48 protein-coding genes (1 of these 48 only partly in view) are annotated in these 56280 nt (G+C 72.5%); 29 read left to right on the top strand and 19 right to left on the bottom strand.

Features of this window, described 5'->3' with window-relative positions; translation table 11 throughout:
• Nucleotides 1-406, bottom strand: the 5' portion of a protein-coding gene (gene ybaK / locus EV699_RS15435) for a Cys-tRNA(Pro) deacylase (protein WP_132544383.1). The gene continues 83 nt to the left of window position 1, outside the view; only the first 406 of its 489 coding nucleotides appear in the window; its start codon is at nucleotides 404-406; the stop codon falls past the left edge of the window.
• Between the two features lie 169 nt (nucleotides 407-575).
• On the opposite strand from ybaK, the gene mepK reads away from it, so the two are divergent.
• Entirely contained in the window at nucleotides 576-1514 is a 939-nt protein-coding gene (mepK, locus tag EV699_RS15430; protein WP_132544381.1) for a peptidoglycan L,D-endopeptidase MepK, read from the top strand.
• A gap of 297 nt (nucleotides 1515-1811) precedes the next feature.
• Nucleotides 1812-2438, top strand: a complete 627-nt coding sequence (gene ycaC / locus EV699_RS15425; RefSeq protein WP_132544379.1) for an isochorismate family cysteine hydrolase YcaC — start codon at nucleotides 1812-1814, stop codon at nucleotides 2436-2438.
• Between the two features lie 43 nt (nucleotides 2439-2481).
• Here the strand turns inward: ycaC and EV699_RS15420 are convergent, their stop codons facing one another.
• A complete protein-coding gene (locus EV699_RS15420) occupies nucleotides 2482-2958 on the bottom strand; it encodes a YbhB/YbcL family Raf kinase inhibitor-like protein (protein WP_132544377.1) in 477 nt (158 codons plus the stop codon).
• Between the two features lie 241 nt (nucleotides 2959-3199).
• Between EV699_RS15420 and acnA the strand changes: the two genes are divergently transcribed.
• Nucleotides 3200-5857 carry an aconitate hydratase AcnA gene (acnA, locus tag EV699_RS15415; protein ID WP_132544375.1) on the top strand — a complete coding sequence of 886 codons (2658 nt, stop codon included), beginning with the start codon at nucleotides 3200-3202 and terminating at the stop codon, nucleotides 5855-5857.
• Between the two features lie 24 nt (nucleotides 5858-5881).
• On the opposite strand, the gene EV699_RS15410 is transcribed toward acnA, so the two are convergent.
• Complete coding sequence (locus tag EV699_RS15410; protein ID WP_132544373.1) at nucleotides 5882-6883, bottom strand: AraC family transcriptional regulator; 1002 nt, start codon at nucleotides 6881-6883, stop codon at nucleotides 5882-5884.
• Between the two features lie 254 nt (nucleotides 6884-7137).
• Between EV699_RS15410 and EV699_RS15405 the strand changes: the two genes are divergently transcribed.
• The gene (locus tag EV699_RS15405) at nucleotides 7138-7992 is read left to right on the top strand and encodes a class I SAM-dependent methyltransferase (RefSeq protein WP_132544371.1); all 855 of its coding nucleotides are present in this window, start codon (nucleotides 7138-7140) and stop codon (nucleotides 7990-7992) included.
• A gap of 25 nt (nucleotides 7993-8017) precedes the next feature.
• Nucleotides 8018-8401, top strand: a complete 384-nt coding sequence (locus EV699_RS15400; RefSeq protein ID WP_132544369.1) for a hypothetical protein — start codon at nucleotides 8018-8020, stop codon at nucleotides 8399-8401.
• Here EV699_RS15400 and EV699_RS15395 read toward each other — a convergent pair.
• The 4 genes from EV699_RS15395 to ptsP all read right to left on the bottom strand — a co-directional run bounded on the left by EV699_RS15395 (nucleotide 8371) and on the right by ptsP (nucleotide 14283).
• Nucleotides 8371-9135, bottom strand: a complete 765-nt coding sequence (locus tag EV699_RS15395) for a GntR family transcriptional regulator (RefSeq protein WP_132544367.1) — start codon at nucleotides 9133-9135, stop codon at nucleotides 8371-8373. The two genes, EV699_RS15400 and EV699_RS15395, sit on opposite strands and share 31 nt — an antisense overlap.
• Before the next feature lie 71 nt (nucleotides 9136-9206).
• Entirely contained in the window at nucleotides 9207-10022 is an 816-nt protein-coding gene (locus tag EV699_RS15390; RefSeq protein WP_132544366.1) for a pyruvate, water dikinase regulatory protein, read from the bottom strand.
• Nucleotides 10023-10048: 26 nt separating this feature from the next.
• A complete protein-coding gene (nagE, locus tag EV699_RS15385; RefSeq protein WP_132544364.1) occupies nucleotides 10049-11719 on the bottom strand; it encodes an N-acetylglucosamine-specific PTS transporter subunit IIBC in 1671 nt (556 codons plus the stop codon).
• A gap of 35 nt (nucleotides 11720-11754) precedes the next feature.
• Complete coding sequence (gene ptsP, locus EV699_RS15380) at nucleotides 11755-14283, bottom strand: phosphoenolpyruvate--protein phosphotransferase (RefSeq protein ID WP_132544362.1); 2529 nt, start codon at nucleotides 14281-14283, stop codon at nucleotides 11755-11757.
• 272 nt (nucleotides 14284-14555) lie between these two features.
• Between ptsP and nagA the strand changes: the two genes are divergently transcribed.
• Together nagA and EV699_RS15370 are read left to right on the top strand one after the other, a co-directional pair.
• Nucleotides 14556-15668 (top strand): N-acetylglucosamine-6-phosphate deacetylase, encoded by a 1113-nt coding sequence (nagA, locus tag EV699_RS15375; protein ID WP_132544360.1) that lies wholly within the window; start codon nucleotides 14556-14558, stop codon nucleotides 15666-15668.
• Nucleotides 15661-16671: an SIS domain-containing protein gene (locus EV699_RS15370; RefSeq protein WP_132544442.1), complete on the top strand. Its 1011-nt coding sequence runs from the start codon at nucleotides 15661-15663 to the stop codon at nucleotides 16669-16671. Before nagA ends, EV699_RS15370 begins: the two co-directional genes overlap by 8 nt.
• A gap of 64 nt (nucleotides 16672-16735) precedes the next feature.
• Here EV699_RS15370 and metK read toward each other — a convergent pair whose 3' ends face one another.
• Nucleotides 16736-17941 (bottom strand): methionine adenosyltransferase, encoded by a 1206-nt coding sequence (gene metK / locus EV699_RS15365; RefSeq protein ID WP_132544359.1) that lies wholly within the window; start codon nucleotides 17939-17941, stop codon nucleotides 16736-16738.
• A 213-nt stretch (nucleotides 17942-18154) separates the two neighbouring features.
• Here metK and EV699_RS15360 point away from each other — a divergent pair, with 213 nt between their 5' ends.
• The 6 genes from EV699_RS15360 to fba all read left to right on the top strand — a co-directional run bounded on the left by EV699_RS15360 (nucleotide 18155) and on the right by fba (nucleotide 24782).
• Nucleotides 18155-18712: a thioredoxin family protein gene (locus EV699_RS15360; protein WP_132544357.1), complete on the top strand. Its 558-nt coding sequence runs from the start codon at nucleotides 18155-18157 to the stop codon at nucleotides 18710-18712.
• Nucleotides 18713-18841: 129 nt separating this feature from the next.
• Complete coding sequence (gene tkt / locus EV699_RS15355; protein ID WP_132544355.1) at nucleotides 18842-20836, top strand: transketolase; 1995 nt, start codon at nucleotides 18842-18844, stop codon at nucleotides 20834-20836.
• Between the two features lie 14 nt (nucleotides 20837-20850).
• Entirely contained in the window at nucleotides 20851-21891 is a 1041-nt protein-coding gene (locus tag EV699_RS15350) for a type I glyceraldehyde-3-phosphate dehydrogenase (RefSeq protein ID WP_132544354.1), read from the top strand.
• Nucleotides 21892-21906: 15 nt separating this feature from the next.
• Nucleotides 21907-23091 (top strand): phosphoglycerate kinase, encoded by a 1185-nt coding sequence (locus tag EV699_RS15345; RefSeq protein ID WP_132544352.1) that lies wholly within the window; start codon nucleotides 21907-21909, stop codon nucleotides 23089-23091.
• 69 nt (nucleotides 23092-23160) lie between these two features.
• Nucleotides 23161-23676: an SgcJ/EcaC family oxidoreductase gene (locus tag EV699_RS15340; protein ID WP_132544350.1), complete on the top strand. Its 516-nt coding sequence runs from the start codon at nucleotides 23161-23163 to the stop codon at nucleotides 23674-23676.
• 41 nt (nucleotides 23677-23717) lie between these two features.
• Nucleotides 23718-24782 carry a class II fructose-bisphosphate aldolase gene (gene fba, locus EV699_RS15335; RefSeq protein WP_132544349.1) on the top strand — a complete coding sequence of 355 codons (1065 nt, stop codon included), beginning with the start codon at nucleotides 23718-23720 and terminating at the stop codon, nucleotides 24780-24782.
• 48 nt (nucleotides 24783-24830) lie between these two features.
• Here fba and EV699_RS15330 read toward each other — a convergent pair whose 3' ends face one another.
• The gene (locus tag EV699_RS15330) at nucleotides 24831-25472 is read right to left on the bottom strand and encodes a carbonic anhydrase (protein WP_341540227.1); all 642 of its coding nucleotides are present in this window, start codon (nucleotides 25470-25472) and stop codon (nucleotides 24831-24833) included.
• 73 nt (nucleotides 25473-25545) lie between these two features.
• On the opposite strand from EV699_RS15330, the gene EV699_RS15325 reads away from it, so the two are divergent.
• The 4 genes from EV699_RS15325 to EV699_RS15310 all read left to right on the top strand — a co-directional run bounded on the left by EV699_RS15325 (nucleotide 25546) and on the right by EV699_RS15310 (nucleotide 29131).
• Nucleotides 25546-25812: a YcgL domain-containing protein gene (locus tag EV699_RS15325; protein ID WP_132544347.1), complete on the top strand. Its 267-nt coding sequence runs from the start codon at nucleotides 25546-25548 to the stop codon at nucleotides 25810-25812.
• 147 nt (nucleotides 25813-25959) lie between these two features.
• Nucleotides 25960-26973, top strand: a complete 1014-nt coding sequence (locus EV699_RS15320; RefSeq protein ID WP_132544345.1) for a glycosyltransferase family 2 protein — start codon at nucleotides 25960-25962, stop codon at nucleotides 26971-26973.
• Between the two features lie 81 nt (nucleotides 26974-27054).
• Entirely contained in the window at nucleotides 27055-28248 is a 1194-nt protein-coding gene (locus EV699_RS15315; RefSeq protein ID WP_132544343.1) for an aminotransferase-like domain-containing protein, read from the top strand.
• Nucleotide 28249: 1 nt separating this feature from the next.
• Entirely contained in the window at nucleotides 28250-29131 is an 882-nt protein-coding gene (locus EV699_RS15310; RefSeq protein ID WP_132544342.1) for a LysR family transcriptional regulator, read from the top strand.
• Nucleotides 29132-29146: 15 nt separating this feature from the next.
• Here EV699_RS15310 and fumC read toward each other — a convergent pair whose 3' ends face one another.
• Together fumC and EV699_RS15300 are read right to left on the bottom strand one after the other, a co-directional pair.
• A complete protein-coding gene (gene fumC, locus EV699_RS15305) occupies nucleotides 29147-30538 on the bottom strand; it encodes a class II fumarate hydratase (protein ID WP_132544340.1) in 1392 nt (463 codons plus the stop codon).
• 108 nt (nucleotides 30539-30646) lie between these two features.
• Nucleotides 30647-31957, bottom strand: a complete 1311-nt coding sequence (locus EV699_RS15300; RefSeq protein ID WP_132544339.1) for a hypothetical protein — start codon at nucleotides 31955-31957, stop codon at nucleotides 30647-30649.
• A 176-nt stretch (nucleotides 31958-32133) separates the two neighbouring features.
• Here EV699_RS15300 and EV699_RS15295 point away from each other — a divergent pair, with 176 nt between their 5' ends.
• The 3 genes from EV699_RS15295 to EV699_RS15285 all read left to right on the top strand — a co-directional run bounded on the left by EV699_RS15295 (nucleotide 32134) and on the right by EV699_RS15285 (nucleotide 34420).
• Complete coding sequence (locus tag EV699_RS15295) at nucleotides 32134-32703, top strand: sigma-70 family RNA polymerase sigma factor (protein WP_132544337.1); 570 nt, start codon at nucleotides 32134-32136, stop codon at nucleotides 32701-32703.
• Nucleotides 32700-33443, top strand: a complete 744-nt coding sequence (locus tag EV699_RS15290; protein WP_132544335.1) for an anti-sigma factor — start codon at nucleotides 32700-32702, stop codon at nucleotides 33441-33443. The genes EV699_RS15295 and EV699_RS15290 overlap by 4 nt, the downstream gene beginning before the upstream one ends.
• Nucleotides 33444-33565: 122 nt before the next feature.
• Nucleotides 33566-34420, top strand: coding sequence for a PEP-CTERM sorting domain-containing protein (locus EV699_RS15285; protein WP_132544333.1), 855 nt, complete (start codon nucleotides 33566-33568; stop codon nucleotides 34418-34420).
• 7 nt (nucleotides 34421-34427) lie between these two features.
• Here EV699_RS15285 and EV699_RS15280 read toward each other — a convergent pair whose 3' ends face one another.
• Nucleotides 34428-35063: an HAD-IA family hydrolase gene (locus tag EV699_RS15280; protein WP_165904166.1), complete on the bottom strand. Its 636-nt coding sequence runs from the start codon at nucleotides 35061-35063 to the stop codon at nucleotides 34428-34430.
• A gap of 106 nt (nucleotides 35064-35169) precedes the next feature.
• Between EV699_RS15280 and EV699_RS15275 the strand changes: the two genes are divergently transcribed.
• The 7 genes from EV699_RS15275 (at nucleotide 35170) to EV699_RS15245 (ending at nucleotide 48190) form a co-directional block, all read left to right on the top strand.
• Nucleotides 35170-36402 (top strand): YcjF family protein, encoded by a 1233-nt coding sequence (locus EV699_RS15275; RefSeq protein WP_132544329.1) that lies wholly within the window; start codon nucleotides 35170-35172, stop codon nucleotides 36400-36402.
• Nucleotides 36399-37913, top strand: coding sequence for a GTPase family protein (locus EV699_RS15270; protein ID WP_132544327.1), 1515 nt, complete (start codon nucleotides 36399-36401; stop codon nucleotides 37911-37913). Before EV699_RS15275 ends, EV699_RS15270 begins: the two co-directional genes overlap by 4 nt.
• Before the next feature lie 58 nt (nucleotides 37914-37971).
• The gene (gene recC / locus EV699_RS15265) at nucleotides 37972-41232 is read left to right on the top strand and encodes an exodeoxyribonuclease V subunit gamma (protein ID WP_132544325.1); all 3261 of its coding nucleotides are present in this window, start codon (nucleotides 37972-37974) and stop codon (nucleotides 41230-41232) included.
• Nucleotides 41229-44750 carry an exodeoxyribonuclease V subunit beta gene (gene recB, locus EV699_RS15260; protein WP_132544323.1) on the top strand — a complete coding sequence of 1174 codons (3522 nt, stop codon included), beginning with the start codon at nucleotides 41229-41231 and terminating at the stop codon, nucleotides 44748-44750. Before recC ends, recB begins: the two co-directional genes overlap by 4 nt.
• Nucleotides 44728-46662: an exodeoxyribonuclease V subunit alpha gene (recD, locus tag EV699_RS15255; RefSeq protein ID WP_132544321.1), complete on the top strand. Its 1935-nt coding sequence runs from the start codon at nucleotides 44728-44730 to the stop codon at nucleotides 46660-46662. Before recB ends, recD begins: the two co-directional genes overlap by 23 nt.
• Entirely contained in the window at nucleotides 46659-47153 is a 495-nt protein-coding gene (locus EV699_RS15250) for a GNAT family N-acetyltransferase (protein WP_132544319.1), read from the top strand. The genes recD and EV699_RS15250 overlap by 4 nt, the downstream gene beginning before the upstream one ends.
• Nucleotides 47154-47218: 65 nt before the next feature.
• Nucleotides 47219-48190 carry a patatin-like phospholipase family protein gene (locus tag EV699_RS15245; protein ID WP_132544317.1) on the top strand — a complete coding sequence of 324 codons (972 nt, stop codon included), beginning with the start codon at nucleotides 47219-47221 and terminating at the stop codon, nucleotides 48188-48190.
• Between the two features lie 13 nt (nucleotides 48191-48203).
• On the opposite strand, the gene EV699_RS15240 is transcribed toward EV699_RS15245, so the two are convergent.
• Nucleotides 48204-48581, bottom strand: a complete 378-nt coding sequence (locus tag EV699_RS15240; RefSeq protein WP_132544315.1) for a putative zinc-binding protein — start codon at nucleotides 48579-48581, stop codon at nucleotides 48204-48206.
• 129 nt (nucleotides 48582-48710) lie between these two features.
• The gene (locus EV699_RS15235) at nucleotides 48711-49406 is read right to left on the bottom strand and encodes a Crp/Fnr family transcriptional regulator (RefSeq protein ID WP_132544313.1); all 696 of its coding nucleotides are present in this window, start codon (nucleotides 49404-49406) and stop codon (nucleotides 48711-48713) included.
• Between the two features lie 244 nt (nucleotides 49407-49650).
• Here EV699_RS15235 and EV699_RS15225 point away from each other — a divergent pair, with 244 nt between their 5' ends.
• On the top strand, nucleotides 49651-49926 hold the full coding sequence (locus tag EV699_RS15225; RefSeq protein WP_132544311.1) for a DUF2249 domain-containing protein: 276 nt from the start codon (nucleotides 49651-49653) through the stop codon (nucleotides 49924-49926).
• 10 nt (nucleotides 49927-49936) lie between these two features.
• Here EV699_RS15225 and EV699_RS15220 read toward each other — a convergent pair whose 3' ends face one another.
• From EV699_RS15220 to EV699_RS15205, 5 genes are read right to left on the bottom strand one after another with little or no spacing between them, the layout of a single operon-like run.
• Nucleotides 49937-50713 (bottom strand): peptidylprolyl isomerase, encoded by a 777-nt coding sequence (locus EV699_RS15220; protein ID WP_132544309.1) that lies wholly within the window; start codon nucleotides 50711-50713, stop codon nucleotides 49937-49939.
• 47 nt (nucleotides 50714-50760) lie between these two features.
• Entirely contained in the window at nucleotides 50761-51426 is a 666-nt protein-coding gene (locus EV699_RS15215; protein WP_132544307.1) for a carbonic anhydrase, read from the bottom strand.
• Between the two features lie 33 nt (nucleotides 51427-51459).
• Nucleotides 51460-52395, bottom strand: coding sequence for a hypothetical protein (locus EV699_RS15210; protein WP_132544305.1), 936 nt, complete (start codon nucleotides 52393-52395; stop codon nucleotides 51460-51462).
• Nucleotides 52396-52432: 37 nt separating this feature from the next.
• Nucleotides 52433-52594: a hypothetical protein gene (locus tag EV699_RS19990; RefSeq protein WP_165904165.1), complete on the bottom strand. Its 162-nt coding sequence runs from the start codon at nucleotides 52592-52594 to the stop codon at nucleotides 52433-52435.
• A 13-nt stretch (nucleotides 52595-52607) separates the two neighbouring features.
• Nucleotides 52608-53189: a CHRD domain-containing protein gene (locus EV699_RS15205; protein WP_132544303.1), complete on the bottom strand. Its 582-nt coding sequence runs from the start codon at nucleotides 53187-53189 to the stop codon at nucleotides 52608-52610.
• A 760-nt stretch (nucleotides 53190-53949) separates the two neighbouring features.
• Between EV699_RS15205 and EV699_RS15200 the strand changes: the two genes are divergently transcribed.
• Entirely contained in the window at nucleotides 53950-56145 is a 2196-nt protein-coding gene (locus EV699_RS15200) for a hypothetical protein (protein WP_132544301.1), read from the top strand.
• Nucleotides 56146-56280: the final 135 nt, after the last annotated feature.

Here is a 56280-nt window from a genome sequence, read left to right as displayed (position 1 = left end):
GCTTGCCGCCGTTGATGTAGATGCGCGGCAGCTCGAGCACGCTCGCCTCGACGTACACCGGCAGCGCATGGCGGGTGCCGAACGGCGAGGTGCCGCCGACGCGGTAGCCGCTGTGGCGTTCGGCCACCGCCGGGTCGCAGGGCTGCACGCGCTTGACGCCGAGCACGCGCGCCAGTGCGCCCACTGACACCTGACGGTCGCCATGCATCAGTACGATCAGCGGCCGGCGCGCCTCGTCCTCCAGCACCAGCGTCTTCACCACGGCGTGCTCGTCGACGCCGAGCGCCTGCGCGCTGTGCAGGGTGCCGCCGCGCTCGACGTAGTCGTAGAGGTGGTCGGTGAAGGCTACGCCGTGCTGGCGCAGCACGCGTACGGCCGGGGTCACCGGCGCTCGGGGCTTGCTCATGGGGCGGTTCCACGACGGTTGGGGGTGCGCGGGCGGTGCCGCGAACCGCCGTACAGGCAGGTTCGGGGCCGAAAAGGGAATTCCGGATTGCATACCAGTGTAAAATTAGGTAACAATCGAACCAATTTTTTTGCTGTCAGAGGTTAAACCCATGCTGACGAGGGGTCCTATGCACGTACTGGATGATGCCGCTGAAGAGACCGAGGCCGAAGCCTGCCCGCCGCGTCGGGGTTTCCTGCGACTCGCGGCCGCTGCGGTCGGCACCTTGGTAGCCGCGCCCGTCCTCGCCAAGACCACGCCGCCGCCCGCGGGCAAAACCAGCACCAGCCAGAAGCAAGCCGCCACCGCCGCCCGTTCTTCCGCGTCCACCACCCGCGTCGCCGCCAAGCCCGCCGCTGCCGATAGCCGCACCAGCAAGCTCAGGAACGTCGATACCTCGGGCCGGCGCATCACCGAGCGCAGCTCGCGGGTGCGCGAGGTCTACAAGCCCCACCTGCGCAGTCGCGAAGGCCTCGCGCGCGCCGAGCGTGAAAACCTCGGGCACACCTCGCGCGGGAGCGTGGCGCACGTGCAGCCGGTCGCCGACACGACCTCGCTGCAGGCGCCGGTGATCCACACCGAAGCCAAGACGCTGACGCCCGATATCGCCTTCCGCTCCGGCGACCGCGCCATCAGCCTCTACGCCCCCAACACCGGCGAGGCGATCCGCTCGGTGTTCTGGACCCCGCGCACCGGCTACGTGTCGCAGTCGATCAAGGAGCTGAGCTGGGCGCTGCGCGATCACCACAACGACGAGTTCAAGCTGTTCGACGAACGCGCCTTCGACATCGTCTACGCGATGCAACTGCTGATGGGCACGACCCGCGAGACCCACGTGATCTCCGGCTACCGCTCGCCCGAGACCAACTCGCTCTTGCGCGAGGAGAGCCGCGGCGTCGCCAAGAACAGCTTCCACATCCAGGCGCGCGCGGTGGACCTGCGCATGCCCGGCGTGAGCCTGGCGATGATGCACCGTGCCGCGCTGTCGCTGCGTGCCGGCGGCGTCGGCTACTACCCGCGCTCCAACTTCATCCACGTCGACACCGGTCCGGTGCGCTCCTGGGGCTGAGCCCCGCCCGCAGAATCCCCTGCGACGGCCCCCGCCCTGCGGGGGCCGCGCGTTTCAGGGGCGGCGAACCGCGCCCAGCGCCGGCCCGGTGCACCCCCTCACGCCTGACGCCCTCGCCACGCCGGCCGCGGTGCCAAGTTGCGCGCCGTACCGGGCCCGGGTGCATTCGGCCTCCTATAGTGGGTACCGGTGCGGCGGCAGCGGGGCTGCCGCACCGGCGCCGTGGCCGCCCGCCGCTCGTACCGGCGCTGGCGGGTGCGGCGCGCCATCCCCGGGAGACCGAGAAGGAGCCACGCCATGAGCACGCCCTACGTCCGCCTCGACAAGCACGCCGCCGCCGTCCTGCTGGTGGACCACCAGGCCGGCCTGCTGTCGCTGGTGCGGGACATCGAGCCCGACCGCTTCAAGAACAACGTACTGGCGCTCGCCGACCTCGCCAGGTACTTCGAGCTGCCGACGATCCTGACCACAAGCTTCGAGGACGGTCCGAACGGGCCGCTGGTGCCCGAGCTCAAGGCGACCTTCCCGGACGCGCCCTACATCGCCCGGCCCGGCCAGATCAACGCCTGGGACAACGCCGATTTCGTCCAGGCGGTGAAGGCGACCGGCCGCAGGCAGTTGATCATCGCCGGCGTGGTCACCGAGGTCTGCGTCGCCTTCCCGGCGCTGTCGGCGCTGGAGGAGGGCTTCGAGGTGTTCGTCGTCACCGACGCCTCGGGCACCTTCAACGAGCTGACCCGGGATTCGGCCTGGCAGCGCATGGCCGCTGCCGGCGCCCAGCTGATGACCTGGTTCGGCGTGGCCTGCGAGCTGCACCGCGACTGGCGCAACGACATCGAGGGCCTGGGCACGCTGTTCTCGAACCACATCCCCGACTACCGCAACCTGATCACGAGCTACACCACGCTCACCGCCGGCCGCTGAGGGGCAGGCGCCCCGACGCTCGGCGCGCCCGGCGCGGCGGGGCTCAGCGCTGGCGCCGGTAGGTGCCGACGAGCTGCGCCTGGCCCAGCACGTGGCCCTGCATCGCGCGCTCCAGCGCCGCCTTGGTGGGGCGGTGCAGGTCGGGGAAGCGGGTGTCGAGCGCGTACAGCTTGAAGAAGTAGCGGTGTTCCCCGACCGGCGGGCACGGCCCGCCGTAGCCGCTGCGCCGCCAGTCGTTGAGCCCGGCCAGCGTGCCGGCCGGCAGCTCGGCGTCGCCCGCCGCCTCGGGCAGGTGGCCGGCGGAGGCCGGGAGGTTGTACAGCACCCAGTGCACCCAGGTCATCTTCGGCGCCGCCGGGTCGGGAGCGTCGGGGTCGTCGACCACGAGCGCGAGGCTGCGGGTGCCGGCCGGCGGCGCGCTCCACTGCAGCGGCGGCGAGACGTCGCGGCCCTCGCAGGTGTACACGTAGGGGATCGGGGCGTGGTCGGCGAAGGCCGACGAACTCAGGCTCATGTCCATGGGGTTTTCCTCCGGCGCGAGCGGATGGTGGCCGGCACGCCTGCGCCGGCGCCCGCACGGGCGCGCGATACCGCCCGCTCCCGATGTTGTAGCCGGGACGGCGACGCCGCGCACGCCCGGGCGCACGGCCATCCCCGCCGCGGGATCGATTCCCGCGGCGGGCTGTCGCAAGCGATGGCAGCGTGCGCAGGCCCCGGCCCGCGCCGCGGCTCCGTTCCTGCCCGCCCCGCGAGGTTCCGCCATGCTCGACAGCTTCCAGGCCCGCGCCACCCTGAGCGTCAACGGTCGCGACCACACCCTCCACCGCCTCGCCGCGCTGGCTCCCCACGCCGCGGTGGAGCGCCTGCCGTACGCGCTGAAGATCCTGCTGGAGAACCTGCTGCGCTGCGAGGACGGCGTCGACGTGCGCGCCGATGACATCCTGGCGCTGGCGCGCTGGCAGCCCGGTGCGGTCGCCGAGCGCGAGATCGCGTTCACGCCGGCGCGCGTGCTGATGCAGGACTTCACCGGCGTGCCGGCGGTGGTCGACCTGGCAGCGATGCGCGAGGCGATGGCCGCACTCGGCGGCGACCCGGCGAGGATCAACCCGCTGGCGCCGGCCGAGCTGGTGATCGACCACTCGGTGATGGTCGACCATTTCGCCGCGGCCGATGCGCTCGAGCGCAACGCCGAGCTCGAGTTCGCCCGCAACCGCGAGCGCTACGCCTTCCTGCGCTGGGGCCAGCAGGCCTTCGACCGCTTCCGCGTGGTGCCGCCGCGCACCGGCATCTGCCACCAGGTCAACCTCGAGTACCTGGCGCGGGTGGTGTTCACCGACGCGCGCGACGGGCTGCACGTCTACCCCGACACCCTGGTCGGCACCGATTCGCACACGACGATGATCAACGCCCTCGGCGTGCTCGGCTGGGGCGTCGGCGGCATCGAGGCCGAGGCGGCGATGCTCGGCCAGCCGATCACGATGCTGATCCCCGAGGTGGTCGGCATGCGCCTGCGCGGGCGGCTGCGCGAGGGCGTGACCGCGACCGACCTGGTGCTGACGGTCACCCAGCGGCTGCGCGCGCACGGGGTGGTCGGCAAGTTCGTCGAGTTCTTCGGCCCGGGGCTCGCCGGGCTGCCGCTCGCCGACCGCGCGACGATCGCCAACATGGCGCCCGAGTACGGCGCCACTTGCGGGCTGTTCCCGATCGATGCCGAAACGCTCGCCTACCTGCGCCTGAGCGGGCGCGACGCGGCGCAGGTCGCGCTGGTCGAGGCCTACGCCCGCGCGCAGGGGCTGTTCGCCGAGCCCGGCGCGCCCGAGCCGCTCTACAGCCAGGTGCTCGACCTCGACCTCGACGCGGTCGAGCCGAGCCTCGCCGGTCCGCGGCGCCCGCAGGACCGCATCGCGCTCGCCGCGGCGCGGCCGGCGGTCGAGCAGGCGCTGGCGCAGGCCGCCGCGGCGCGCGGCGCCGGGCAGCCCGGGCGCGTCGAGGTCGCCGACGGCGGCTACACGCTCGCCGATGGCGCGGTGGTGATCGCCGCGATCACCTCGTGCACCAACACCTCCAACCCCGGCGTGATCCTCGGCGCCGGGCTGCTGGCGCAGAAGGCGCTGGCGCGCGGGCTGCGCGTGCGGCCGTGGGTGAAGACCTCGCTCGCGCCGGGCTCGCAGGTAGTCACCGCCTACCTCGAAGCCAGCGGGCTGCTCGCGGCGCTCGAAGGGCTCGGCTTCGCGCTGGTCGGCTACGGCTGCACCACCTGCATCGGCAACTCGGGGCCGCTGCCCGGGCCGGTCAGCGCGGCGATCCGCCAGGGCGACCTCGCGGTCGGCGCGGTGCTGTCGGGCAACCGCAACTTCGAGGGTCGCATCCACCCGGAGGTGAAGCTCAACTTTCTCGCCTCGCCACCGCTGGTGGTCGCCTACGCACTCGCCGGCACGCTGGCGATCGACCTCACCCGCGAGCCGCTCGGGCTCGACGGCGACGGCCGCCCGGTGCTGCTGAAGGACATCTGGCCCTCGGCCGAGGAGATCGCGCGCGCGGGCAGCGTGATCTCGCAGGCGATGTTCCGCGAACGCTACGCCGACGTGTTCGCCGGCGACGCGCACTGGCGGGCGATCGCCACCCCCGCCGCCGGGCGCTACGCCTGGGACGCGCAGTCGACCTACATCCGCCACCCGCCGTACTTCGAGGGCATGACCCGCGAGCCGCCCGGCTTCGCGCCGATCGCCGACGCCCGCGTGCTGCTGCGCCTCGGCGACTCGATCACCACCGACCACATCTCGCCGGCGGGCTCGATCAAGCGCGACGGCCCGGCCGGGCGCTACCTGGTCGCGCACGGCGTCGCGCCTGCCGACTTCAACTCCTACGGCGCGCGTCGCGGCAACCACGAAGTGATGGTGCGCGGCACCTTCGCCAACGTGCGCCTGCGCAACGAGCTCGTCCCCGGCACCGAGGGCGGGGTGACGCGCCACCAGCCCTCGGGCGAGACGCTCAGCGTGTACGACGCCGCGATGCGCTACGCCGCCGAGGGCGTGCCGCTGGTGGTGCTGGCCGGCAAGGAGTACGGCACCGGTTCGAGCCGCGACTGGGCCGCCAAGGGCACGCGCCTGCTCGGCGTGCGCGCGGTGATCGCCGAGAGCTACGAGCGCATCCACCGCTCGAACCTGGTCGGCATGGGCGTGCTGCCGCTCGAGTTCCCCGCCGGTGCGTCGCGCGACACGCTCGGGCTTTCCGGCAGCGAGCGCTACGCGATCGAGGGCCTGGTGCCGGGGGCGCGCTCAGTCACGGTGGTGGTGCGCCCCGACGCCGGGCAGGAGCGGCGCTTCCCGGCGCGCGTGCGCATCGACACGCCGAAGGAGTGGGCGTACTTCGAGCACGGCGGCATCCTGCCCTACGTGCTGCGGCAACTGGCCGGCTGAGCCGCGGCGCCGGTCGCCGGAGCCTCAGCCGCCGGCGCGGCTGCGCCGCCACGCCGCCGGCGGCAGTCCGACCAGGCGCTTGAAGGCGCGGCAGAAGGCGGCCTCGGAGTCGTAGCCGACCTCCTGGGCGATCGCCGCGACGGGGCGGCTGCTCTCGCGCAGCCGCTGCGCGCCGGCCTGGATGCGCCAGTGCGCGAGGTACTGCATCGGCGGCTGCTCCAGGTAGCGCACGAAGCGCTCGTGCAGCGCCGAGCGCGACAGCCCCACCTCGCGCCCCAGCTCGTCGATGCTCCACGGGTGCGCCGGGCGCTCGTGCAGCAGCGCGAGCGCCCGGCCGACGTAGCGGTCGCGCAGCCCGGCGAGCCAGCCGGTGGCGTCGGCGGGCAGGTGGTCGAGGTAGCGGCGCGTGGTGTCGACGAACATCATCTCCGCCAGGCGTTCGAGCACCGCCTCGGCGCCGGGGCGGCGCTGGGTCGATTCGAGCGCCGCCTGGTCGATCACGTGCGCGACCCATTGCCCGGCCTGCGCCGCCGGCACGTGCAAAAGCCGCGGCAGCCCCGCGATCAGCGGGTTGAACGGGCGCAGGTCGCAGCCGAGGAAGCCGCAGACGATGATGGTGTCGGCATCGGCGACCGGCAGCGGCGAGCCCGGCTCCTTGACGCCGTGGTGGAAGGCGATCGGCAGCGGCTTGGCCAGGTGGCGCGTGGCGTACACCCACTCGGCGTCGATCGGCGTCGCCGGCATCCCCGGTGCGCTCGACATCACGTGCGCGTCGCCGTGCGGGAACATCACGATGTCGCCGGCGGCCAGCCGCACCGGGGCGAGCCCCGAGGTCGCCGCCCAGCCGCCGCCCTTGGCGACCATGTGGAACTCCATCACGTGTTCGACGCCCGGCATCACCGCTTCGGCGATCTCGACCGCCGGCGGCGCCGAGGCGGCCCAGTCCTCCCAGTAGCTCACGTAATAGAACACCGCGCCGCGGAAGCGCACCGCGCGCAGCAGATCGGAAAGCGTGTCCCGGTTCATCGTGTCAGGCCGGCCTGCGGGCAGTCCCGATCGGACCCTGTGGATTATCGATCGGCTAGGGCGGCGGCGAAAAGCGGACGCACGGGCAAAACGCCGCGACGCACGGAAAAGCGTGCGGCGGCCGGGGTTTCGACAATGGGTGTGTCGGACGGCGTGCCGCAGGCGCGCGACGGCACTCCCCGATGCCCACGCGGCGTCGGCCGTCGCCCGCCGCACCCCGCAGCCGACCCCCGTAACCCGCAGGAGAACCGATCATGAGCCTCGATACCGCCCTTTGCCCCACCCCCGCCGCGCCGCCGGCCGCCACCCCGGACTTCGCCGTGATCAAGCAGCGCCAGCAGGCGGCCTGGGCCAGCGGCGACTTCGCCGTCATTGGCACCACGCTGCAGATCGTCGGCGAGACCCTCGCCGAGGCCGCCGACGTGTGCGCCGGCGAGCGCGTGCTCGACGTCGCCGCCGGCAACGGCAACGCCACGCTCGCCGCCGCGCGGCGCTTCGCCGAGGTCACCGCGATCGACTACGTGCCGCACCTGCTCGACAAGGCGCTTGCCCGTGCGCACGCCGAAGGGCTCGGCGTCACCGTGCGCGAGGCCGATGCGGAGAACCTGCCGTTCGCCGACGCGAGCTTCGACGTGGCGCTGTCGACCTTCGGCGCGATGTTCACGCCGCAGCACGCCCGCGCCGCCGGCGAGCTGCTGCGCGTGGTGCGCCCCGGCGGGCGCATCGGGCTCGCCAACTGGACGCCCGAGGGCTTCATCGGCGAGCTGTTCCGCGTGGTCGGCCGGCACGTGCCGCCGCCGGCGGGGGCGCCGGTGCCGATGCGCTGGGGCGACGAGCCCTACATCGTCACGCTGTTCGGCGCGCGTGCCGCCGACATCCGCTGCGTGCGCCGCCAGTTCAACTTCCGCTACCGCTCGGCGGCGCACTGGATCGAGGTGTTCCGCGCCTACTACGGCCCCACGCACAAGGCCTTCGCGGCGCTCGACGCCGCCGGCCAGGCGCGCCTGAACGCCGATCTCACGGCGCTGCTCGAAGCGCGCAACGTCGGCGGCGCGGGCTCGCTGGTGGTGCCCGGCGAGTACCTCGAAGTCGTCATCACGCGGCAATGAGCGCGCGGCCCCGGGAGGCGTCGGCATGAAGGCTCCTTCGATCCTGCTGGCCGCCGTGCTCGCCGGGGCCTGCCCGGTCGCCACGCCCGATGCGCCGGCGCTGCCCGCCGGCATCGGGAAGATGCCGGTCACACCCGCCTTCGAGGTCTTCGGCGAGCCCGCCGAGCGGTCGCGGGCCCTGTTGTCGCCGATGCGCGCCGGCAGCCGCGGGCAGGCGGCGCCATCCGGGGCCGGCGTGCCGCTGCCGTACGGCCTGCCGCTGTGGGATGCCGCCTGGCGGCCGATGACCGACGCCGGGGTCCACGTGCCTGCCGGCGCGGTGCCGGTGGCGCGGCTGCGCTCCGCGGGGGCACGCGGTCGCGCCGCCCGCCGCGGCGTTCAGCGCCGCAGCTCGGCGACGAAGTCGTAGTAGTCGCTGCGGCACCAGGTGTGGGTGATCTCGACTGCGCGGCCGTCCTCGGCGTAGCCGACGCGGGTGATGAACAGCAGCGCGTGGCCCGCCGGCACCGCGAGCAGCTCGGCCTGGCGGGCGCTCGCGTTGGCGGCGCGGATGTGCTGCAGCGCGCGCACCGGCACCGCGCCGCGCTCGGCGAGGAAGTGGTAGAGCGAATCGGTGACCGCCTCGGGGTTGGGCAGCGCGAAGATCGGCAGCGCGCTCGACTCGTAGGCCATCGGCGTGGCGTCGGCGAGGCGCACGCGCTCCAGCCGTGCCACCCGCGCGCCCGGCGACAGGCCGAGCGCGACCATCTCGTCGGGCAGGGCCGGGCCGACGGCGCGGCGCAGCCAGCGCGAGCTCGGCACGAAGCCGCGCTGCCTGAGCTCCTCGGTGAAGCTGGTCAGCCGCGTCAGCGGCTGTTCGAGCAGCGGCGCGATGTAGTTGCCGGAACCGTGGCGGCGCACGATCAGGCCCTCGCCGGCGAGCGCGTCGATCGCCTTGCGCGCGGTTACCCGCGAGATGCCGAGCTTCTCGGCCAGCGTGCGTTCGGAGGGCAGGGCCTCGTCGGTGCTGAAGTGGCCGTCGCGGATCAGGCGCGCGAGTCCGTTGCGCACCTGCACGTACAGCGGGGTCGAGGCGTGCGGGTCGAGGCCGAGGGCGGCGGCCAGCGGGTCGTCGGCGGGGGAATCGGTGGCGTCGCTCGTCATCGGGGCGATCCGGGGCAGGGGACGAGCCATTACGATACCACTGCGCTACCAGCGTCGCGCCACTGCCGGCTTCAGCCGGCGCGGGTGCCGAGCCCGCGCGCTTCGAGGATCGCGCCGGCCAGTTCCTCGACCGAGTGGACCGAGGAGTCGAGCCAGCGGATGCCCTCGCGGCGCATCAGCGCCTGCGCCGCCTGCACCTCGGCGCGGCAGTTGTCGAAGCTCGCGTAGCGGCTGCCGGGGCGGCGCTGCTCGCGCACCCCGGCCAGGCGCTCGGCGGCGACCGTCAGGCCGAACAGCTTGGGGCGCATCTTCAGCAGCGCCTGCGGCAGCCGGCCGCGTTCGAAGTCATCGGGGATCAGCGGGTAGTTGGCCGCCTTCACCGCGTGCTGCATCGCCAGGTACAGGCAGGTCGGCGTCTTGCCGCTGCGCGAGACGCCGACCAGGATCACGTCGGCCTCGTCGAGGCGCGCGTCCGACGCGCCGTCGTCGTGCGCCAGCGCGAAGTTGATCGCCTCGAAGCGCGCGCGGTGGTCGCGCAGCCGCGCGTCGCGCACCTTGGGGATCGACTTGGCCTGCAGGGCCGCCTCCAGCGGCCCGATGAAGGTCTCGAACAGGTCGAAGAACACACAGTCCAGGGCCCGCAGCGCCTGCGCCGCCTCCGGGTCGACGAGGGTCGCGAGCACCAGCGGCGGCACCCCGTCCGCTTCGCGCGCGCTGCGCACCTGGTCGACGCAGGCGTACAGGCGGGCGAAGGTGTCCACGCCGCCCAGGCGCACCTGGCGGAAGGCGAAGCCTTCGAACTGGGCGAGCAGGCTGTGACCGAGGGTTTCGGCGGTCAGGCCGGTGCCGTCGGAGACGTAGAACACGCTGCGGGCCGGGGCGGACATGGCGTTTCTCCTCGAGGGGCCGGGGGTCAGGCGTTGGCCTTCAGGGTACCGCGGATTTCCTCCGCGACCGTGTCGGCGATCGGCCCGAGCACCACCTGCACGCTGCCCGGCGCGGGCTTGATCAGGCCGCGGGCGCCCAGCGCCTTGAGCTCGGCATCGCGCACCAGGGCGTTGTCGACCACCTGCAGGCGCAGCCGCGTGGTGCAGGCATCGACGTTCTTCAGGTTGGCGGCACCGCCGAGCGCGGCAATCAGCTTCTCGGCGCGCGTTCCGGCCGCGGGCGCCGGGCGCGGGGCGGTGGCGCCCTTCAGCGTCGCGCGCACCTCGTCGGCGAGGATCTCGGCACCGGGGCCGACGATCACCTGCACCGCACCCGCGCCGGGGCGCACCACGCCCTTGGCACCGAGCGCCTTGAGGTCGGCTTCACGCACCTGCTGGTTGTCGGCGACCGCGAGGCGCAGCCGCGTGGTGCAGGCGTCGACGTCGCGGATGTTGGCGGCACCGCCGAGGGCGGCGACGAAGCCGGCGGCGCGCGTCGCCGGGGCGAGGTCGAGCGGCGCGTCCATGTTCTCCTCGGCCAGCTCCTGCGGGGTTTCGCGGCCCATCGTGGCGAGGTCGAAGCGGCGGATGAAGAAGCTGAACAGGCCGTAGTACACCGCGAAGTAGGCGAGGCCGACCGGCACGATGAGCCAGGAGTTGGTCGAGATGCCGTAGGAGAGCACGTAGTCGAACGCACCGCCGGAGAAGGTGAAGCCGGCCTTGACGTTGAGCGCGTACATCAGCGCCATCGACACCCCCGTCAGCACCGCGTGGATGCCGAACAGCACCGGGGCGAGGAACAGGAAGGAGAACTCGATCGGCTCGGTGACGCCGGTGAAGAAGGAGGTCAGGCCCATCGACAGCAGCACGCCGCCGACCAGGTGCTTGTTCTCCGGACGGGCGTTACGGTACATCGCCAGGCAGGCGGCCGGCAGGCCGAACATCATCACCGGGAAGTAGCCGGCCATGAAGGCTCCCGCGGTCGGGTCGCCGGCGAAGAAGCGCTTCAGGTCGCCGTGGATCACCTCGTTGGCGACCGAGAAGTCGCCGAACACGAACCACACGAGGTTGTTGAGGATGTGGTGCAGGCCGGTGACCAGCAGCAGGCGGTTCAGCGCGCCGTAGATGAACAGGCCGATCTCGCCCGAGCCGATCAGCCAGTGGCCGATCAGGTCGATGCCCTTCTGGATCGGCGGCCAGCCGAAGCCGAACACCACCGCGAGCACCAGCGCCGCGAGGCCGCTGGCGATCGGCACGAAGCGCTTGCCACCGAAGAACGCCAGCCACTCGGGCAGGGCGATGTCCTTGTAGCGGTTGTAGAGCACGCCGGCGACGATGCCCATGATCAGGCCGGCGAGCACGCCCATGTTGATGCCGGCGTCGATGGTCTTCATCGCCGCGACCAGCACGAAGTAGCCGACCGCGCCGGCGAGGCCGGCGACGCCGTTGTTCTCCTTGGCGAAGCCGACGGCGACGCCGACGGCGAACAGCAGCGCGAGGTTGGCGAACACGGCGTCGCCGGCCTGCGCCATGAACGAGATGTTGAGCAGATCGGGCTGGCCGAGGCGCAGCAGGATGCCGGCGATCGGCAGTACGGCGATCGGCAGCATCAGGGTGCGGCCGAGCTGCTGGATCGCAGCGAAGCGGTTGGCGGACATGGAGGACTCCTCGGTTCTCGGGTGGTGTTCGGGGTTCAGGCGGAGGCGTCGAGCCACGGCCAGGTGGCCTTGACGTGGGCGCGGATCGCTTCGGGCGAGCTCAGTTGCAGCGCGGCGCGGGCGGCGGCCTGGCATTCGGCGAGCGTCACGCGGCGCACCACGGCCTTGATCTCGGGGATCACCGCCGGGCTCGCCGACAGCTCGGTGACGCCGAGGCCGATCAGCAGCGGCACCGCGACCGGGTCGGACGCCATCGCGCCGCACACGCCGAGCCAGCGGCCGTGACGCGCCGCGCCCTCGGCGGCCTGTGCCATCAGCCGCAGCACCGCCGGGTGCAGGCCGTCGAGGCGGGCGGCCAGCGCCGCGTTGACGCGGTCCATGCACAGCGCGTACTGGGTGAGGTCGTTGGTGCCGACCGAGAAGAAGTCGGCCTCCCGGGCGAGCTGGTCGGCGAGCACCGCGGCCGAGGGGGTCTCGATCATCACGCCGAGCTGCACCCGCTCGCTGATGCCCATCTCGGCGGCCAGGCGGTCGAGCACCGCGCGCGTCTCGGTGATCTCGGCGAGGTCGGTGACCATCGGCAGCATGATCTTCACCGCCGCGAGCGGCTTGACCGCGAGGATCGCGCGCAGCTGCTCGGTCAGCAGCGCCTCGCGCGCCAGGCACAGGCGGATGCCGCGCAGGCCGAGCGCCGGGTTCTCCTCGGCCGGCATCGGGATGTACGGCAGCTCCTTGTCGGCGCCGACGTCGAGGGTGCGGATGATCGCGCTGCGCCCTTCGAGGGCATCGATCACCGCCTGGTAGTCGGCGCGCTGCTCGGCCTCGGTCGGCGCGGTCGTGCGGTCGAGGAACAAGAGCTCGGTGCGCAGCAGGCCCACGGCCTCGGCGCCGAGCTTCACCGCCTCGCGCGCATCGGCGGGGGTGGCGATGTTGGCGGCGATCTCGATGCGCACGCCGTCGGCGGTGGTGGCCGCGGCGTGCGCCGAGGCGAGCGCCGCGGCACGCGCCACGCGGCGGCGTTCGACCTCGGCGCGGGCGGCGGCGAGGCGCTCTTCGCCCGGCGCGGTGTCGAGCACGCCGTGCTCGGCGTCGACGATCACCAGCGTGCCGGCGGCGAGCTCGGCGAGCTGCGGGCCGACCGCGACCAGCGTCGGGATGCCCTGGGCGCGGGCGAGGATCGCGACGTGCGAGGTCGGCCCGCCGTGCGCGGTGACGATCGCCGCCACGCCGGCGCGCTCCAGCGCCGGGAAGTCCGACGGCAGCAGGTCGTCGGCGAGCAGCACCGCGTGCGGCGGCAGCTCCGGCGCGCTGGCGGCGTCGCCGGCGAGCTTGCGCAGCACCTGCCGCTCGACGTCGCGCAGGTCGTTGGCGCGGCCGGCGAGCAGCGGGTTGCCGGTGGCGACCAGCGCCTCGCACTGCGCCTGCGCCGCCGCGCGCCAGGCGAAGGCGGCGCTCTTGCCGGCGCCGATCAGCGCCTGCGCCTGCGCCAGCATCTCGGGGTCCTCGGCGAGCGCGTGGTGGGCGGCGTAGATGCCGGCCTGGTCGGCGAGGCCACGGCGCTCGGCCTCGGCCACCGCCGCCTCGATGTCGCCGATCACCGCGTGCAGCGCGGCGTCGAGCGCGCGGCGCTCGAGGATCTCGCCTTCGCCCTGCTCGTGGATCTCGCCGACGCCGTGCTCGAAGCGCGCGGTGGTGCCGAGCGCGAAGCCGGGCGAGGCGATGACGCCGCCGAGCTGGTGCGGCGCCAGTTCGCGCGCCGGCGCGGCGGCGGCAGGCGCGGCCGGCGCCGCGTGCACGGCGGCGGCGGTGACGGTTTCCAGCGCGACGATCGCCGCCTCGAGCGCGTCGCCGGCGCGGGCGCCGACCGCGGTGAGCTGTACCTCGTCGCCTTCGCCGACGCCGAGCGTCATCAGCGCGGTGGCGCTGCGGGCGTTGGCGCGCTTGCCGTGGAGGTGGATCTCGACCGTCGCGGTGAACGCCTTCACCGCGTTGGCGACCAGCGCGCTCGGCCGGGCGTGCAGGCCGCCGGCGTGGGCGACCACCGCCCAGCCGCTGGCGGTCTCGTCGCCACCGGCCTCGACGGCAGCCGCGACCGGCTCGGCACCGACCAGCGTCAGCAGCGCCGCGCCGACGGCGATGCTGCCGTCGCTGGCGCGCCAGCTGATGCGGTGTTCGTCGCTGTTCTCCACCACCAGCACGGTCAGCGACGGCTTGCCGTGGCGTTCGAGCACTGCGGCGTCGAACTCGATCAGCGGCTGCCCGGCCTGCACGCTGTCGCCCTCGGCGATGCGGGCGCTGAAGCCCTCGCCCTGCAGCAGCACGGTGTCGAGCCCGATGTGCAGCAGCACGCGGGCACCGCTCGCGGTTTCGAGGGTGCAGGCGTGGCGCGAGGCGTGCAGCTGCACGATGCGCCCGGCGCAGGGGGCGTGCAGCACGCCGTCGCGCGGATCGATGGCGAGGCCGTCGCCCATCAGGCGGCCGGCGAACACCGGATCGGGCACGGCTTCGAGCGGCACGACGGTGCCGTTCGCGAAGGCCGACAGGTTCAGTTGCGGGGCAGTCATCGGGATCTCCAATCGTCGTGGTTCTGGTGGTGAAGGCGTGGGTGACCGACTGGCACCTGACCTTTGACACCAGTCTAATACCACTTAGAAGGCTGTCAAGACCTTTTGAAGTGACCCTGCGGGCGGTTTTCGCCCTTGGTATGCACATTTTTATGCTGCATTGCCGCAATTCAGGGGCTCACAGCGCGATGTGAAGTCAAACTAACGCTTGACCTGTTTATAAAGTGGTATTAAATTGGACCCATCAAATCACTGGCCAGGGGGTTCCCGCCATGTCCGAACGCATCTCCGGCTGCATCCTCACGCCCCAGGGCTGGGTGCTCGGCACGCTCAGCTTCGATGAGCGCATCACGGCCATCGACGGCACGCCGGTGCCGGCGCCGCGTGACGGCGAACCGGTGGTGCTGCCCGGCTTCATCGACGTGCACGTGCACGGCGGCGGCGGCGCCGACGTGATGGACGGCAACGGCGCCATCGACACGGTGGCCCGGCTGCACGCGGGCCACGGCACCACCAGCCTGCTGGCGACGACGATGACGGCGCCGCGCGAGGACATCGAGCACGCGCTCGCCGACGTCGGCCGGGCGATGCGCGAGCGTCCGGCCGGGGCGGCGCGGGTGCTCGGCGTGCACCTCGAAGGGCCGTTCATCAACCCCGGCAAGCTCGGCGCCCAGCCCGGCTTCGCCCGCGTCGGCACCATCGAGGAGCTGCGCACGCTGCACGAGCTGGCGCGGATCCGCGTGCTGACGCTGGCGCCCGAGGTGGCCGGGCACCTCGACTTCATCCGCCACCTGAAGATCGCCGGGATCCTGCCGCAGATCGGCCACAGCACCGGCACCTACGAGGACGGCGTGGCCGCGCTGGAGGCGGGCGCCTGCGGCTTCACCCACCTGTTCAACGCGATGAGCGAGCTGCACCACCGCAAGCCCGGCATGGTCGGGGCGGCGCTGGCGCACGCCGAGTTCGCCGAGGTCATCCCGGACCTGCTGCACGTGCACCCGGGCGCGATCCGCACCGCGCGGCGCGCGATCCCGAAGCTGTTCTGCGTCACCGATTCGACCGCCGGCGCCGGCATGCCCGACGGCACCTACCACCTCGGCTCGCACACCGTCACCAAGTGCCTGGGCGGGGTGCGCCTGGCCGACGGCACCCTCGCCGGCAGCGTGCTGACCATGGACCAGGCGCTGCGCAACCTGGTGTCGATCGGCATCCCGTTGCACGAGGCCGTCCGCCACGTCTCGACCAACGCCGCCGACTACCTCGGCGAGCGCACGCGCGGCCGGCTGCAGCTCGGTGCGCATGCCGACATCGTCGTGATGTCACCCGATCTGCAACTCACCCACACTTTCGTCGAAGGAGAAGCCATTGAACTCGCTGATGCTTGATGAGGCCCGCTCGGCACCCGAGCGCGTCGCCGCCCAGTTCGCCGCCGACGGCGAACGCTATGCCGCCCTCGGCGCGCAGCTGCGCGACCGGCCGCCGGCCGCCGCGGTGACGATCGCCCGCGGCAGCTCCGACCACGCCGCGAGCTACCTGGCCTACCTGCTGATGGCGCGCTACGGCCAGCTGGTGACCTCGCTGCCGATGTCGCTGGTCACGCTCTACCGCGCGCCGCTCGCCACCCACGGCACGCTGGCGGTGGCGATCTCGCAGTCGGGGCGCAGCCCCGACCTGATCGAGCCGATCGAGGTGTTCCGCCGCGGCGGCGGCACCACGGTGGCGCTGGTCAACGTGGCCGAGTCGCCGCTCGGCGCGGCGGCGGAGTGGGTGCTGCCGCTGCACGCCGGCGCCGAGCGCAGCGTGGCGGCGACCAAGAGCTTCATCTGCAGCCTGACCGCCGGGGCGCGGCTCGCCGCGAGCTGGCAGGACGACCGCGCGCTGCTGGACGCGCTGCGCGAGCTGCCCGAGGCGCTGGGTGCGGCCTGCGCGCTCGACTGGTCGGCCGGCGTCGAGCCGCTGCGCGGCGCCGAACGCATGATGGTGATCGGCCGCGGCACCGGGCTCGCGATCGCCCAGGAGGCGGCACTCAAGTTCAAGGAGACCTGCGCGATCCAGGCCGAGGTGTTCAGCAGCGCCGAGGTGCAGCACGGGCCGATGGCGCTGGTGGAGGCGGGCTACCCGATGCTGGTGTTCGCGCCGCGCGGGCCGGCGCAGGCGGGGCTGATCAAGGTGGCCGAGGAGATGCGCGGGCGCGGCGCCAGCGTGCTGCTGGCCGCCCCGGCGGATGTCGCCGAACGGCAGCTGACGCTCGCCACCAGCGCCAGCGAGGACCTCGACCCGATCGCCGCGGTGCAGAGCTTCTATCTGCTGGTCGAAGCCGTGGCGCGGGCCCGCGGCCGTGACCCGGACCGCCCGCCGCACCTGAACAAGGTCACCAGCACGCTGTGAGCGGCGGCCCGGCGCGCCGCCCGCCCGCGCCCCGGATGGCGCGGGCGGGCGGCGCGCGGTTTTTTCAGAGCCCGGCGTCGGCGCGCAGCGCCTCGACCTTGTCGGTGCGCTCCCAGGGGAAGGCGGTGAAGGTGTCGCTGTTGCCGACCTTGTCGGTGTAGGTCATCTCCACCGGGGTGCGGCCGAAGTGGCCGTAGGCGGCGGTGGCCTGGTACATCGGGTGCAGCAGGTCGAGCATGCGGGTGATCGCGTACGGGCGCAGGTCGAAGTGCCGGCGCACCAGCTCGACGATGCGCGCGTCGCTGATCTTGCCGGTGCCGAAGGTGGTCACCGAGATCGACGTCGGCTGCGCCACGCCGATCGCGTAGCTCACCTGGATCTCGCAGCGCTCGGCGAGGCCGGCGGCGACGATGTTCTTGGCCACGTAGCGCCCGGCGTAGGCGGCCGAGCGGTCGACCTTGGACGGGTCCTTGCCGGAGAACGCGCCGCCGCCGTGGCGCGCCATGCCGCCGTAGCTGTCGACGATGATCTTGCGCCCGGTCAGGCCGCAGTCGCCCACCGGGCCGCCGATGACGAAGCTGCCGGTCGGGTTGATGTGGAACTGCGTGTCGCGCGTGATCAGCTCGGCCGGGATCACGTGCCTGACGATCAGCTCCATCACGGCTTCCTTCAGGTCGGCGTAATGGACGTCGGGGTTGTGCTGGGTCGACAGCACCACGGCGTCGATGCCGACCACCTTGCCGTCGGCGTAGCGGCAGGTGACCTGGCTCTTGGCGTCGGGGCGCAGCCACGGCAGCTGGCCGCTCTTGCGCGCTTCGGCCTGACGCTCGACCAGGCGGTGCGCGTAGCAGATCGGTGCCGGCATCAGCACGTCGGTCTCGGTGCTCGCGTAGCCGAACATCAGCCCCTGGTCGCCGGCGCCCTGGTCCTCGGGGCGCGAGCGGTCCACGCCCTGGGCGATGTCGACCGACTGCTTGCCGATGATGTTGATCACGCCGCAGGTGGCGCCGTCGTAGCCGACGTCGGAACTGGTGTAGCCGATGTCGCAGATGACCTTGCGCACCAGATCCTCGAGGTCCACCCAGGCGCTGGTGGTGATCTCGCCGGCGATGATCGCCACGCCGGTCTTGACCATGGTCTCGCAGGCGACGCGTGCGTGCTTGTCCTGCGCCAGGATGGCGTCGAGCACGGCGTCGGAGATCTGGTCGGCGATCTTGTCCGGATGGCCTTCGGAGACCGACTCGGAGGTGAAGAGGTAGCTGTCGCTCATGCGGATTCCTTAGAAGGATGCGGCCGATTCAGGGAGTTGGACGGAAAGCGGGGAGGGGCGGCCGGGTCCGGCCGGGGCGGGCGATTCTAACCCTGCGACGGCTGCGGATTCATCCCGCCGCGCGGTGCGCGTGGCGATGGCGTGCGGCGCGCCGTACAGTCGGCGCAGCCGGCGGATGCCTGCCGCCGGCCCTGCCCGCGGAGGAATACGATCATGGTGCTGCAGCACACCCCCGTCTGTGCCTTCGGCACGCCGGCCCCCGACTTCCGCCTGCCCGGCGTCGACGGCCGCGACTGGACGCGCGCCGACTGCGCCGGCCCGCGCGGCCTGCTGGTGATGTTCATCTGCAACCACTGCCCCTACGTGAAGGCCATCCGCCCGCGCCTGGTGGAGGACGTGCGCGTGCTGCAGGCGCTCGGCATCGGCTGCGTGGCGATCTCGGCGAACGACCCGGCCGACTACCCCGAGGACGGCTTCGCGCCGATGGCCGAGGTCGCCCGCCGCTGCGGCTTCACCTTCCCGTACCTGTTCGATGCCAGCCAGGAGGTCGCCCGCGCCTACGGCGCCGTGTGTACGCCGGACTTCTTCGGCTACAACGCCGCGTTCGAACTGCAGTACCGCGGCCGGCTCGACGCCAGCGGCCGCGAGCCGGCCGCGGCGGACGCGCGGCGCGAGCTGGTCGAGGCGATGCGGCAGGTCGCCGACAGCGGCCACGGCCCGGCGGAGCAGGTGCCGAGCATGGGCTGCTCGATCAAGTGGCGCGCCGCCTGAGCGCGGCGCCGGCGGGTTTCCCCTCGGCCGGATGCCGACCGTATAATCCGCCGCCTTTCGGCGCCGGCCGGCGCCTGCGCGCCGCGCCCGACCCGCCGCCGATCCCATCCGCCGACCCAGGAGCACACCATGCCGTCGCGCAGAGAACTGGCGAACGCCATCCGGGCCCTCAGCATGGACGCCGTCCAGCAAGCCAACTCCGGCCACCCCGGCGCGCCCATGGGCATGGCCGACATCGCCGAGGTGCTGTGGAACGGCGTGCTGCGCCACAACCCGGGCAACCCGCACTGGGTCGACCGCGACCGCTTCGTGCTCTCCAACGGGCACGCCTCGATGCTGCTGTACAGCCTGCTGCACCTCTCGGGTTACCCGCTCGACATCGACGACCTGCGCGACTTCCGCCAGCTGCATTCGAAGACGCCGGGGCACCCCGAGTACGGCATCACCGTCGGCGTCGAGACCACCACCGGCCCGCTCGGCCAGGGCTTCGCCAACGCCGTCGGCATGGCGCTCGCCGAGCGCACGCTCGCCGCGCAGTTCAACCGCGCCGGGCACACCATCGTTGACCACCACACCTACGTGTTCGTCGGTGACGGCTGCCTGATGGAGGGCATCTCGCACGAGGCCGCGTCGCTCGCCGGCACCCTCGGCCTCGGCAAGCTGATCGCGCTGTACGACGACAACGGCATCTCGATCGACGGCGACATCGAGGGCTGGTTCGCCGACGACACCGCCAAGCGCTTCGAGGCCTACGGCTGGCAGGTGATCCGCAAGGTCGACGGCCACGACCCGGTCGAGGTCGCCACCGCGCTCGCCACCGCCCGCGCCGAGACCACGCGGCCGACGCTGATCTGCTGCCGCACGGTGATCGGCTACGGCGCGCCGAACAAGCAGGGCGGGCACGACGTGCACGGCGCGCCGCTCGGCAGGGACGAGGTCGCCGCCGCGCGCGCACAGCTCGGCTGGTCGCACCCGCCGTTCGTGGTGCCGCCGGAGATCTACGCCGCCTGGGACGCGCGCCCGCGCGGCGCGGCGCTCGAGGGCGAGTGGCAGGCGCGCTTCGACGCCTACCGCGCGACCTTCCCCGAGCTCGCCTACGAGTTCGAGCGGCGCAGCCGCGGCGCGCTGCCGCTCGCCTGGAGCGAGACCGTGCAGGCGGCGGTCGCCGCGGCGCAGGCCGCCGGCGAGAACATCGCCAGCCGCGCCGCCTCGCAGAAGGCGCTCAACGCCTACGGCCCGGTGCTGCCCGAGCTGTTCGGCGGCTCGGCCGACCTGACGCCGTCCAACAACACGCTGTGGAAGGGCTCGCAGGTGGTATCGGCCGCGGCGGCCGCCGGCAACTACCTGCACTACGGCGTGCGCGAGTTCGGCATGTGTGCGGTGATGAACGGCATGGCGCTGCACGGCGGCTTCATCCCCTACGGCGGCACCTTCCTGGTGTTCTCCGACTACGCGCGCAACGCGCTGCGGGTGGCCGCGCTCGCCAAGGTGCCGTCGGTGTTCGTCTTCACCCACGACTCGATCGGCCTCGGCGAGGACGGCCCCACCCACCAGCCGGTCGAGCACCTGGCGTCGCTGCGCGTGATGCCGGGCATCACCGTGTGGCGCCCGTGCGATGCGGTCGAGAGCATGGTCGCCTGGCAGGCGGCGATCGAGCGCCGCGACGGCCCCAGCGCGCTGGTGTTCTCGCGCCAGAACCTGCCGCACCAGGCGCGCGACGCCGCCCGGGTGGCGGCGATCGGCCGCGGCGGCTACGTGCTGGTCGACAGCCACGAGGCGCCCGAGCTGATCCTGATCGCCACCGGCTCCGAAGTCGGCCTCGCGGTCGCTGCGGCGACCGAACTGGCGGCGCAGGGGCGGCGCGTGCGCGTGGTGTCGATGCCCTGCACCGAGGTGTTCGAGGCCCAGGACGCCGCCTACCGCGAGGCCGTGCTGCCGCCCGCGTGCCGCGTGCGCATCGCCATCGAAGCCGGGGCGACGCTGCCCTGGTACAAGTACGTCGGCTTCGACGGGCGCGTGATCGGCCTCGACCGCTTCGGCGAGTCGGCCCCGGCCGGCAAGCTGTTCGAGCACTTCGGCTTCACCGTGGCGCACGTGGTGCAGGTGGCGCGCGAACTCCTCTAGGAGCCGGCGGCGCCATGCCCCGCATCGCCATCAACGGCTACGGCCGCATCGGCCGCTGCGTGCTGCGGGCGTTGCACGAGCGCGGCTGGCAGCAGTGGCTCCAGGTCGTCGCCATCGACGAGCCGGCGGCCGACCTGCCGAGCATGGCCTACCTGACGCGCTTCGATTCGACCCACGGGCGCTTCCCGGCCGAGGTGGGCGTGGAGGACGGCGCGCTCCTGGTCGGCGGGCGCGCGATCCCGGTGTTCCACGCCCGCGACGCCTGCGAGGTGGACTGGGGCGCGCTCGGGCTCGACCTGCTGCTGGAGTGCTCGGGCAGCTTCCAGCAGCGCGCGCAGGCCGACCGCTACCTCGCCGCCGGCGCGCCGCGCGTGCTGGTGTCGCACCCGCTGGCGAGCGCCGCCGACGTCGACGCGACCATCGTCTACGGCGTCAACCACGAACGCCTCGACGGCAGCGAGCGCGTGGTGTCGGCGGCCTCGTGCACCACCAACGCGATCGTGCCGGTGCTGCGGGTGCTGCACGCGGCCTTCGGCATCCGCCACGGCCACATCACCACGCTGCACTCGGTGATGAACGACCAGCCGCTGCTCGACGGCTACCACCAGGCCGACCTGCGCCGCACGCGCTCGGCGATGCAGTCGATCGTGCCGGTGTCGACCGGGCTCGCGCGCGGCATCGACCGCCTGATGCCCGAGCTGCACGGGCGCATCGAGACCAAGGCGGTGCGCGTGCCGACGCTCAACGTCTCGGCGCTCGACACCACGCTGCAGCTCGCCCGCGACAGCAGCGTCGCCGAGGTCAACGCGGCGCTGCGCGCCGCCGCCGGCGCCGGCCCGCTCGCCGGGCTGCTCGGCTACACCGAGCTGCCGCATGCCTCCACCGACTTCAACCACGACGCCCGCTCCGGCGTCGTCGACGGCAGCCTCACGCGCCTGAGCGGCGCGCGGCTCGTGAACCTGCTGATCTGGTTCGACAACGAGTGGGGCTTCGCCAACCGCATGCTCGACGTCGCCGCGCACTGGCTCGGCCGCGTCAACACCCGTTCCCCATGACCCGGAAGCCACGCCATGAAAGTGCTGAAACTCGAGGACCTGGAGCTCGCCGGCAAACGCGTGTTCATCCGCGCCGACCTCAACGTGCCGCAGGACGACAGCGGCCGCATCACCGACGACACCCGCATCCGCGCCTCGGTGCCGGGCATCGCGATGGCGCTCGAGCGTGGCGCGGCGGTGATGGTGACCTCGCACCTGGGCCGGCCGACCGAGGGCGCGTGCTCGCCCGAGGACTCGCTGGCGCCGATCGCCGTGCGCATCGGCGAGTTGCTGGGGCGGCCGGTGCCACTGGTGAAGGACTGGGTCGACGGCGTCACGGTCGCCCCCGGCGAGGTCGTGCTGCTGGAGAACTGCCGCTGCAACGTCGGCGAGAAGCAGAACAGCGACGCGCTCGCGCAGCGGATGGCGCGGCTGTGCGACGTCTACGCCAATGACGCCTTCGGCACCGCGCACCGGGCCGAGGCCACCACGTACGGCATGGCCAGGTTCGCGCCGGTCGCCTGCGCCGGCCCGCTGCTCGCCGCCGAGATCGACGCGCTGACGCGCGCGCTGCACCAGCCGGCGCGGCCGCTGGTGGCGATCGTCGGCGGCAGCAAGGTCAGCACCAAGCTCACCATCCTGCGTTCGCTGGCGGCGAAGGTCGACGGCCTGATCGTCGGCGGCGGCATCGCCAACACCTTCATGCTCGCCTCGGGCCTGCGCATCGGCCGCTCGCTGGCCGAACCCGAGTTGGTCGGCGAGGCGCAGGCGATCATCGACCTGATGAAGGCGCGCGGCGCCGAGGTGCCGCTGCCGGTGGACGTGGTGGTCGCCGACGAGGTTTCGGCGCTCGCCCGCGCCAACAAGGTCCCCGCCGACGCCGTGCAGCCGCGCGACCTGATCCTCGACGTCGGCCCGAAGACCGCGGCGAAGTTCGCCGAGATCATCGCCCACGCCGGCACCATCGTCTGGAACGGCCCGGTCGGGGTGTTCGAGTTCGACCAGTTCGGCGGCGGCACCAAGATGCTCGCCTCGGCGATCGCGCATGCGAGCGCGTTCTCCATCGCCGGCGGTGGCGACACCCTCGCCGCCATCGCCAAGTACGGTATCGCCGACCAGATCGGCTATATCTCCACCGGCGGCGGCGCCTTCCTCGAATTCCTCGAAGGACGGAGCCTGCCGGCGATCGAGGTGCTGGAGCGCCGCGCCGCGGCGGCCTGACCTCGCCTTACGGGCCGGCGCCGGGCGCGTCGGCCCGCGCGTATCCCGTTCGTTTCAAGGAGAGACCCGATGAACTGCAGACCGCATTCCGCCGTGGCCGCCGTGGCCGCCGTGCTGCTGCCGCTCGTGCTCGCGACCGGCTGCGCCGGCACTGCCCCGGCGTCCGGCACGACGCCGTCGGTAATGGTGGCGACGCCGCAGGCCAAGGCCGAGATCGCCGCGCTGTTCGAGCGCTGGAACCGCTCGCTGGCGACCGGCGACCCGGAAGCGGTGCTGGCGAACTACGCGCCCGACGCGATCCTGCTGCCGACGCTGTCAGACCGCGTGCGGCACACGCCCGACGAACTGCGTGACTACTTCGTCCACTTCCTGCAGGCCAAGCCACAGGGCACGATCACCGAGAGCAACATCCGCGTCTTCGGCGACATCGCGATCGATGCCGGTACCTACGTGTTCGACACCAGGAAGGGCAAGGTGCCGGCGCGTTACACCTTCGTCTACCGCAAGATCGGCGACCAGTGGCTGATCGTCGAGCATCACTCGTCGATGATGCCGGAAACGACCATGGCGAAAGCCAAGCACTAACCGTCGCGGGCGGGCGCCGTCCGCGTGTCTGGAGACTTCCGATGCCCCTGATCACGTTGCGCCAGTTGCTGGACCACGCCGCCGAACACGGCTACGGCGTGCCGGCCTTCAACGTCAACAACCTCGAACAGCTGCGCGCGGTGATGGAGGCCGCGGTGGCGACCGACAGCCCGGTGATCGTCCAGGCCTCGGCCGGCGCCCGCAAGTACGCGGGCGCGGCCTTCATCCGCCACCTGATCCTGGCGGCGATCGAGGAGTGGCCGCAGATTCCGATCTGCATGCACCAGGACCATGGCACCTCGCCGGCGGTGTGCCAGCGCTCGATCCAGCTCGGCTTCTCGTCGGTGATGATGGACGGTTCGCTCGGCGAGGACGGCAAGACGCCGATGAGCTACGATTACAACGTCGACGTCACCCGCCGCACCGTCGAGATGGCGCACGCCTGCGGGGTGTCGGTGGAGGGTGAGCTGGGCTGCCTCGGCTCGCTCGAAACCGGCATGGCCGGCGAGGAGGACGGCATCGGCGCCGAGGGCAAGCTCGACCATTCGCAGCTGCTCACCGACCCGGAGGAGGCGGCGCAGTTCGTCAAGGCGACCGGCGTCGATGCGCTCGCCATCGCCATCGGCACCAGCCACGGCGCCTACAAGTTCTCCCGCCCGCCGACCGGCGACGTGCTGGCGATCCAGCGCATCAAGGAGATCCACGCGCGCATCCCCGGCACCCACCTGGTGATGCACGGCTCGAGTTCGGTGCCGCAGGACTGGCTCGCGATCATCAACCAGTACGGCGGCGACCTCGGCCAGACCTACGGCGTGCCGGTCGAGGAGATCGTCGAGGGCATCAGGCACGGCGTGCGCAAGATCAACATCGACACCGACCTGCGCATGGCGAGCACCGGCACGATCCGCCGCTACCTCGCCGAGCACCCCAAGGAGTTCGACCCGCGCAAGTACCTCGGCGAGACCGTCAAGGCGATGCGGGGCATCTGCGCGGCGCGTTACGAGGCCTTCGGCACCGCCGGCCAGGCGTCGAAGATCAGGACGCTGGGCCTCGAGGCGATGACCGCGCGCTACCAGAGCGGCGAACTCGACCCGCAGGTACGCTGAGCCCCTGCCGCCCCTGCCGCCCCTGCCGCCGCGCGCGGCGGGGGCGGTTCACTCCCAGCCGAGATACAGGTCGTGGAAGCGCTTGGTCTCGAGGTCGTACTGCATCAGCTCGCCGTTCTCGATGTCGAAGTACCAGCCGAACAGCTTCAGCCGACCGGCTTCCACGCCGGCGCGCACGAAGTCGAAGGTCATCAGGTTCTCCAGCGACACCAGGATCGCCATGCGTTCGCAGGCGCGCTGCTGGAACGCCGGCGTGGCGTCGGGCCAGCGGGCCAGCACGCGGTCGCGCGCGCGCGCGGCGATGCCCACCCACGGTGCGATGTAGCCGCCCTCGCCGCCACCGGTGAGCAGCGCATGGATGCCGCCGCAGTGGCCGTGGCCGAGCACGACGATGTTCTCCACGCCGAGGTCGCACACGGCGAACTCCAGCGCGGCGCTGGTGCCGTGCAGGCCACCGCCTTCCTCGGCCGGCGGCATCAGGTTGGCGACGTTGCGGATCACGAACAGGTCGCCCGGCGCGGCGTCGGTGATGATCGCCGGATCGACGCGCGAGTCCGAGCAGGCGATCACCAGGGTGCGTGGCGCCTGGCCCTGGTGGGCGAGTTGCTGGAAAAGTTCGCGGTCGCGTTCGAAATAGCGGGCGCGGAAGCGCTGGAAACCCTGGATCAGGTTGTCGACGGTCGACACCATGCGTTCCTCCTCGACTGGCTGAAGCGGCATCATAGGGGAAGCCCGCCACCGAGTGCCACGAGACCCCATACCCATGCAGTGCGCGATCTACAGGAGCCGCAAGCGGCCCGACACCTACCTCTACCTTGCCCGCAAGGATGCCTTCGACGACCTGCCGCCGGCGCTGCGCAGCGCGCTCGGCGGGCTCGTCCACGTGATGGACCTGGAGCTCACGCCGCAGCGCCGGCTCGCCCACGAGGACGTCGACGAGGTACGCCGCCAGCTCGCCGACAAGGGCTGGTTCCTGCAACTGCCGCGCCGCGAGGACTGGGCCGCGGCGTGGCGCGGCGGCCAGGACTGACGAGCCCGGGGCGCACGGCAGAAGGTCACGTGTTGTCGCGCGCGGATCGGAGGGCGCCCGCGGTCCGCGGGCGCCCGATAGACTCCGTGCCGCGCGACTCCGGGGCGAGCGCCCCCAACCCCCGCGTGCGCATTGGGAGTGCCGTACATGAATTCGCCCGTCAAACCCCTCGAGGCGCGCCTGCTGGCGCAGCGCGCCCGCGCCAGCATCGACCCCGCCGAGCGCGAGCGTCTGCGACAGGTGCGCGTCGGCGCCGTGCTGGTCACCTACAACAGCGAGCGCTGGCTCGACGACTGCTTCCGTGGCCTCGGCCGCCAGGACAAGGTCGACCTGCGCGTCTACGTGGTCGACAACGGCTCCACGGACGGCACGCTGGCGCACGTTGCCGCGCTCGACACGCCGCTGCGCGTGACGCCGATTCCACTCGGCGCCAATCGTGGCTACGCGGTTGCCTGCAACGCGGGGATCCGCGCCGCGCTCGCCGAAGATGTCGATTACGTACTGATCCTGAACCCCGACGTCGAACTGCTCGACGGCGCCCTGGCCGAGATGGTTCTGGTATCGCTCGCCGAACCCCGCCTCGGCCCGGTATCGCCTCTGCACGTGAATCGTGAAGGGGACCGCGTCGAACCCGGCTGCTACTGGTTCGTCCGCCACACCGGCGCCCTGCGCGAGGAGCCGCCGGCTGCCGCCGAATTGCAGCGCCACTACCCGATCGAGTACCTGTCGGGCGCGATCATGCTGCTGTCGCGCGACATGCTCGAACGGGTCGGCTGGTTCGACGAGTTGTTCTTCTTCTTCGGCGAGGACAATGACCTCTGCCGGCGCAGCTACCTCGCCGGCTATCCGCCGGCGGTGGCGGTGCGGGCGCAGGCCTTTCATTGGCACGCCACCTACCGCGGGCTCGATGCATTCCGCCGTTCGGCACAGCGCCGCGCCAACTACGGCCTGATCCTGAAGAAGCCGACGCGCTGGTTCTGGCTCAATACCCTGCTGACGCTGGTGAAGTTCGCACTCGACCTGCGCCGGGTGAACGCCGATCCCGATGAGCGCCGCCGCGCATTCGCCGATCTGCGCACGGTGTTCGCCGGATTCTGGGCGCTGCGCGCCTCGCGGGCGCGTGACCGCGCGCGTATCCGCGCCGCACTCGGCCGCGCCTGACGGCGGCCGCGCATCTGCTGCTTGCATGCGCGCGCGGCCTCGGGTTAGGTAGGAAATCCGGTTGTACCGCAGGGCTCTCCCATGTTCTCCGTCCGCATCGAACGCCTCACCAGTTCGCTGATCCGTGAACTGCTCGCGCTGACCCAGCAACCCGACGTGATCTCCTTCGCCGGCGGCCTGCCCGCGCGCGAGGCCATGCCGCCCCTCGACCTGCGCGAACTGCCGGCGAGCCTGAGCCAGTACGGCACCACCGACGGCGAGCCGGAGCTGCGCGAGACCATCGCGCGGCAGCTCACCGGCATCGGGCTGCGCGTGCCGCCCGAGCGGGTGCTGATCACCTCGGGCTCGCAGCAGGGCCTCGACCTCGTCACCAAGCTCTTCATCGATCCCGACACCCCGGTCGCCGTGGAGGCGCCGAGCTACCTCGCCGCGCTGCAGGCGTTCCGCTTCTTCGGCGCGCGCATGCTCGAACTGCCGCTGACGCCGCAGGGCATCGACCCGCAGCAGCTGCGCGAGCTGATCCGGCGCGAGCGCCCGGCGTTCGTCTACCTGATCCCCACCTTCCAGAACCCCTCGGGCGTGTGCTACGCCGAAAGCCACCGCGCCGGCGTCGCCGAGGTGCTGCGCGAAACCGGCGTGGCGCTGCTCGAGGACGAGCCCTACCGCGAACTGATGTACGAAGCGGTCGACCGCACGCCGCTGTCCGGGCGCCTCGGCGGGGCGCCGTGGATGTACATGGGCTCGTTCTCGAAGACCGGCATCCCCGGCCTGCGCATCGGCTTCATCGCGGCCTCGGACGACATCCACCCGCACCTGGTGCGCATCAAGCAGTGCACCGACCTGCACACCAACCGCATCGGCCAGTGGTGGTGCAACCGCTTCCTGCTCGACGGCGACTACCTCGCCCACCTCGACCGCCTGCGCGCGTTCTATCGCGAGAAGCGCGATGCGATGCAGGCCGGGCTCGAACGCCACCTCGGCGAACTCGCCACCTGGAGCCAGCCGCACGGCGGGCTGTTCTTCTGGGTGCGCCTGCGCCAGGAGGTCGACGAGCGCGCGCTGCTCGAACGCGCGCTGGCGCGCAAGGTGGCGTTCATGCCGGGCGGTGCCTTCTACGCCCACCCGCCGGCGTTCCAGGGGCAGATGCGCCTCAACTTCAGCCTGTCGACGCCCGAGCAGATCGACCGCGGCCTGCGCATGCTCGGCGAGGTGATCCGGGCCTACCACGCCGAGGCCGAGGCGCGCCGGTCGTGGCCGGTCGCGCACGTGCGCTGACATGCCCGAGATCGACTGGGACGACTACCGCTACTTCCTCGCCACCGCCGAAACCGGCAGCCTGTCGGCGGCGGCACGGGCGCTCGACACCAACCAGCCCACGGTCGGCCGGCGCATCGCCGCGCTGGAGAGCCGCCTCGGCGTGCGCCTGTACCAGCGCCATGCCCGCGGCATGGTGCTGACCGAGGCCGGCGAGCGCCTGCTGCAGGCAGTGGCGCCGATGGGCGAGGCGGCGCACGCCGCCAGCCGCGCGGTGACCGGCGACGACACCAGCCTCGCCGGCAGCGTGCGGGTGTCGACGCCGGAGAGCCTCGGCGCGCTGGTGATCGCGCCGCAACTGCGCGACCTGCACGTGCGCTACCCGGCGATCGAGGTGGTGCTGCAGCTGACCGCGGCCACCGCCGACCTGCTGCGCGGCGAGGCCGACATCGCGCTGCGGCTGTTCCGGCCCACCGCCGCCGACCTGGTGGCGCGGCGCGTCGGGCGCGTGAGCTTCGGCCTCTACGCCGCGCCCGCCTACCTGGCGGGCGCACCGCCACTCGCCCGTCTCGAAGACCTCGCGGCGCACGTGCAGATCGGCTACGCCGACGACCTCGCGCTGATCCCCGAGGCGGTCTGGCACAGCCGCCACGCGGTCGGCGCGCCGACCGCGCTGCGCTGCAGCGGCGGCGTGGCGCGCGCCGCCGCCGCCGCGAGCGGGCTCGGCATCGCCCTGCTGCCGAACCGCGTCGCCGGGGTCTGGCCGGGGCTCGTGCAGGTCCTGCCCGGGCACGGCCCCGAGCCGCGCGACGCCTGGGTGGTGGTGCACAAGGACCTGCGCTACGTCGCGCGCATCCGCGTGGTCAAGGAGTTCATCGCCGAGCTGTTCGTCGACGCCAGCTGAGCGCGCCGCGCGGGTTCAGGGCCTCGGCCCGACCATCTCCTGCGGGCGCACCAGCGCGTCGAACTCCTCGCCGCTGAGGAGCGCCAGCTCGATCGCCACCTCGCGCAGCGTCTTGCCCTCGCGGTAGGCGGTCTTCGCGACCTTGGCCGCGTTCTCGTAGCCGATGCGCGGGTTCAGCGCCGTCACCAGCATCAGCGAGTGGTGCAGGTGGTGGGCGATGCGCTCCAAGTTCGGTTCGATGCCGCTCGCGCAGTGTTCCTCGAAGCTCGCGCAGGCGTCGCCGAGCAGGCGGATCGACTGCAGCAGGTTGTAGCCGATCACCGGCATGAACACGTTGAGCTCGAAGTTGCCCGAGGCGCCGGCGACGTTGATGGTCGTGTCGTTGCCGAGCACCTGGGCGACGACCATGGTCATCGCCTCCGACTGCGTCGGGTTGACCTTGCCCGGCATGATGCTGGAGCCCGGCTCGTTCTCGGGGATGCGCAGCTCGCCGATGCCGCAGCGCGGCCCGCTCGCCAGCCAGCGCACGTCGTTGGCGATCTTGTTGAGGCTCACCGCGAGCGTCTTCAGCGCGCCCGAGGCGAACACCGCGGCATCGCGCCCGCCCAGCGCCTCGAACTTGTTCGGCGCGGTCACGAACGGCAGGCCGGTCAGTTCGGCGATTTTGGCGGCGCTCTTCACCGCGTAGTCGGGGTGGGCATTCAGCCCGGTGCCGACCGCGGTACCGCCGAGCGCGAGTTCGTAGAGCCCGGCGAGCGCCTGGTCGAGGCGTGCGAGGCCGTGGTCGAGCTGGCTGACGTAGCCGCCGAAGGACTGGCCGAGGGTCAGCGGCGTGGCGTCCTGCAGGTGGGTGCGGCCGATCTTGACGATGTCGCGGAAGGCCGCGGCCTTGCCCTCCAGCGTGTCGCGCAGCCGCTGCAGCGCCGGGAGCAGCCGCGCGTTGATCTCCAGCGCCGCGGCGACGTGGATCGCGGTCGGGAACGAGTCGTTGGTCGACTGGGCGCGGTTGACGTGGTCGTTGGGGTGCACCGGCCGCTGCGCGCCGCGCGGCTGGCCGGCGCGCTCGTTGGCGACGTTGGCGATCACCTCGTTGCAGTTCATGTTGCTCTGCGTGCCCGAGCCGGTCTGCCACACCACCAGCGGGAAGTGCGCGTCCAGGGTGCCGGCGATGACCTCGTCGGCCGCCGGCACGATCAGCGCCGCCAGCGCCGGGTCGAGCTGGCCGAGCTCGGCGTTGACCAGCGCGGCGGCCTTCTTGACGATGCCCATCGCCTTGATCAGCGCGCGCGGCAGGCGCTCGTCGCCGATGCGGAAGTTCTGCACGCTGCGCTGCGTCTGCGCGCCCCAGTAGGCGCCTTCGGGCACTGCGATCTCGCCCATGGTGTCGCGTTCGATGCGGGTGTTCATGCGCGGCCTCCGTACGCCGTCGGCCAGGGTCGTCGCGGCGGCCGCGCCGACGGCACCGCTCGCGGCCGGCCTTGAGCGTAGCCGATGGCGCCACCGGGCCGGGGGTGCTCAGGGCCAGGGATGCTGCCCCAGCGGGTGATAGAGGGGTTGCAGCTCGTTGGCGAGGGCATACAGCAGCCAGGCGGAGTTGGCTGCCACCAGCACCAGCACCACAGCGATGCCCGCCGACCACAGCCGTTCGCCGCGTGCGCTCGACGGCTGCGGCAGTGTCGTCAGCAGCGCGACCAGGGGCGTCCAGTGGGGCGCGTAGAGGAAGTAGTCCGAGCCGATGCGGGCGTGGAAGACGCCGTGGAAGGCGGTGGCGGCCAGCAGTGCGGGTGCTGCCGGGGTGCGCATCCCGCTTCGGCGCAGGCCGGACGCCGCGCTCGCCGCCAGCAGCAGGGCCACGGCAAGTGCGGCCGGCGCCATCGCCGTGAAGATCGGCACTTCCGCGAGCGTCGCCTCGACGTCGTAGCGGTGGGGTTCGCGCCGCGCCAGAGCATTGGGTATCAGGTGGTAGCCGGTCGGTGCGAACGACTGGATCACCCGCCCCGGGAAGCTCGCCAGTTCCTGCCACGGCTCAGCCTTCAGCGGCCCGACGCCGGTGCCTGGGTAGAGCACCGCGGGGTCGGTGATGCCGTAGCCGAGGTTGAGCAGCAGCGAGGTCGCCAGGGCTAGCGCCACCGCGAGCAGCGCGAAGCCGGCGCTGCGCACGGTGGCGCGCAGCCAGCCGTCGCCGTCGCCGCGACGGCTGGCGAGGTAGAGCAGGGCGACCGGCGCGATGTTGGTGATGGTGATCCCGGCGGCGAACCAGCCGATGCCCCACCACGCAGCCTGCGGCAGCGGCCGCGCGGCGGCGCTGCGGGCGCAGGCCCAGGCGGCGAGCGCGATGGTGAAGCCGCCGAGCGCCAGATGATCCGGGATGCCGGCCATCAGCAGTTGCGAGAAGCTCAGGCCGAACAGGCCCGCCACCAGGGCGGCGCGCCGCCCTGGTGCCCCCAGCAGCAGCGCGCTGCACCAGGTCAGCGCCACCGCCGCGGCGCCGGCCGTCGGGGCGACGAAGCGGGCGACGGCGCCGCGTTTCTCCTCCGCGCCCGCCGTACCGGGCAGCAGTCCGGCGATCACGCGCACCGGCGGATTGACCAGGTTGCACAGGTTCGGGTGCTGCAGGTTGCGGCCATGGCCGACCCAGCCGTCGGCATAGCATTCGAGCCGGGATTTCAGGTCGGTGTCGAACAGCACGTTGTGCTGGTCGAACAGGCCGCGGCGCTCCCATTCGAGCGCCAGGGTGCCGTAGAGCAGCAGGCCGAGCAGGAACACGGCCCAGGTCGGGCCGCGCGTGGCTGCGCGAGACGGGTGTGGCGGGCGGAGGGTATTCATCGTCGTGCGCCGCGGTGGCCGGATCAGGGGCACAGGGTAGCGCGCTGCAGCATGCACGTCCGTTGCGATGGCGGCAGCAGCGCGACGGCCTGCTATGCTGCGTGGCCGCAGGCGGGACGGTCGACGGGTGGTGGCACGGGGTGCTGCGACGGGCCGGGGCCGTGCAGGGGGAGGGGATGAGCGCTGACGCCGATGAACTGCAGACGCTGATCGCGCGCGTCGCGCTCGGCGATGCGCACGCCTTCCGCCGGCTCTACGACGCCTGCGCGCCCGCGCTGCTCGGCGTCGCGCTGCGCATCCTGAGCCGGCGCGACCGCGCCGAGGACGCGCTGCAGGAGGCCTTCGTCAAGGTCTGGCAGCGTGCCGACAGCTACTCCGCGACCGCCGGTTCGCCGCGCACCTGGCTGACCTCGATCGTGCGTCACCAGGCGCTCGACCTGCTGCGCAGCGACCGCCGTCGCGACACCGAGTCCACCGACGACGACGCCCACGCCGCGCTCGCCGACCCCCCCGACGAGCGTCCCGACCCGCTCGCGCTGCTCGAACGCGCGCTCGACGCGCTGCGCCTGCACGCCTGCTTCGAGGTCGTGCCGGAGGCGCAGCGGCGCTGCCTCGCGCTCGCCTACTACCACGGCCTCAGCCACAGCGAACTGGCGGCGCGGCTGCAGGCGCCGATCGGCAGCGTCAAGGTGTGGCTGCGGCGCGGGCTCGAGCGGCTGCGCCGCTGCCTGGATGCCGCCGCATGAACTACGACCGCCCGGAACTGCTCGACCACCTCGCCGCCGCCTACGTGCTCGGCACGCTCGGGTCGCGTGCGCGGCGGCGCTTCGAGCGCCTGTGCCGCACGCTGCCGGCGGCGGCCGACGCGGTGCGCGACTGGGAGCGGCGGCTTGCGCCGCTGGCCGCGCCGCTGCCGCCGGTGCGCCCGTCGGCGCAGCTGTGGCGCGCGATCGAGGCGCGCACCGTGGCGGCGCGCACGCACGTCGCCGAGCCCGCCGAGCCCGCCGGCGGCGCCCGCCGTGGTGGCGGCTGGTTCGGGCTCGCGTTCGGCTTCGCCTGCGGCCTGATGCTCGCCGTCGGGCTGCTGCGGCTGTACCCGGAGGTGCTGGTGCCCGCCGCGCCGCCCGCCGACGAGGCGGCGCTGCCGGCGAGCTACGTCGGCCTGCTCGCCGCGCCCGACGGCACCCCGATGCTGCTCGCCAGCGCCCCGCGCCAGGGCCGGCGCCTGACGCTGAAGCTGCTGCACCCGATCGACGCGCCGATCGGGCGCATCGCCGTGCTGTGGGCGCTGCCGTCGGGAAGCGCGCCGTTCGTGCTCGGCACGCTGCCGGTGCTGGGCAGGAACGAGCTCGAACTCGCCGCCAGCGCCGAGCAGCTGCTGTCGACGGTGCCGCGCCTCGGCCTGTCGTTCGAGGCCGACGTGCCGGCCGCCGGCGCCCGGCCGGGCACGTTCGTGCTCACCGGCCACTGCGTGAAGCTCTGGTAGCGCGTCGCGCCGGAAAAAGCTTCTGTCCCCCTGTCTCCGCTCGCGCGCGGCCGGCGTATCGGTCTGCGAGAAGCCGCACGGCTTCCGCCCGAACGTCCGCCACCGTCGCCAGGAGACCGTCCATGAACCCGTCCCGCCTTGCCCTCGGCCTCGCCGTCGCCCTCGGCCTCGCCGGCAGCGCCCACGCCGTGCCGCTGGTGTTTTCCGGCACCGCCGGCGGCGCCACCGCCGCCTTCGACGGTTTCCGCGCCGCGATCGGCGGCGGCAGCCGCATCACCTGGGACGGCGTGCGCCTCGACGGCACCGACGTCAACCCGGCGACACGGGTCATCGTGCCTAACAGCACGGTGGCGATCCCGGTCGACCGCTTCCGCGCCGCCGGCGCGCTGTTCGCCGACCCCTACGCGGTGGCCGGCGACGGCTTCGCCGCGGTCAACCCGGCGACCGCCGGTGCCTTCCCGGCGTTCTCGCCGAACAACACCTTCGTGATGTTCGACGACACCACCGGCAGCTTCGACGACCGCTTCATCGAGCAGAGCTTCGTGCTGCCCGGCACCGCGACCGCCGCCGGCACGCGCGGCTTCGGCGCGATCTTCGTCGGCGTCGAGGACGCCGGCAGCAGCAGCATCGAGTACTTCGGCCGCGACGCCGGCGGCGGGCGCATCAGCCTCGGGCGCTTCGTGGTGCCGGTCGGCAGCGGGCCGGGCGACACGCAGTTCCTCGGCGTGCTGTTCGACGCCGCGGTCATCGCCGACGTGGTGCTGACGGTCGGCACCCACGCGCTGTTCAGCTTCGACGGCAGCACGCTGCAGTCCTTCGGCCCGCAGACCGGGGCGGGGGTCGACCTCGCGGTGACCGACGACTTCGCCTTCGCCACCCCGCAGGCCCTGGTCACCGTGCCGGAGCCGCCGCCGCTCGCGCTCGGCTTCGCCGCGCTCGGCGCCGCGCTGTGCCTGCGCCGGATCCGCGGCGCGTAGCGCGGCGTCAGCCGAGCAGGGCGGGGATCGCGTCGAGGCCGTCGATCACGCTGACGCGCCCGGCCAGCTCACCGAGCGTCGCCGGGTCGAGGCCGAGCGCCGCCACCCGCACCCCCGCCGCGACCCCGGCCTGCACGCCGGCGAGGCTGTCCTCGACCAGCAGGCAGCGCTCGGGGCGGGTCGCCAGCAGCGCCGCCGCGTGCAGGATCAGGCGCGGGTCGGGCTTCCACGCACCGACCTCGTAGGCGCTGACGATGCGTCCGGTGAAGTAGGGCAGCAGGCCGGTCACCGCCAGGCAGGTCTCGATCTTCTGCCGCGGCCCGTTCGACGCCACGCACTTGTCGAGCGCGAGCCCGCGCACCAGCTCGAGCGCGCCGGGGATCGGCTGCAGCCGTTCGCGGAACAGCGCCAGGCTGCGCGCGCGGAAGGTCTGCGTCAGCTCGTCGGCTTCGAGCCCCGGCCGCTGCGCGCACAGCGTGGCGACGAAGTGCGCGAACTCGCGACCGCGGTACTGCGCCAGCACCGTGTCGTAGGCGAGTGCGTGGCCGCGCTCGGCGAGCAGGTCCACCAGCACCTGCGCCGCCAGCACCTCGCTGTCGACGAGCGTGCCGTCACAATCGAAAATCAGCGCATCGATCGCCATCGTCCGTCCTCCGGGCCGCGGCTGCGGCGCGCGCAGTATGCCGCCGGCGCGCCCCGCCGGCCCGTGCGATCCGCCCCGTCCACCGCGCCCGCCCCGGGAGCCCGCCATGCCCGACTGGAACGACCCGCTGCACGCGCTCGCCGCCGGCTGGATGGCGCTGCGCGAGGCGCTGCTGCATCCGCACGTCGACCCGGCCGCGCTCGACGCGCTGCTGCGCGCGGCGCGCACGCGCCAGCCGCTGCCGGTGATCTGGCTCGTCGGCCGCGCGCAGTCGGGCAAGACCTCGATCGTGCGCGCACTGACCGGCAGCCCCGACGCCGACATCGGCAACGGCTACCGCGCCTGCACGCGCACCGCGCGCCTCTACGACTACCCGCCGCAGGCGCCGCTGGTGCGCTTCCTCGACACCCGCGGCCTCGGCGAGGTGGCCTACGACCCGGCCGAGGACATCGCCTTCTGCGAGCGCCAGGCACACCTGCTGCTCGGCGTGATGCGCGCGCTGGAGCCGCCGGCCGGCCCGGTGACGGCGGCGCTCGCCGAGGTGCGCCGGCGCCACCCGGAGTGGCCGCTGGTGGTGGCGCAGACCTGCCTGCACGAAGCCTACCCGCCGGGGGGCGGGCACCTGCTGCCCTATCCCTACGCCGCGGAGCCGCTGCCCGAGGCCGTGCCCGCGGAGCTGCGCCGCGCGCTCGCCGCACAGCGCGCGGCGCTGGCACGGCTGCCGGGGGCGCTGGCGCCGCGCTGCGTGGCGCTCGACCTAACGCTTGCGGAGGACGGCTACGCGCCGCCCGACTACGGCCTGGAGGCGCTGTGGGCGGCGATCGAGGCGGTGCTGCCGCACGGCCTGCGCGCCACCCTCGGCACCGACGCCGGGGTGCAGGACCTGTTCGCGCGCAGCGCCGAGCCGCACCTGCGCGGCTACGCGCTCGCCGCCGCGGCGCTCGGCGCGCTGCCGGCGGCCGGCGCGGTCGGCGTGCCGGCGCTGCAGGCGAAGCTCCTGCACAGCCTCGCCGCGCTGTACGGGCTCACGCTGGATGCGCGCCTCGCCGGCGAGTTCCTCGCCGCGCTCGGCCTCGGCATCGGTGCCGGCTACCTGGCGCGCTACGCCGGGCGCGAGCTGGCCAAGCTGGTGCCGGGCTTCGGCCAGACCGTCGGCGCGCTGTGGGGGGCGAGCGCGAGCGGGGCGGGCACCTACGCGCTCGGCCGCGCCGCCTGCGCGTACTTCGCCGCGCTGCGCGGCGGCGCGCAGGTCGACGTCGAGGCGGTGCGCCGCGCCTACGGCGAGGGCCTGACGCGCGCCGTCGCGCTGCTGCAGCCGGCCGACGGGGCGCGGCGATGAGCCGCCTGCCGCTCGACCGCCTGCGCCTGCTCGCGCTCGCCATCGGCCTCGCGCCGCTGGCGGCGCTGCCGGCGCTCGGCCTGCTCTGGCTGTGGCAGCAGCAGCACCTGCCGTGGTGGCTCGGCGCGCTGGGCGGCTGCGCGCTGCTCGGCTACGCGCTGCACGCCTGGCTCGACCGCCGCGCCCGTGTGCTGCTCACGCTCGTGCCGAGCGGCCCGGCGCCGCACTGGCCGCCGTCGGCGCAGGCCGCCTGGGAGCGCGTCGAGGCGCTCGCCGCCGGGCTCGACCCGGACGACTGGCCGCTCGACGACGGTGGCCGGCTGCTGCGGCTCGGCCGGCGTGCGGTCGAGGCGGTCGCGCAGCACTACCACCCGCAGGCGGGCGAGCCGGTGTGGGAGCTGAGCGTGCCGCACCTGCTGCGCATCGTCGAACTCGCCGCGCGCGACCTCGGCCGCGAACTGCGCGAGCAGATCCCGTGGAGCGAGCGCGTGAGCATCGGTGACCTGCTGCAGGCGCGGCGCTGGCAGGCGCGCGCGCAGGGGGCCTACCGCCTCTGGCGCGCCGGGCGGCTGCTGTTCGACCCGCTGTCGGCGCTGCTGCGCGAGGCCGCCGGGCACCTGCAGGGCCAGGCCTTCGGTGCGGTGCGCCGCGACGTGGTCCGCTGGCTCCTGCAGGAGTACGTGCGCCGCACCGGCCGCTACGCGATCGAGGTCTACGGCGGCCGGCTCCTGTTCGACGACGCCGACCCGCGCGCGCGGCCGACGCCGGCGAGCGCCGCCGAGCTCGCCGCCGCCGCCGCCCCGGCCGAGCCGCTGCGCATCCTCGTCCTCGGCCAGACCAAGGCCGGCAAGTCGAGCCTGGTCAACGCACTGTGCGGCGCGCCGCTCGCCGCGGTCGACGTGCTGCCGGTGCACGCCGCGCCGCGCGCCTACCGCCTCGAACGCGAGGGCCTGACCGCCGCGCTGGTGCGCGACGGCCCCGGCCTCGACGCGCTGCCCGCAGCCGAGCTGCTCGGCGCGGCGCGCGACGCCGACCTGATCCTGTGGGTCTGTGCCGCGCACCGCGCCGACCGCGCGGTCGACCGCCGCTGCCTCGACGCCCTGCGCGCCGATGCCGCCGCCCACCCCGAACGCCGGGCGCCGCCGCTCGTGGTCGTGCTCGCGCACATCGACCGCCTGCGCCCGGCGGCCGAGTGGCAGCCGCCCTACGACCTGCGCGACGCGCACTCGACCAAGGCGCGCCACATCGCCGCGGCACTCGCCGCGGTCGCCACCGACCTCGTGCTGCCGCCCGCCGACATCGTCCCGGTGTGCCTCGCCGCGGGGCGCCTCTACAACGTCGACGACGCGCTGTGGGGCGCGGTGCTCGAGCGCCAGGACGAGGCCGACCGCGTGCGCACGCTGCGCTGCCTCGATGCCGCGCGCCGCGACGAGCGCCGCACGCTGCGCTGGACGCAGCTGCGCCGTGCCGGGCGGGTGCTGGCGGAACTGCCGGAGCGGCTCGGCGGGTGAGCCGCCGCCGGCCGCCGTCGATTAGACTGCCCGCCGGTCCGTCACCCGCACCCGCCGCATGCTCAGCGTCCACCACAGCAACCGCATGGAAGTGCTTGCCACGCGCCTCGCCGCGCGGCTGGCCGAGCCTGCGGCCGAGTTCTGGGCGCCCGAGGTGATCGTGGTGCAGTCGAACGGCATGCGCCGCTGGCTCGGCCTGCGCCTCGCCGATGCGCTCGGGGTGGCGGCGAACCTGAGCTTCCCGCTGCCGGCGAAGCTGTTCTGGGAGCTCTACCGCGCGGTGCTGCCCGCGGTGCCGGCCGATTCGGCCTGGGATGCGCCGGTGCTCGCCTGGCGGGTGCTCGCCGCCTGCGAGGCGCTGCCCGACGACGCGGCGCTCGCGCCGCTGCGCGCCTACCTCGACGCGAGCGACGCGCGCGGGCGCTGCGAGCTCGCCGCGCGCATCGCCGACGCCTTCGACCAGTACCTGGTGCACCGCCCCGACTGGGTCGCGCGCTGGGAGGCCGGTGCGCCGGCGGTCGCCGGCGACGGCTGGCAGGCGGCGCTGTGGCGCCTGCTCGCCGCGCACGACGCCGACCACCGCGCGCGCCTGCACGCGGCCTTCGTCGAGCGCCTGCGCGCGCTGGCCGCGCCCCCGCCGGGCCTGCCGGCGCGGCTGTCGTTCATCGGTATCCCGACGCTGCCGGCGCCGCTGCTCGACGCGCTGCACGCGCTGGCGCGGCTGTGCGACATCGACCTCTACCTGCTCAACCCCTGCCGCGAGTACTGGGGCCTGATCGAGTCGGAGCGGCGCATCGCGCGCGAGCTGCCGGCGGCCGACCACGCCGCGCTCTACCTCGAAACCGGCAACCGCCTGCTCGCCTCGCTGGGGCGCCAGGGGCGCGACTTCCACCACCTGCTCGCCGAGCTGCCGGTCGACCATGAGACCACCGCCTTCGTCGACCCCGGCGAGGGCTGCCTGCTGCACGCGCTGCAGCGCGACATCCTCGACCTGCGCAACCGCGGCGGCAACCAGCGCGCCGGCGCCGAAGCCGACGCCGCGGCGCCGCGCCACGCGCTCGCCGCCAGCGACCGCTCGGTGCAGATCCACGTCTGCCACGGCCCGGCGCGCGAGGTCGAGGTGCTGCACGACCAGCTCCTCGACCTGTTCGCGCGCGAGCCGACGCTCGGCCCCGCCGACGTGCTGGTGATGGCGCCCGACATCGAGGTCTACGCGCCGCTGGTGCAGGCGGTGTTCGGCAGCGCCGAGCGCGAGCGGCGCATCCCGTTCAGCCTCGCCGACCGCGGCCTGACCCGCGCCAGCGCGCTGGTCGAGACCTTCCTCGCGCTCACCGCGCTGCCCGGCGGGCGCTGGTCGGCGGCGGCCGTCGCCGGGCTGCTGGAAACCCCGGCGCTGCGCCGGCGCTTCGGCCTCGGCGAGGACGACCTCGGGCGCGTGCGCGACTGGCTCGCGGCGACCGGGGTGCGCTGGGGCATCGACGCCGCCGGCCGCGCCGCGCTCGGCCTGCCGGACAGCCGCGAGCACACCTGGCGCGACGGCCTCGACCGCCTGCTGCTCGGCTACGCGCTGCCCACCGGCGGCCGTGCGCTGTGGGCCGACGTGCTGCCGCACGACGAGGTCGAGGGCGGCGAGGCGCTCGCCGCCGGGCGCTTCAACGCCTTCGCCGAGCGGCTGTTCGCGCTCGAACGCGAGCTCGCCGGCGAGCGCAGCCCGCAGGCCTGGGCCGCCGTGCTCGCGCGCGTGCTCGGCGACTGCTTCGCCGCCGACGCCGACGAGGAGGCCGAGCTGCAGCCGCTGCGCGAGGCGCTGCAGGCGCTCGCCGACAGCGCCACGCGCGCCGGCTTCAGCGGTGCCGTGCCGCTCGCCGCGGTGCGCGCGCGCCTCGCCGGCGAGCTCGACGCCGCCGGCACGGCGGGCTTCCTCGCCGGCGGCGTGACCTTCTGCGCGATGGTGCCGATGCGCGCGATCCCGTTCCGCGTGGTGTGCCTGCTCGGGCTCGACGACGCGGTGTTCCCGCGCCGCCACCGCGCGCCCGACTTCGACCTGATCGCGCAGCACCCGCGCCGCGGCGACCGCTCGCGCCGCAACGACGACCGCTACCTGTTCCTCGAGGCGCTGCTGTCGGCGCGCGAGGTGCTGTACCTCAGCCATGTCGGCCAGGACATCCGCGACAACGCCGAGATCCCGCCCTCGGTGCTGCTCGCCGAACTCGGCGACTACATCCGCGAGGGCGCACAGGCAGCGCACGAGCCCGGCGGCGACGCGCTCGCCGCGATCCGCGTGCGCCACCCGCTGCAGCCGTTCAGCCCGCGCTACTTCGGTGCCGACCCGCGCCTGCCGAGCTATTCGACGCGCCTGTGCGAGGCCGCGCGCGAGGTCGGGCTGGGCCGCGGCGTGCCGCCGCCGCTCGTTTCCGCCGCGCTGCCCGCGCCGCCGGAGGCGCTGCGCGCGCTGAGCCCGGCGGAGCTCGTGCGCGGCCTCGGCCACCCGGCGCGGCTCTTGCTGCGCGAGCGCCTCGGCGTGCACCTGGAGCGCGGCGAAGGCGTGCCCGAGGAGCGCGAGCCCTTCGTGCTCGACGACTTCGCCGACCGCGAGCTGCGCCGGCGCCTGCTCGACTGGCGCCGCGCCGGCACCGCGCCGGGCAGCGTGCGCCGGCTCGCCACGCGCAGCGGCGTGCTGCCGCACGGCGCCGTCGGCGAGCAGCTGTACGCGCGCGAGGCGGCGAAGGTCGACGCGGTGCTGGCGCGCGCTGCCGGCGCGCCGGCCGCGCTGGCGCCGCTGCCGGTGGCCTTCGAGCACGCCGGCTACCGGCTCGACGGCTGGCTGCGCGACGTGTACGCCGACGGCCTGCGCCGCCTCGACCCCAACCCGGTGAGCGCGCGCAGCCTGTTCGAGCTGTGGCTGCAGCACCTGCTGCTGAACCTGCTGGTCGCGCGCGGCGAGGCCGACGTGGAGCCGGCGAGCCGGCTCGACGCGCTCGGCGGCAGCCTGGTGCTCGCCCCGGTCGCCGACGCCGCGGCGACGCTCGGCGAGCTCCTCGCGCTGTACGGTCGCGCGCTGTGCGAGCCGCTGCCCTTCGTGCCGGCCTGCGCCTGGGCCTACGCGCAGGCGACCGGCGCCGGCACGGCCGACGACGCCAAGGCGCTGGCCGCGGCGCGCGGCAAGTGGGAAGGCGGCTTCGGCCGCTACGGCTACCGCGAGGACCCCTATTACGCGGCGCTGTTCGGCGAGCGCTCGCCGGTCGACGCGCCGGACTTCGCCCGCCTCGCGCTCGCCGTGTACGGCCCGCTGCGCGCGGCGCTGCAGGCGGCGCCGTGACGGCCTTGCGGGCCTTCGACGCCCTCGGCGTGCCGCTCGACCGCCTGTGCCTGGTCGAGGCGAGCGCCGGTACCGGCAAGACCTACGCGATCGCCGGGCTGTACCTGCGCCTGGTGGTGGAGGCCGGGCTGCACGTCGACCGCATCCTGGTGGTGACCTTCACCGAGGCGGCGACGCACGAGCTGCGCGGGCGCATCCGTGCGCGCCTCGCCGCGGCGCGCGCGGCCTTCGCCGGCGAGGCCGGGGCCGGCGACGACGCGGTGCTCGCCGGGCTGCTCGATGCGTGCGACGACCGCGTGCGCGCGGCGCGGCGGCTCGAGGCGGCGGTGCTCGGCTTCGACGAGGCGGCGATCTTCACGATCCACGGCTTCTGCTCACGGGTGCTCGGCGAGCACGCCTTCGCCGCCGGCCAGCCCTTCGCCGCCGAGACGCTCGCCGATGCCGACGCGCTGCTCGCCGAGGTGGTCGAGGACTTCTGGCGGCTGCGCCTGCACGCGGCCACGCCGAGCTTCGTCGGCCAGGTGCTGGCGGCGCGGCTGAGCCCGCGCGTGCTGCTGGCGGAGGTGCGCCCCTACCTCGGCCGCCCGGGGCTGGCGCGGATCGCGCCGGCGGCGGCCGACGTCGACGCCGCCGACGCGGCCTTCGCGGCGGCCTTCGCCGCGGCGCGCGAGGCGTGGCCGGCGGCGCGCGAGGCGGTGGCCGCGCTGCTGCTCGAATCGCCGGCGCTCAACCGCAACGCCTACCGCAAGCCGAGCGTCGCCAGGTGGCTCGCCGCGCTCGATGCCTACCTCGCCGCCGCGCCCGACGTCGCCGGCTTCGACGGGCTCGAGCGCTTCACGCCGGCGCGGCTCGCGCTGGCCACCGGCAAGGGGAAGGCGCCGCCGGAGCACCCGTTCTTCGCCACCTGCGCGCACCTGCACGATGCCGCCGCTACCGCGCGCGAGTTCCACGCCGGCGCGCTGGCGCGGCTGCGCCTGGAGCTGCTCGACTACGCCGAGCGCGAACTCGCGGCTCGCAAGCGGCGCGAGCGCCTGCAGTCCTACGACGACCTGCTGAGCGGGCTCGCCGCTGCGCTGGCTGCGCCGGGCGCCGGCACGCGGCTCGCGGCGAGCCTGCGCAGCCGCTACGCCGCCGCGCTGATCGACGAGTTCCAGGACACCGACCCGACGCAGTACGCGATCTTCCGCGCGATCTACGCCGGCCACGCGCAGCCGGTGTTCATGGTCGGCGACCCCAAGCAGGCGATCTACAGCTTCCGCGGCGCCGACGTGTTCGCCTACCTGCGCGCGCGCGCCGACGCCCCCGAGCGCTACACGCTCGCCACCAACTGGCGCTCGCGCCCGGCGCTGGTGGCGGCGGTCAACGCGCTGTTCGCGAGCCGCCCCGACCCCTTCATGCTGCCCGGGATCGCCTTCCAGCCGGTGGCGGCGGCGCCGCGCGCGCCGGCCGAGTGCACCTTGCCCGACGGCCCCGCCGATGCCGCGCTGCAGCTGTGGCTGCTGCCCGCCGGTGAGGACGGCCAGGGGCTCGCCAGGGAGCGCGCCAGCGGGCTCGCCGCCAGCGCCTGCGCGCGGCGCATCGCGCGCCTGCTCGGCGCACCCGGCGCGCGCCTCGACGGGCGCGCGCTGAACGGTGGCGACATCGCGGTGCTGGTGCGCAGCCACCGCCAGGCCGGCCTGATCCGCGACGCGCTCGCCGCGCTCGGCGTGCCCGCGGTGCTGCAGTCGCGCGAGAGCGTGTTCGCGAGCGCCGAGGCCGAGGCATTGGAGCGCGTGCTGCTCGCGGTGCACGAGCCGCGGCGCGAGGCGCGGGTGCGCGCGGCGCTGATCACGCCGCTGTTCGGCGTCGACGCCGCCGGGCTGCTCGCGCTCGACGCCGACCCGGCGGCCTGGGAGCGCCTGCTCGACGTCTTCCACCGCTACCACGCGCTGTGGCGCGAGCGCGGCTTCAGCGCGATGCTGCGCGCGCTGCTCGCCGGGCACGCGGTCGAGCGCCGCCTGCTCGCGCTGGCCGACGGCGAGCGCCGCCTGACCAACCTGCTGCACCTGGCCGAGCTCGCCGCCGCCGCCGAGAGCGCCGAGCGCCTGGCGCCGGCGGCGCTGCTGCGCTGGCTCGCTGCGCATCGCGACGCGCCGGGCGGCGACGACGACGACCGCCAGCTGCGCCTGGAGAGCGACGCCGAGCGGGTGAAGATCGTCACCATCCACAAGAGCAAGGGGCTGGAGTACCCGGTGGTGTTCTGCCCCTTCCTGTGGGACGGCCAGGTGCACGCGCGCAAGGCGTCGGCGATCCGCTACCACCACGACGGGCACGGCGTGGTCGAGTTCGGCGCCGCCGCCGACGCGCCGGGGCGCGCGCTCGCCGAGCGCGAGGAGCACGCCGAGAACCTGCGCCTCGCCTACGTCGCGCTGACCCGCGCGCGCCACCGCTGCTACGTGGTGTGGGGCGCGGTCAACAAGGCCGAGTCGAGCCCGCTCGCCTGGCTGCTGCACCCGCAGGGCATGGGCGAGGCGCCGGGCGTCCTGCCGCGCGGCGAACTCGACGCGCTCGCCGCGGCGAGCGGCGGGGCGGTCGCGGTGCTCGACTGGCCCGACGAGGCGCCCGCGCACTACCGCGCCGTGGCCGAGTCGCGCACATCGCTCGCCGCGCGCCCGTTCACGCGCACGCTGGTGCCGGGCTGGCGGCTGACGAGCTTCAGCCAGCTGGTGCAGGGGCTCGCGCACGAGGGGCCCGACCACGACGCCGCCGTGCCGCTGCCGCTGGCGGACGCGGCGGTGCAGGCGCCCGACGACTTCCGCGCCTTCCCGCGCGGGGCGCGTGCCGGCACCTGCCTGCACGCGATCTTCGAGGCGCTCGACTTCGCCACCGCCGACCGCGAGGCGATCGCCGCCGAGGCCGCGCGCCAGCTCGCCCGCCACGACTTTGCGCCGCAGTGGCGCGAGGCCGTCGCCGCCGGCATCCACGACGTGCTGCACACCCCGCTCGACGCCACCGGGCTGCGCCTCGCCGAGGTGCCGGCGGCGCGCCGGCGGGTGGAGCTGGAGTTCGTCTACCCGCTCGCCGGGCTGTCGGTGGCCGGGCTCGCGCGCGTGCTCGGCGCGCACGGCGTGGTGCTGCCGGGGCTCGCCTTCGAGCCGCTCGGCGGCTACCTGCGCGGCTTCGTCGACCTGGTGTTCGAGGCGCGCGGGCGCGTGTACGTGGTCGACTACAAGTCGAACTGGCTCGGCGCCGAGGCCGACGACTACCGCGCCGAGCGCCTGCCGGCGGCGATGGACGCCGCCGGCTACCGCCTGCAGTACCTGGTCTACACCGTCGCGGTGCACCGCTGGCTGCGCCTGAAGCGCCCGGGCTACGCCTACGCGCGCGACTTCGGCGGGGTGTTCTACCTGTTCCTGCGCGGCATGGGCCCGGCGCTCGGGCCGGGCCACGGCGTGTTCGCCGATCGCCCCGCGCCCGCGCTGGTGGAGGCGCTCGACCACTACCTGGAGCACGGTGATGCCGGCACGCGCCAGGCCTGATGCCGGGCAGGGTGACCTCTTCGCCGCCGCGCCGCCGCCGGCCGCGGCGGCGGGCGACGAGCTGCAGCGCCTGTTCGACGCCGGCGTGCTGTCGGAGCTCGACCTCGGCTTCGCCCGGCTGCTCGTGCGCCTCGGCGGCGGCGGGCCGGCGCTCGCGCTCGCCGCCGCGCTGGCGAGCCGCGCGGTGGGCGAGGGGCACGCCTGCCTCGACCTCGCCAACCCGGGGCCGCGCGGCCGGCTGCTGCTGCCGGCCGCCGCCGACGCGCCGGCGCTGTGGGCGCCGGAGCCGGCGGCGTGGCGCGCCGCGCTCGCGGCGAGCCCGGCGGTGGGCGCACCGGGGGGGGAACCGGCGCCGCTGCTGCTCGACGCCGCCGGGCGGCTCTACCTGTACCGCTACTGGGCCTACGAGGGCGCGCTCGCCGCCGGGCTGCGCCGGCTCGCCGCGCAGCCGGTGGACGTCGACGCGGCGCGCCTGCGCGCCGACCTGGCGCGGCTGTTCCCGGCCGACCCGGCGGCGGCCGACCAGCGTCGCGCGGCGGCGGTGGCGGTGCTGTCGCGCTTCGCGGTGATCTCGGGCGGCCCGGGCACCGGCAAGACCACCACGCTCGCGCGTGTGCTCGCGGCGCTGGTCGGCCAGCACGGCCCGGGGCTGCGCGTGCGCCTGGCCGCGCCCACCGGCAAGGCCGCCGCGCGCATGGAGGAGGCGCTGCGCGCGGCCACCGCGCAGCTCGCCGCGCAGGGCGAGGCGGCGGCGACGCTCGCCGCGCTGCCGCAGACGGCGTCGACGCTGCACCGCCTGCTCGGCGTGCGCCCCGGCTCGGTGCGCTTCCGCCACGGCCCCGATGCCCCGCTCGCACTCGACCTGCTGGTGATCGACGAGGTGTCGATGGTCGACCTGCCGCTGATGGCGAAGACCGTCGCCGCGCTGCCGGCGCAGGCGCGGCTGCTGCTGCTCGGCGACCGCGACCAGCTCGCCTCGGTCGAGGCCGGCTCGGTGCTCGCCGACATCGCCGCGCAGGCCGGCCCGCCGCCGGCGGCCTTCGCCGCGCGCCTCGGCGCGGTGCTCGGCGAACCGGTCGCCGCCGCCGCCGCGACGACGGCGCCGCTCGCCGAGAGCATCGCGCTGTTGCGCCACAGCTTTCGCTTCGACGCCCGCGCCGGCATCGGCCGGCTCGCCGCCGCGGTCAACACCGGCGCGGCGGCGGACGCGCTCGCGCTGCTCGAAGGCGCCGCCGCCGCCGACCTCGGCTGGCTGCCCGACGGCGACGTCGAGGCGGTGGTCGACGCCGCGCTCGCCGGCTACCGCGGCTACCTCGACGCGGTGCGCGCCGGTGCGCCGCCGGAGACGCTGTTCGCCGCCTTCGCCGGCTTCCAGGTGCTGTGCGCGCAGCGCCACGGCGCGCTCGGCGCGCAGGGCCTCAACGCGCGCATCGAGGCGCGCGCGCGCCGCGCGCTGGGGCTGCCCGACACCCCCTGGTACCCCGGCCGGCCGCTGCTGGTGACGCGCAACGACTACACCCTCGGCCTCTACAACGGCGACGTCGGCATCGCGGTGGCGACGGCCGACGGCGCGCTGCGCGTGCACTTCCCGGCCGCCGGCGACGGCGCCGCGCCGCGCGACCTGCCGCTCGCGCGCCTGCCCGAGCACGAGCCGGTGTTCGCAATGACCGTGCACAAGAGCCAGGGCTCGGAGTTCGACCGCGTGCTGCTGGTGCTGCCCGAGGCCGACTCGCCGGTGCTGTCGCGCGAGCTGCTCTACACCGGCATCACCCGCGCGCGCCGCCACGTGCACCTGGCGGCAACGGCCGAGACCCTCGCGCGCGCCGTCGCCCGCCCGGTGCGGCGCGCCTCGGGGCTCGCCGCACGCCTTGCCGATCCGTCCGTCCTGCCCGCAGAGAAACCGCCGCGATGACCATGCCCGCCGACCTCGTGATCCGCCCCGCCGTCGCCGCCGACGTGCCGCTGATCCTGCGCTTCATCCGCGCGCTCGCCGACTACGAGCGCCTCGCCGGCGAGGTCGTCGCCACCGAGGAGGGGCTGCACGCGACGCTGTTCGGCGCCCGCCCGGTCGCCGAGGTGCTGATCGCCGAGTGGCGCGGCACGCCGGCCGGCTTCGCGCTGTTCTTCCACACCTATTCGACCTTCCTCGGGCGGCCGGGGCTGTACCTCGAAGACCTGTTCGTCGAGCCGGCGCAGCGCGGCCGCGGCATCGGCCGCACGCTGCTGGTGCACCTGGCGCGGCTCGCGCTCGAACGCGGCTGCGGGCGCCTCGAATGGTCGGTGCTCGACTGGAACGAGCCGGCGATCCGCTTCTACCGCCACCTCGGCGCCCAGCCGATGAACGACTGGACGGTGCAGCGCGTCACCGGCGCGGCACTGGCACATCTCGCTGCCGGGGGCTGAGGCGCGGCCTACACTGGCGACAACGCGGCGGCACGGTGTCGTCGCGCTTGCGCGCGGGGGCGGTCATGAGCACGAAGAAGGTCGACGGGGTGTTCGAAGGCGGCGGGGTCAAGGGCATCGGCCTGGCCGGGGCGCTCGCCGTCACCGAGGAGCAGGGCTACCGCTTCGAGAACGTCGCCGGCACCTCGGCCGGGGCGATCATCGCGGCGCTGGTGGCGGCGGGCTACAGCGCGGCCGAGCTGAAGGCGGTGATCGACAACCTCGACTACCGCGAGTTCAAGGACGAGAGCCTGATCGACCACATCCCGCTGCTCGGCCCGGCGCTGAGCCTGGGCTTCGAGAAGGGCATCTACGAGGGCGACTACTTCGAGGAGTGGATACGCGAGAAGCTCGCCGCCAAGGGCGTGCACACCTTCGCCGACCTGCGCACCGCCGAGACCGACGCGCGCTGGCGCTGGCGCCTCAAGGTGATCGCCGCCGACATCAGCCGCGGCAAGCTGCTGCGCTTCCCCGACGACGCGGTCGACTACAAGCTCGACCCCGACGACCTCGACGTGGCGCGCGCGGTGCGCATGAGCATGAGCATCCCGTTCTTCTTCGAGCCGGTGGTGCTGAAGTCGAAGGAGGGGCGCAGCTGCTACATCGTCGACGGCGGCGTGCTCAGCAACTTCCCGGTGTGGCTGTTCGACAGCGATGGCGAGCCCGCATGGCCGACCTTCGGCTACAAGCTGGTCAACCCCAAGGAAAACCGCCCGCACCAGATCAACGGCCCGCTCACGCTGTTCGCGGCGCTGTTCAGCACCATGCTCGACGCCCACGACGCCCGCTACATCGAGGACCAGCACTTCGCCCGCACCATCCCGATCCACACCGGGCACGTGCGCTCGACCGACTTCGACCTGAGCAAGGCCGACGCCGCCTGGCTCTACGCCCAGGGCCGGCTCGCCGCGCGCGAGTTCTTCGACCGCTGGGACTTCGAGGCCTACAAGCGCCAGTGGCGCCAGGGCGCCCCCGACAGCCGCGCGCTGCGGCTGTGAGCGGCGCGGGGCGTCAGGCGGCGGCCGGGGCGGGCAGCGTGGCCTGCACCCGCGCCAGCGCATCGGCGGCCTCGGCGGGGTCGAAGTCGGCCTGGTAGCGCTTCTTCACGCCGTAGTCGGCGAGCACGTGGTGCACCGCGGGCACCACGCCGTGGCGCGCCAGCGTGTGCCTGACGCAGGCGAGCGCGCAGCCGTCGAGGGCGACGACCGGCCGCCCCGAGGTGGCGACGCGCACCAGCGCCGGCACGTCACCGCCGACGCCGGCGATGCACGACATCTCGGCGTGGCCGCCGCGGTCGAGCGCGAGCGCGAGGTGGTTGGCCATCTGCGCGGCGCTGGAGCAGCCCGAGCAGGAGTAGACGAGGGGCAGGGTGCGGTCGCGGGGGGGCATGGCGGCTCTCCGTGATGTGGTGATGCCGCCAGTTTATTTGCCGCATCGTGGTGCGGCTTGAGGTGGATCAAGCCGCACCGGCGCGAAGGAGGTATGCCGGGCGGGGCTGGCCCGGCAGGGGCGCGCGCCTCAGGTGCCGTAGTGGCGCAGGCGCGCGGGGTCGAGCACCTCGATGTGCTTGCCGTCGATGCGGATGATCCCCTCGTCGGCGAGCGCGCGCAGGATGCGCGAGAAGGTCTCGGGCTTGATCGAGACGCGCGAGGCGATGACGTTCTTCGGCGTCGACAGGTCGATCACGTGGCGGCCGTCGGGGGTCTGCGCGATCTGCTCGTCGAGGTAGTGCACGACGCGGAAGCTCGCGTTCTGCAGCGTCAGGTGCTCGATCTCGTTCAGGCGTGCGTGCAGGCGCATGCTGAGGTCGCCGAGCAGCGAGAAGCACAGCCGCGTGGAGCCGCGCAGCAGGTCGAGGAAGACGCGGCTGTCGAACGAGCACACCTCGCTCGGCTCCAGCGCGCTGGTGCTCACCGGGTAGTCGTGCCGCTGCATGAACATCACCGCCTCGGCGAAGGTCTGGCCGGGGCCGGCGATCTCGACCACCTTCTCGTTGCCGTCGAGCGACACGCGATAGAGCTTGATCTTGCCGCTCGCGACCAGGAAGAAGCGCTCCGCCGGCTGGCCAGCGTCGAACAGGCGCTGGTTCTCGTCGAGGCGCAGCACGCGCATGCCGGCGCGGATCTGCGCGAACTGGGCGTCGTCGAACGGCACGAACAGGTAGTTGGAGCGGATCAGGGCGTCGAGCGCCGCGGAGGCGAGGGCGTGCTGCATGGCGGGGGCTCGGGGGGTGGCGACCGCGCGGCCGGATTGGTTGACGTTAGCGCAGCGCCGGCGCAGCGACGAGGGCGCTTGACCCAGCGCAAGGCGCGCACGGGCGCGCCGCCCAGAATCGGCCGCAGCGCCGCCGCGCAGGAGGAGGGCCCACGATGAACCCGCATGTCTCCCGCCCGCTTGCAGCACGCCGCCGCGCCGCCGCGCGCGTGCCGTCGCCCGGCCCCGCCGCGGGGTCGCGCCGATGAGCGCCGCCCGCGAACGCCTGCTCGACGTCAGCGCGCTCGAAGCGCCCGAGCCGCTGTTCGCCGCGCTCGACGCGGTCGATGCGCTCGGGCGCGGCGAGTACCTGCGCCTGCGCCACCGCCGCGAGCCGCATCCGCTGTACGCGCACCTGCTCGAACGCGGCTGCGCCTGGCGCGTGCTCGACGCTCGCCTCGGCGCCTACGAGGCGCTGATCTGGCGCAACGACGACGCGTGCGCCGCTGCCGCCTGCGCCGCGCCTGAAGAAGACGGCTGACGCGCCGGCCTCACTGCACCAGCGGCGAGGGGCTGCCTTCGAGCGTGATGCCCTGGATGTCGGCGCGGCCGACCAGGATCTGCAGGTACTGGCGCAGCGCGGTGTGGCGCACCGCCTCGCGCAGGTACTGCGCCACGCCCTCGCGCACGTCCTCGTACGGACGCGGATCGCCGATGATGCGCCGGTGCAGGCGCACCACGTGGAAGCCGAAGCGGGTCTCGACCGGTTCGGCGCGCAGCTCGCCGTCCGCCATCCGCATGAGCGCGTGCTCGAACTCGGGCACCGTCTGTCCCTGGCTGAGCTGGCCGAGGTTGCCGCCCATCACCTTCGACGGGCAGTCGGAGCGCAGCGCGGCGAGTTCGGCGAAGCGCTCGGGCGTCGCGCGCAGCTCGGTGAGCGTCGCCTCGGCCTTGGCCCTGGCGGCGGCGCGCTCCTCGGGCACCTCGGGCTTGGCGACGAACAGGATGTGCGCGACCTCGAACAGGTCGGGTGCGCGAAAGCGCGCCGGGTTGGCGTCGTAGTAGCGCCGGCAGGCCGACTCGTCGGGCTCCGGCAGCGCCACCTCGCGCTCGACCAGCGCGGCGATCAGCGCATCCTCGGCATCGGCGCCGGTGTCGGCCCTGGGCTCGACGCCGAGCCGGTGCGCCTCCTGCAGCATCAGTTCGCGCAGCACCAGCGCCACCGCGGCCTGGTGCTCGGCCTGTTCGCGCGACGGCGCGGGGTGGTGCTGCATCTCGGTGTGGATCGCGTGCAGCGGGATCTCGACGCCGTTGACGGTGATGGTCATGGGAGCAGTGTTCCGGTAGCGCTCTGGGGCGGCGCAGCATACCCGCTTCAGCGCGGTGCGCGCGCCGCCGGGTCGAGCGGACACACCAGCGGCAGGAACTCCTGCCGCCGCGGCGAGTACGCCAGCAGTGCGCCGGCCTCGATGTCGAAGTACCAGCCGTGCAGCGTCAGCCGCCCGGCCTCGACCCGCGTGCGAATCCACGGGTAGCTCAGCAGGTTGTCGAGCGACAGCAGGATGCTCGCGAGCTCGCAGGCGCGCTGCTGGTCGGCCTCGGGCCGGTGCGCCAGTTCGCGCTGCACCTTGGCCTTGGCCGGTGCGGCGAAGCGCATCCAGCGGCCGAGGAAGTCGGTGTCGGGCGCCACCACCTGGCCCTGCAGCAGCGCGCGGATGCCGCCGCAGCGCGCGTGCCCGAGCACGATCACGCGCTCGACCTCCAGCCCGCACACCGCGAACTCGATCGCCGAGCTGACGCCGGGCGGTGCGTCGGGGGTGCAGGTCGGCACCAGGTTGGCGACGTTGCGCACCACGAAGAGGTCGCCCGGGTCGCAGCCGGTCAGCAGCGCCGGGTCGACGCGCGAATCGCAGCAGCCGATCAGCAGCGTCGTCGGGTGCTGCCCCTCGTGGAGCTTCAGGCGCTCGAACAGCCCGTCCTCGCCGAAGTAGTTCTCCTGGAACTTCAGGAAGCCCGAGATGAATTTCTGCAGTTCGTGCATGGTCGGGAGCTCGCCGGGGGTGGGGGGCTGCGTTCAGTGCACGAGCCCGCTGCTCTGCGGGCCGGTCCTGCGGCCGGCGAAGTCGACCGCGTAGAGCTTCTCGATCGCCGCGCGCCCGCGCGCCTCGCCGAGCGTGCCGTCGGCCCAGAACACGTCGAGGTGCTCGTCGGCGCCGGTCTCCATCGTCGTGTCCTCCTGCGCGCCGTGCTGCACCATCGGCGCGTGGAAGCGCGCGTTGAGGAAGTCGGCGATCTCCCGCGCGCGCGGCCCGAAGGTGTTCTCGACACCGTAGAGGATGGCCTGGTGCACCGTCTTGAACGCCGGCATCGCCGCTGGGACGATGCCGAACAGGTCGTAGTCGCCGTGGATGTAGCCGTTGCCGGGGCGCGTCGCGAGCAGCTCGATCGCCGCCCGGGCATCGCGCGGGAACGCGCGCAGGTTCAGCGGGCAGAACATCAGGCAGCCGTAGTGCAGGTGCGTCGGGTCGGCCTGCACCAGGTACACGCCGCCGCGGTCGAGCGTGAAGCCGATGCGTCCGTCCTCGCTGCCGAGGCTCGACCCACCCAGGTAGGCCTTGCCCGACGACAGGTTGCCGGGGCGCGGGCGCAGCGTGCCGGTGTAGCGTGCCTTGTCCCACAGCCCGTGCTTCAGCGCGAAGCGGCGCCACTCCTCCTGCGCCTTGCCGACCTTCTCGGGCCGGAACGCCTTGTCGAAGCCCGGCAGCATCGGGTCCACCACCAGCCCGGCGCAGCGCACGACGAGCCCCGACGGCAGCACCACGTCGCGGTCGGCGGTCTTCGGCTTGCAGTCGATCGGCTTCGGCACGTAGCCGTCGCGGCCGACGTAGGGCAGCGAGGCCGGGTTGGTGCGCCGCACCAGGAGGTGCACCGCGAAGCGGCGCGCCGCTTCGCGGAACGCCTCGACGTCCGGCCGGCGGATGTGGTCGTAGATCGAGGCGCTGACGCTCATGGCCCGTTCCTGTCCGTGTGTGCGCCGTCGGCGCCGTTCAGTCGTCGTGCGGCGCGGCGTCGCGCCCGCGCAGCAGCCAGCCGGCGCAGCCGAGCACGTAGATCGCCCCGGCGAGCGCCGCGAACCGAGCCGGCCCGCAGCCGCGGCCGCGCGCCGCGGCGAAGCGGCGGACGAGGCCCGGCAGCGCGAACGCGATCACCGTCGCGGCTCCCTCAGGCGCCCGGCCGGCGCCGCGCCAGCGTGGCGGCGACGCCGAGGCCGAGCAGCGCGAGCGTCGCCGGCGCCGGAATCTCGACGATGTCGCCGCGAATCTCGCCGCCCGGGTACACCGAGGTGTGGATGTTGAAGTACGCCTGGCCCGCGCGCAGGCCGGCGACGACGGCCGCGCGCGCGGCATCGACGTTACCGCCGAAGCTCGTCAGGAAGCCGCCGCCGAAGCTGCCGGCGGCATCGAGATCGAACACGTGCGAGAACGTCCCGCTGGTGGTCGCGGGGAAGCTCGCCGGCACGAAGTCGATCGCCACCGAACTGTTCACGCCCGGCCCCGAGCAGCAGTGGATGTGCGCCGCGCCGGGCGTGGCGAGCAGGCCGCTCCAGCTCAGGTCGACGCTGAGCAGCAGGGTGTCGGTGTCGTAGACGGCCGACCCGCTGCCGCTGGCCGGCGTCGCCTTCGGCGGCACCTCCTGCGCGCCGCTCAGCCCGAGCGGCGCGGTGAAGTTGAGCAGCGTGGCGTGAGCGCCGGCACTCGCGAGCAGGGCGCCCGCGAGCGTGAGTGCACGCAATGGCATGGGCATGGCGATCTCCTCAGGTCGTTATAAGTGTGATGCGGCCCCCCGCCGCCTGCTGTGCCTGCCGGGGCCCTCGCTCCCCGACCGGCCGGACGCACTCCGCAGCGCCCCTGACCAGCAAAGGTAGACCACGCGGCGGAGCGGTTCCGGCGGCGCTCACCCGTGCGCCGTGGCTGCGCGATGCGCGGCGGCCATGGCTGTAGGTCGGGACGGGGGGAGCGGGGAGGGGGCATGAGCGGGCCCATGGTGTTCATTCGGTCACGCGCATGAAAGCGGCGCACGACGCACAGGGGAAAAACCTTGGCCTGCTTACCGCCGATGCGAACGCCCGAAGCGCAGAAACGCACCCCTGCGACGTAAAGCAAGAACCCCTCTCCCCCTGGGAGAGGGGCAGGGGTGAGGGTGCTTTTGAAACACCGTGGAAGCGGTAAGGCTGGATGCAGGACCGTCTTGCGGACCGCGGCAGGCCGGGGGTGCGCCTGCAAATGCGGTCCGCATAACGATTCTTCATGAGTCGATAACATATTGAATGTTATGTATTTTATGGCACATCGAAAGCGGGTGTTAGACGGGCGGACCACCGCAATAAAAAATAGTGCGGCGATCCGGTCCGCCTAACACAAGAAAGTACCTCTGAGCGTAGTCTTGCCAAGTGGATGATTGACATCTACTTTATCAGAAACATCCCATGACCGAGGTGTGATTAGGCGGCCAATGAGGCGTCTAATTGTAGTTCGGCAAGAGGTCGTAAATTAGGGAGTTACGAATGAATTCACAGCTTTTTGTTTTCGCGCTCGAACACGCTCGATCTTCCGATTGGGAACATTTTGAGGAGCTAAGTTCGCGGTTCTTGGCAAGCGAATTTCCCGAACTACGAACAATGGCCAATCCAACAGGGGATGGTGGCAGAGACTCAGAATTGTTTTCGCCAGCAGGATTTCCCTCTGTTGTCGCTCAGTACTCTGTGTCGAAAGACTGGGGGCAAAAAATTCGAAAAACTATTAAGCGATTAAAGGAAGAGTTTCCGACTGTTCAAGTGCTGGTGTACACAACGAACAGAAAGATCGGTGCAAGTGGAGACAAAATAAAAAGCGAAAGTATAAAGCAAGGTTTGTCGCTGGATATTAGAGACCTTTCTTGGTTCTCTGAGCGAATAGATTTGGATGATAACAAATATTCAGCGGCCAAAGCATTTTCTCAGGTCGTCGCGATACCACTGCTTGATGGACAAAAAATAATTGAGCAAAACAGACCGTCATTGACAACTATCGAGTCAAAGGCTGCGCTGATCTACTTGGCTATGCAGTGGGAAGATGAAAATACCGACAAAGGGTTAAGCAAGATAGTCTATGAGGCTTTGGTGTTATCCGCGCTTAGGAATACGAATTCAGATAGGAGGATGGTACGGCGCGCTGTCCATGAAGCTATAACTGGTTACTTAACGTCGTCTGCCGAAGATGAGGTTTCGACGCAGGTGGATGCGGCGCTTAGGCGATTAACGAAGAAAAAAGTCCGACATTGGCAGGCGCACGACGAGTTCTGCTTAGCACACGAAGAAATTGTTCGGCTTCAGGATCGACTCGTTTTAACTGAAAATCAAGAGACTGATTTTATTGATGAAGTAGAACGACTTGTTTCAATTGAATTGGGCAGTGATCCGAACTTTGCAGCGAAGTTGCGGGACTACCGGAACAGGGTTGTACGGGTTCTTGATAGTTTCCTACTCAAGACTGGCGAGGTCTTTGCGGCTTCTGTGGCCGCTGGGGAAGTTGCTGTTGTAGACAGAGATCTTCTTTATAACACGGTCTATTCTGACTTGTCCGCACACCCAAACGGATCCGTGAATTTAGAACTGTTTCCTGATGTTGCGCTGAATGTAATAGCTAGGCTCTGTGCGTCAAAAAACGATAATGTGCAGTCTCATTTGCGCAAACTATCTGACTCCTATACGTTGTTTTCGTTCTTGCGTGAAACTCCAGATGTACAAAAGGCTACAAAAAAGATCTTTGGACACGGAAAGATATGGCTCGATACAACAATTGTCCTTCCTCTCCTAGCTGAATCATTCTTTGCCGAGCAAGGTAACAAACGATACACATCAGCAATAAATAATCTAAAAGGGGCGGGCGTTGAGCTTCGAGTTACAGACGGTGTAGTTCAGGAGCTTTTGAGCCATATTCGCGTGTCGCAAACATGTTCTACGTACTCTCTTGGTGAATGGAAAGGGCGTATTCCGTATCTCTATAAAAATTACATTCAGATGGGTTGTTCACCGTCTGGTTTTCGTTCCGCGGCAGAGATTTTTCGAGGTCATGAGCGACCAGAGGATGATATTAGTGATTATCTTTTCGCTAATTATGGTATTCAAGTGGAGTCACTGGCAGAACACGCACGGGCTGTCGATAATGAACTGCGCTATGCGACTGAGCGTTTGTGGCGAAAGGCTCATGACGAACGGAGGGGCGGTAACGATGAAAGTGTAAGTCTTGGCGGGACCATTGATATTCTTATTAGGCACGATGTGGAAAGTTATCTTGGAATTGTGGGGCTTCGTAAGAGCGAGCAATCATCCGAGTTAGGATATAAGCATTGGTGGCTTACAATAGATAGTGTTGCATGGAAAATTCGAAAAAGCTTGAAGGAAGAACTGAAAGATAAGTCTGTGTCGCCGCTAATGTCATTGGACTTTTTGCTTAATTCGCTGTCGTTTGGACCGGCAAGAACAAAATTGGCACGAACTCATGAGCAATTATTGCCAATACTGCTTGATCTGGATTTTTCCGCATATTTGCCCGTGGAGCTATTAGATCTGGCTGACCGCATTCGTAAGGAAAACGAAGGCGCTCAAGATTATGTGATTAAGAGAAAGGTCCGAGATGCATGTGATCGGATGAGGGGCAAATATGGGCAACTAACTAAAACGGCGGCCGATATCGAACAAAGCGTTGCAGGTGACGCTTGACCCGTTGCTCGCGTCAAACGCACCTGAACGCCAGCGCTACTACTGATCTCTGCTTAGCTTTTTAATAAACTATGGTTATCAAAAGAACCGCCGGAGGTTGATAGCCATGTCATCGCAGACAGCGGATGGATTTGA

The sequence above is a fragment of the Plasticicumulans lactativorans genome (assembly GCF_004341245.1).
In the GTDB taxonomy this organism is placed as follows: domain Bacteria; phylum Pseudomonadota; class Gammaproteobacteria; order Competibacterales; family Competibacteraceae; genus Plasticicumulans_A; species Plasticicumulans_A lactativorans.
This window is presented reverse-complemented; position numbering and strand designations above follow the sequence as displayed.

Excerpts from the sequence above, each read along its gene's own strand:
- mepK (WP_132544381.1), top strand. The coding sequence starts at position 576 with ATGCACGTACTGGATGATGCCGCTGAAGAGACCGAGGCCGAAGCCTGC.
- ycaC (WP_132544379.1), top strand. The coding sequence starts at position 1,812 with ATGAGCACGCCCTACGTCCGCCTCGACAAGCACGCCGCCGCCGTCCTG.
- EV699_RS15420 (WP_132544377.1), bottom strand. The coding sequence starts at position 2,958 with ATGGACATGAGCCTGAGTTCGTCGGCCTTCGCCGACCACGCCCCGATC.
- acnA (WP_132544375.1), top strand. The coding sequence starts at position 3,200 with ATGCTCGACAGCTTCCAGGCCCGCGCCACCCTGAGCGTCAACGGTCGC.
- EV699_RS15410 (WP_132544373.1), bottom strand. The coding sequence starts at position 6,883 with ATGAACCGGGACACGCTTTCCGATCTGCTGCGCGCGGTGCGCTTCCGC.
- EV699_RS15405 (WP_132544371.1), top strand. The coding sequence starts at position 7,138 with ATGAGCCTCGATACCGCCCTTTGCCCCACCCCCGCCGCGCCGCCGGCC.
- EV699_RS15400 (WP_132544369.1), top strand. The coding sequence starts at position 8,018 with ATGAAGGCTCCTTCGATCCTGCTGGCCGCCGTGCTCGCCGGGGCCTGC.
- EV699_RS15395 (WP_132544367.1), bottom strand. The coding sequence starts at position 9,135 with ATGACGAGCGACGCCACCGATTCCCCCGCCGACGACCCGCTGGCCGCC.
- EV699_RS15390 (WP_132544366.1), bottom strand. The coding sequence starts at position 10,022 with ATGTCCGCCCCGGCCCGCAGCGTGTTCTACGTCTCCGACGGCACCGGC.
- nagE (WP_132544364.1), bottom strand. The coding sequence starts at position 11,719 with ATGTCCGCCAACCGCTTCGCTGCGATCCAGCAGCTCGGCCGCACCCTG.
- ptsP (WP_132544362.1), bottom strand. The coding sequence starts at position 14,283 with ATGACTGCCCCGCAACTGAACCTGTCGGCCTTCGCGAACGGCACCGTC.
- nagA (WP_132544360.1), top strand. The coding sequence starts at position 14,556 with ATGTCCGAACGCATCTCCGGCTGCATCCTCACGCCCCAGGGCTGGGTG.
- EV699_RS15370 (WP_132544442.1), top strand. The coding sequence starts at position 15,661 with ATGCTTGATGAGGCCCGCTCGGCACCCGAGCGCGTCGCCGCCCAGTTC.
- metK (WP_132544359.1), bottom strand. The coding sequence starts at position 17,941 with ATGAGCGACAGCTACCTCTTCACCTCCGAGTCGGTCTCCGAAGGCCAT.
- EV699_RS15360 (WP_132544357.1), top strand. The coding sequence starts at position 18,155 with ATGGTGCTGCAGCACACCCCCGTCTGTGCCTTCGGCACGCCGGCCCCC.
- tkt (WP_132544355.1), top strand. The coding sequence starts at position 18,842 with ATGCCGTCGCGCAGAGAACTGGCGAACGCCATCCGGGCCCTCAGCATG.
- EV699_RS15350 (WP_132544354.1), top strand. The coding sequence starts at position 20,851 with ATGCCCCGCATCGCCATCAACGGCTACGGCCGCATCGGCCGCTGCGTG.
- EV699_RS15345 (WP_132544352.1), top strand. The coding sequence starts at position 21,907 with ATGAAAGTGCTGAAACTCGAGGACCTGGAGCTCGCCGGCAAACGCGTG.
- EV699_RS15340 (WP_132544350.1), top strand. The coding sequence starts at position 23,161 with ATGAACTGCAGACCGCATTCCGCCGTGGCCGCCGTGGCCGCCGTGCTG.
- fba (WP_132544349.1), top strand. The coding sequence starts at position 23,718 with ATGCCCCTGATCACGTTGCGCCAGTTGCTGGACCACGCCGCCGAACAC.
- EV699_RS15330 (WP_341540227.1), bottom strand. The coding sequence starts at position 25,472 with ATGGTGTCGACCGTCGACAACCTGATCCAGGGTTTCCAGCGCTTCCGC.
- EV699_RS15325 (WP_132544347.1), top strand. The coding sequence starts at position 25,546 with ATGCAGTGCGCGATCTACAGGAGCCGCAAGCGGCCCGACACCTACCTC.
- EV699_RS15320 (WP_132544345.1), top strand. The coding sequence starts at position 25,960 with ATGAATTCGCCCGTCAAACCCCTCGAGGCGCGCCTGCTGGCGCAGCGC.
- EV699_RS15315 (WP_132544343.1), top strand. The coding sequence starts at position 27,055 with ATGTTCTCCGTCCGCATCGAACGCCTCACCAGTTCGCTGATCCGTGAA.
- EV699_RS15310 (WP_132544342.1), top strand. The coding sequence starts at position 28,250 with ATGCCCGAGATCGACTGGGACGACTACCGCTACTTCCTCGCCACCGCC.
- fumC (WP_132544340.1), bottom strand. The coding sequence starts at position 30,538 with ATGAACACCCGCATCGAACGCGACACCATGGGCGAGATCGCAGTGCCC.
- EV699_RS15300 (WP_132544339.1), bottom strand. The coding sequence starts at position 31,957 with ATGAATACCCTCCGCCCGCCACACCCGTCTCGCGCAGCCACGCGCGGC.
- EV699_RS15295 (WP_132544337.1), top strand. The coding sequence starts at position 32,134 with ATGAGCGCTGACGCCGATGAACTGCAGACGCTGATCGCGCGCGTCGCG.
- EV699_RS15290 (WP_132544335.1), top strand. The coding sequence starts at position 32,700 with ATGAACTACGACCGCCCGGAACTGCTCGACCACCTCGCCGCCGCCTAC.
- EV699_RS15285 (WP_132544333.1), top strand. The coding sequence starts at position 33,566 with ATGAACCCGTCCCGCCTTGCCCTCGGCCTCGCCGTCGCCCTCGGCCTC.
- EV699_RS15280 (WP_165904166.1), bottom strand. The coding sequence starts at position 35,063 with ATGGCGATCGATGCGCTGATTTTCGATTGTGACGGCACGCTCGTCGAC.
- EV699_RS15275 (WP_132544329.1), top strand. The coding sequence starts at position 35,170 with ATGCCCGACTGGAACGACCCGCTGCACGCGCTCGCCGCCGGCTGGATG.
- EV699_RS15270 (WP_132544327.1), top strand. The coding sequence starts at position 36,399 with ATGAGCCGCCTGCCGCTCGACCGCCTGCGCCTGCTCGCGCTCGCCATC.
- recC (WP_132544325.1), top strand. The coding sequence starts at position 37,972 with ATGCTCAGCGTCCACCACAGCAACCGCATGGAAGTGCTTGCCACGCGC.
- recD (WP_132544321.1), top strand. The coding sequence starts at position 44,728 with ATGCCGGCACGCGCCAGGCCTGATGCCGGGCAGGGTGACCTCTTCGCC.
- EV699_RS15250 (WP_132544319.1), top strand. The coding sequence starts at position 46,659 with ATGACCATGCCCGCCGACCTCGTGATCCGCCCCGCCGTCGCCGCCGAC.
- EV699_RS15245 (WP_132544317.1), top strand. The coding sequence starts at position 47,219 with ATGAGCACGAAGAAGGTCGACGGGGTGTTCGAAGGCGGCGGGGTCAAG.
- EV699_RS15240 (WP_132544315.1), bottom strand. The coding sequence starts at position 48,581 with ATGCCCCCCCGCGACCGCACCCTGCCCCTCGTCTACTCCTGCTCGGGC.
- EV699_RS15235 (WP_132544313.1), bottom strand. The coding sequence starts at position 49,406 with ATGCAGCACGCCCTCGCCTCCGCGGCGCTCGACGCCCTGATCCGCTCC.
- EV699_RS15225 (WP_132544311.1), top strand. The coding sequence starts at position 49,651 with ATGAGCGCCGCCCGCGAACGCCTGCTCGACGTCAGCGCGCTCGAAGCG.
- EV699_RS15220 (WP_132544309.1), bottom strand. The coding sequence starts at position 50,713 with ATGACCATCACCGTCAACGGCGTCGAGATCCCGCTGCACGCGATCCAC.
- EV699_RS15215 (WP_132544307.1), bottom strand. The coding sequence starts at position 51,426 with ATGCACGAACTGCAGAAATTCATCTCGGGCTTCCTGAAGTTCCAGGAG.
- EV699_RS15210 (WP_132544305.1), bottom strand. The coding sequence starts at position 52,395 with ATGAGCGTCAGCGCCTCGATCTACGACCACATCCGCCGGCCGGACGTC.
- EV699_RS15205 (WP_132544303.1), bottom strand. The coding sequence starts at position 53,189 with ATGCCCATGCCATTGCGTGCACTCACGCTCGCGGGCGCCCTGCTCGCG.
- EV699_RS15200 (WP_132544301.1), top strand. The coding sequence starts at position 53,950 with ATGAATTCACAGCTTTTTGTTTTCGCGCTCGAACACGCTCGATCTTCC.